This is a genomic window from Streptomyces sp. NPDC093149, from assembly GCF_044754145.1.
Lineage (GTDB): Bacteria > Actinomycetota > Actinomycetes > Streptomycetales > Streptomycetaceae > Streptomyces.
The window spans coordinates 173015-230685 of record NZ_JBIVON010000008.1 but is presented as its reverse complement, the minus strand read 5'-3'; the positions used below and the strand labels follow the sequence as shown (position 1 = coordinate 230685).

The following is a 57671-nucleotide window of genomic DNA, read 5'->3' as shown; positions in this document are numbered from 1 at the left end:
GCGCCACGGCGGAGCTGTGGATGGGCCGACGACGCTCCCTCGCCGAGTCGGAGCTCGTGCTCGGCCTGCCCTGCCGCGACGTCCGCACGGCGGCCGACGACCTGGCCGCCGCCTCCGGTACGCCGACACGGATCGTCCGCGGCCTCGACCCGTCCCTCGAAGCCGCCGTCACCACCGAGGAGGAGCGCGACGCCGAACTGGAGGAGGCGCTCAGTGATCTCCGCCTCGTCAAGGACGACTGGGAGATCGCCGAGCTCCGCAAGGCCGTGGACTCCACCGTGCGCGGATTCACCGATGTGATCGGTGAGCTCTCCCGGGCGGTCGCCTCGTCCGAGCGGTGGATCGAGGGCACGTTCTTCCGCCGCGCGCGCCTCGAAGGGAACTCCGTTGGCTACGGGTCGATCTGCGCCGCGGGTGAGCACGCCACCATCATGCACTGGACGGACAACGACGGCCCGGTGCGCCCGGGGGACCTGCTCCTTCTCGACGCCGGCGTGGAGACGCACACCCTCTACACCGCCGACGTGACACGCACGCTCCCGATCAGCGGCACCTTCACGCCCGTGCAGCGCAAGGTGTACGACGCGGTGTACGAGGCCCAGGAGGCCGGCATGGCCGCCGTCAAGCCGGGTGCCGCGTACCGTGACTTCCACGAGGCGTCCCAGCGCCACCTTGCGGCCCGGCTGGTCGAGTGGGGCTTCGTCGAAGGCCCGGCCGACCGCGCGTACGAACTCGGCCTCCAGCGTCGCTTCACCATGGCGGGCACCGGTCACATGCTCGGTCTGGACGTCCATGACTGTGCGCAGGCCCGGCACGAGGAATACGTCGACGGCGTACTGGAGCCGGGCATGGTGCTCACCGTCGAGCCCGGTCTGTACTTCCAGCCGGACGACCTCACCGTGCCCGAGGAGTGGCGCGGCATCGGCGTCCGGATCGAGGACGACCTGGTCGTGACCGAGGACGGACACGAGAACCTGTCGGGGGGCCTGCCGCGGTCGGCGGACGAGGTCGAGGCGTGGATGGCCCGGTTCGCGGGCTGAGTACGTCGCAGCAGGTGCCTGGCGCTAGTGCCTCTCCCGGCAAGCTTTGCCCCGTCGCGCCGTCCAGCACGCACGCTCGCGGCGTTGGCCAAAAGTCCTGGTAGCTCCGCTACAAGGACTTCCGGCCGCCTTGCGATCGCACGCACTGGACGACACTCCTCACGGGGCAAACACTGCCGGTCACGGCACTAGATCCGCCGGATCGAAAGGCTGCTGACCGGCAACGCCTGCGCATGGCGCGGGGGACCGGTCCGAAACGCCCGCTTCGTTGCGACGGCCTGACCGCCCCGGGGCTCAGTGGGCCCCGGGGCGGCGGCACAGCCGGGCGTGGCCCCTGCATCCACGGGAAGGCCACTGGGCCGACCATGCGCCCGGCAGTCCCCACGCCGGGTCCCGGTATCGGCCGGCACGAAATCGGCTCTTCGCGTAGCGCGCAACTCGGGCCTCATGGGTTTCAACGGCAACCACTCTGTAAAGCTCGTGTGTTGACCCGTCCTCTGCTGGGAGGCGGCATTGAGATTTGAACCACGGCTTCTTATGTTTTACCCGCGGCGCCCGACCAACGCTCAACGGCACACGAAAGGTTTCCGCCCATGGGAGGAATGGCGATCCGACTGCATGGGCTGAGCAAGAGCTTCGGCCGGACCGAGGCAGTGATCGGGGTCGATCTGGAGATAGCCGACGGTGAGTTCTTCTCGATGCTGGGCCCGTCCGGGTCGGGCAAGACCACGGTGCTGAGAATGATCGCCGGATTCGAGGCGCCCACTTCCGGCACCGTCGAGCTCGCCGGTCGCGATGTCACCCGTCTGGCTCCCTTCGAACGCGACGTGCACACGGTGTTCCAGGACTACGCGCTTTTCCCGCACATGACGGCCGAACAGAACGTGGCCTACGCCCTCAAGATTCGCAAGGTGCCGAGAAACGAACGGGTGGACCGGGCCCGGGAAGCCCTCGCGCAGGTCCGTCTCGACGGCCTCGGCGGACGTCGGCCCTCACAGCTCTCCGGCGGCCAGCGTCAGCGCGTCGCTCTCGCCAGGGCGCTGGTCGGCCGCCCCCGCGTGCTGCTTCTCGACGAACCGCTCGGCGCCCTGGACCTCAAGCTGCGCGAGCAGATGCAGGTCGAACTCAAGGCGATCCAGCGGGATGCCGGCATCACCTTCGTGTTCGTCACCCACGACCAGGAGGAGGCCCTCACGATGAGCGACCGGATCGCCGTCTTCCGACAGGGCCGTATCGAGCAGACCGGCACGCCCGCCGAGATCTATGAGCGGCCGGCGACCCCCTTCGTCGCCGGTTTCGTCGGCATCTCCAATCTGCTCGCAGGCGATGCTGCCGAACGGGTCGTCGGCACCTCGGGTACGTACAGCATCCGGCCCGAGAAGATCCGCGTGCTCAAGGAGTCCGCCACAGCGGACGAACCCGAGCACTCCACCGCGACCGGCACCGTCGCCGAAGTCTTCTATCTCGGCGACGCCACCCGATTCCTGGTGGAGCTCGATGCCGGAGGGAGCCTCACCGTCCTTCAGCAGAACCTGGAGACCTCCTCCGAGGACGTCGCGGCCCGCCGCGGGGCCCGGGTCAGGCTGCTGTGGCGCGACCACCACACGTTCCGGGTTCCCGAGGCGCAGTGACCTCAACTCCCGGCGACACCGTCAGGACCACACCGCATGCCCCGGTGAGACGACGCACCGCCCGCACGTCCCGTCCCGCTCCGCCCTCATACCCATGGAGAGACCCGTGCGCCTGAACCGCCCCCTCAAGGTCGCAGTCGCCATCGGCGCGCTGCTCCTGGTCACCGCCTGCGGCTCCTCGGACCCGGGCAGCGGCCGGTCCTCGACCGGACTCGAACCCCCGGACCTCACGGCGCAGTCGAAGCTCGGCACGACGGAGGGCCAGGTGGATCTGATCGCCTGGGCCGGGTACGTCGAGGACGGATCGAACGACCCGAAGGCCGACTGGGTCAGCGATTTCGAGAAACGGACGGGCTGCCGGGTCAATGCCAGGACGGCCGCCACCTCCGACGAGATGGTCAGCCTCATGAAGACCGGCGGCTACGACGCCGTGTCCGCCTCCGGGGACGCCTCACTGCGTCTCATCGCCTCCGGAGACGCGGCCCCTGTCAACACCAAGCTCGTGCCCAACTACGCCGACGTCTTCGAAGGCTTGAAGAACCAGGACTGGAACTCGGTGAAGGGCGTCTCCTACGGCATCCCGCACGGCCGCGGCGCCAACCTCCTCATGTACAACACGGAGAAGGTCAGGCCCGCCCCCGACTCCTGGTCCGCGGTGTTCGACAAGGCGTCCGCGCACAAGGGCAAAGTCACCGCGTACGACTCACCGATCTACATCGCGGACGCCGCGCTCTTCCTGAAGGCCACACAGCCGGACCTCGGCATCAAGAACCCCTATGCCCTGGACCAGAAGCAGTTCGACGCGTCCGTGGACCTGTTGAAGAAACAGAACGCGAACATCGGCGAGTACTGGAGCGACTACCTCAAGGAGATCTCCGCCTTCAAGAGCGGTGACTCGGTGGTGGGCACCAGCTGGCAGGTGATCGCCAACCTCGCCCGGTCCGAAGGCGCCAAGGTAAAGGCCGTGCTTCCCCGAGAGGGATCCACCGGCTGGTCCGACACCTGGATGCTCGCAGCCAGGGCCAAGCATCCCAACTGCGCCTACAAGTGGTTGGACTGGATCATCTCACCCAAGGTGAACGCGCAGGTCGCCGAGTACTTCGGTGAGGCCCCGTCCAATACGAAGTCCTGCGCCGAGACCGTCGACAAGAACCACTGCGCGACGTTCCATGCCGCGGACGAGGCGTACTGGAAGAACGTCCACTACTGGAACACGCCCATCCCACAGTGCCTGGACGGCCGCACGGATGTCACATGCGTCCCCTACGCGAAGTGGGTGCAGGCCTGGAACGAGATCAAGGGCTGAAGCAGATGATGACGCGGACCAAGGGTCGAATCCGGCCATGAAGCAGAGCAGGGGCTGACCTCATGACCGATTCCGTCGCATCCTCCGGACCCGTCCGGAGGATCGCCGGGGCCCTGCACCGCCGGCCCCGGTTGCGGCTGTCCCTGCTGCTGACCACACCACTGCTGTGGCTCGTCCTCGCCTATCTCGGCTCGCTGGCCGCGCTGTTCCTGTCGGCTCTCTGGACCACGGACCCCTTCACCTCGAACGTCGTGAAAGTGTGGTCCACCGACAACTTCGCGGCGCTGTTCACCGAACCGCTGTACCGGCAGGTGGCGCTGCGCAGCATCGGCGTGGCGCTCTGCGTCACCGTCCTGTGTGCCGTGATCGCGTTCCCGGTCGCTTTCTATACGGCACGGGTGGCCCGCCCCAGGTGGCGGCCGCTGCTGGTGGTGGCGATCCTCACGCCGCTGTGGGCCAGCTATCTGGTGAAGGTGTACGCCTGGCGGCTGATTCTCTCCGAAGGCGGGCCGCTGGACTGGTTGCTGAGGCCCTTCGGTCTCAGCGGGCCAGGCTACGGCCTGCCCGCCACCGTCATCGTCCTGACCTATCTCTGGCTGCCGTACATGATCCTGCCGATTCATGCGGGACTTGAGCAATTACCCCCCAGCCTGCTCGATGCCTCCGCCGACCTCGGTGCCCGAACCGCCCGCACCTTCCGTTCCGTGGTACTGCCGATGGTGCTGCCGTCCGTCGCCGCCGGATCGGTCTTCACCTTCTCACTCAGCCTCGGCGACTACATCACCGTGCAGATCGTCGGCGGCAAGACCCAGTTGATCGGCAATCTCGTCTACTCCAACGTGACGCTGAACCTGCCCCTGGCCGCGGCAGTCGGTACCGTCCCGGTGATCGTCATCGTGCTCTATCTGCTCGCCGTCCGCCGTTCGGGTGCGCTGAGCAGCTTCTGATCACGGCCGCCACAGCCGTCTTCGATCACCGCCGGCTTCGAGGAGCTCATGCCATGCGACTCTCCCGCCCCGCACGCATCATGGTGCGTATCGCCGCCGGGCTGGGCTTTGCGGTCATCTATCTTCCGCTACTGATCGTCCTGCTGAACTCCCTCAATCCGGAGCGCAGTTCAGGCTGGCCGCCAACCGGACTCACCTTCGACTGGTGGGCCGCGGCTTGGCGCAGCGACGGCGCCCGGTCCGCCCTGCGAACCTCAGTCGTGGCGGGCCTCGCGGCCACAGTGATCGCGCTGGTACTCGGCACACTGATCGCCCTCGCCGTGCAGCGCCATGCTTTCTTCGGCCGCGGAGCGATCTCGTTCGTCGTCGTCCTGCCGATCGCGCTGCCCGGCATCATCACCGGAATCTCTCTCAACTCGGCTTTTCACACGATGCTTGAGCCGCTGGGCGTCGGCCTCGGCTTGTTCACGGTCGTCGTCGGCCACGCTACGTTCTGCATCGTCGTCGTCTTCAACAACGTCGTGGCTCGGCTACGCCGCATGCCCGGCAGCCATGAGGAAGCTGCCATGGATCTCGGCGCCCACACCTTCCGCGCCTTCGCCGACGTCACGTTCCCCCTGATGCGGTCGGCGCTGCTCGCCGGCGGACTGCTGGCCTTCGCGCTGTCCTTCGACGAGATCGTGGTGACCACCTTCACCGCCGGCCCCGGTGTCCAGACCCTCCCGATCTGGATCTACAACAACATGACCAGGCCCAAGCAGGCCCCGGTGGTCAACGTGGTCGCTGCGCTGCTCGTCCTGCTGTCCGTGATTCCGATCTACGTCGCTCAACGACTGTCGTCGGATACGGCCTCGGGCGGCAGGGTCTGAGGCGTACGACAACCGGCAGACCTTGCCGGCTGGTGGATTCGCCGGGGATCCGAGGGTTGCTGGGCAACCCGTGCCGCTCTCGACGGTGCCGGGCGTCGGGAGTTCCACGGTCATTCCCGAAGCGCTGGACGCATCGAGCCGGGAGCGGTCGGCCTTCTCGCCACCCATGACCAGTGAACCCACCCGCAGCGCTCCGATAGCATGATCGAACTCACGACGAACGCCCTCATTGCCGTCCCTCGCCGGAAAACGATGCAATCCGGCACGAAGGGCGATCTATTCAACTAACATCTAACAAATCGGCCAAACAATTGATATCTATAAAATCGCGAATATCTTCGCGAATAAACAGCAGAATTGCGTTCGCTGCCCGGAGTCGATCACGGGCGATACTGTGGGCCACTGCGGGTGTGGTGGTCCTCGGCTTCCTCGTCGCGCTGGAGATCGCCGCACGTCACTACGGCCTGCCGGGGCCGATCGTCAGCCAGGCGCAAGAGGTGGTGATCGCCCCCAAATCGGGTTTCCTGCTGTACGCCAGCATGGCGCTGATGATGCTGGTGCTCACCTGGCGGGAACGGTTCATCGCGGCTGGTGTCGCGATCGGTATCGACGTCGCCTTCTTGCTGGTGCGGTGGGCGGCCGACATCAAGGTGACCGAAGGTCACCCCTTCGGTAACGGCGCGTTGTGGGTGATCTTGGGCTACGCGGTCATCGCAGTCACGCGTCGCACCGGCGCGGAGCGTGTCCTGCTGTTGAAGGGTGTCGGACTGGGCCTCCTGCTGGTGGCCGGCCGCAAGACCGGCGATACCTGGCTGCTCATCACGTCGAAGACCCGCCCGGAGGTGCTCGACCAGTACGTGGCAACCGCCGATCACGCGCTGGGCAACCCGTCGTGGCTGGTGGGCCGGATCGTCGCGGCCACCGGATCGATCGGCGACTACTTTCTCGACTCCGTCTACACCCAGCTTCCGGTGGCCGCGGTCGTCGTCGCGATGTACCAGCTACGTCACGTGGCGGTCGAGCGCCGCTTCCCGGGTCATCACCTGGTGCGCACCTTCCTGGTCATCGGCCTCCTCGGGCCGGCCATCTACATGATCTTCCCGGTGGTCGGACCGATCTTCGCCTACGGTGCCGACGGCGGGCACTGGGCGGTGGCGGACCTGTGGCCGGACACGCCGCCACCGATCACCACTCCGCACCACATGCCATTCGACGAGATCACCCCACGCAACTGCATGCCCAGCCTGCATACGGCATGGGCTACCGCGATCTTCCTGCATTCCCGTAAGGGCCCGCGGGTTCTGCGATTCGCGGGCGCGTTCTGGCTGGTTGCCACGCTCGGCGCGACGCTGGGGTTCGGCTACCACTACGGCGCGGACATCATTGCCGGTGTGGTGTTCACGCTCACGATCGAGGTGGCGCTGCGCTCGCACGAACGCGGCTGGGACCGGCCGGGAATCCAACTGGTCGCCTATGGCGCAACGGTATTCGCCGGGCTCTTGGTGTCATATCGCTATCTGTCGACGGAGATGGCCGCATACCCGTGGGTGTTCGGGCCACTTCTTGTTCTGGCGATGGCATCAGTGATCCTCGGCTACGTACGGACCACCAGACTGTGGGAGCCGATGGCCGAATCGGCGCGACAACCGGAGCCGCAACCCGAACCGGCATGAACCGTGCTGCATCGGGAGGCGTGCGACTCCGGTCGCGACTCGTGCCGGGCGCCGATCGTCCTGATCTGCGACTGTCCCGCCGCCGCGTGGTTTGCCGGACGCCGGAGCCTCGTCCCTGTGCCGTTCGTTCGACGTTCCGCGCTGAGCGGGGCGAACTGTGGGCCCAGGAAGGGCGTTTGACGGGCATCTGCTCCGGTCGGGCGCCCTTTTCCCTGCCTGGAAGAGGCTCGGGCTCTTCGCGCGGGCACGACAGCAGCAGGTTCTTCGTGCGCTGGTGGTGCAGGGGCCGCGCTGCCTCTGATCGGCGAATACGGCGATGAGCGGGGGCATGGCCGGGGGCCGGACCGGGAATGGCCCGGAACCTGGTCGGGGTGGCGTGCCGGTCGGGGCATCGGAGAGAAGGGCGGTTACCGGCGGGCCGGCGGGCACCGCGCTCTCGGCATGGTCTGTCGGCATGGACTGGTGGGGGCCAGGAGGAACAAGTTCCGTGCAGTGCGCCGTGGCCCCGGCCGGGTTCGCGTAGTCGCCGTCAGCTGAAGTTCGAAGCCGCCGGACCGTACCCCGACAGCACCACGGTCCACGCCCAGCTCCAGACCTGTGTGCCGGTCGAGCCCGTTCGGTCGGAGGGAGTGGGTTGCTGCCGGACGGCGGCGAAGGCCGGGGACGCGGGAACGGAGGGGGCGTGCCGGGGTGCGTCGGTGGGGCGGTCGGGGGTTTGGACCGTCGGGAGCATGTCCTCGTTCGTTCCCGTCTGAAGTGAGTGGGGCGGAACCCGCGCCGGGGGAAGGTGCGGGGTCCGCGGTCAGGGGGTGGGTCAGGCGGCGGTGCCGGAGGCGTTGAGCGTGACGGGGATGTTGTCCCGCGTGGCCTTGGAGTACGGGCAGATCTGGTGCGCGGCGTGCGCGAGTTCCTCGGCGGTCGCCTGATCCACGCCGCCGAGGACGGGGCTGAGGACCGCGGCGAGGGAGAACTCGCCGTCGTCGCCATGGGTGAGCGTGATCTCCGCGGTGACGGTGGTACTGGTGAGCCGGATCTTGCGAGTGGCGGCGGCGCTGCGCAGGGCGCCGAGGAAGCAGGCGGCCCAGCCGGCGGCCAGCAACTGCTCGGGGTTGGTCGCGTCACCGGCGCCGCCGAACTCCTTGGGGATGGCGAGCCGGGTCTCCAGGAGGCCGTCCAAGGAGCGGACGCGGCCGCCGTTGCGGCCCTCTCCGTCGACGTCGACATGAGCGGTGTAGGTGACTGCCATGGTTCGTGCTCCCCATCTGGGTCGAAGGCTTCGAACGGCCTCTGGTCCGGGACGCCCATCAGTGCGTCACTGGTTGAAGTGGTGACGTCATCATGGCAAGCAATCGCGTCACCGGTCAAGAGGGTGATGTCTTGACCCTCGTCTCGCCCGGCTGGGACTTCGACGATGCCACCTTCCGGCGCACCGCCGAGGCCTTCAGGAACCCCGACTACGCGGCCGTCGTCCTCTGCAACTACCGCTGGCGCATCGGCCTGATCGAGGGGGACCGCCGCTACAGCCGTTACGAGGCGCAGCTCGACGCCCAACCGCCCATTCCCGTGCCCACGATCACCCTCGACCCGGCCTTGGATCCCTTCACCCCGCCCGGTGACGGCTCCGCCTACCGCGACCACTTCACCGGCCCCTACGAGCACCAAACCGTCGCGAACGTCGGCCACAACCTGCCGCAGGAGGCGCCGACCGCCTTCGCGCAGGCCGTCGTCGACGCCGATCGCCTCTGACCCGTCGCTTTCGGCGGTCCCTTCGGTGGCTTCGAAGCCGGCGGAATGGGCCGCGAGTGCGGCGCGGTGGGCCCCGGCTCCTGCGTCGAGTACCAGGCCGTCGCCACCTGACGGCCGCCGGTCTCGACGGGTGAGGGCGTATGGATCACATCGCATCCGTCACCATCTTGACTGGTGACGCTCGGGGGTGCACGCTGATGGAGGTCCAGGGCGACAGTGGGGCGCTGTCCACTCGGCAGAAGAAGATCGATGAAGTGGAGCATGGGTCATGGACAAGGGACACGCGGCGGACGCCGCCGCGGCAGCGGCACGGCACGCACGCTACGGCAACCTCCCCGAGCGCATTCGCTTCGAGGACATGACCGAAGAGGTCGAGGGTGCGCCGACCGGGGTCGATGCCTCGTACGACTCCGAGAGTTCATGGAAGTACTACTCGTGCCTCGCCCTCGACCTGGGGCTGTAGGCAGTCGCCGACCTGCCTGACCTGCCCCGTCCCGGCCGGGGCCTCGCCTGGCAGTACGTGACGGAATGCCGCTGGTCGCGACGCCGGCAGGGCCGAGCGGCTGCGTCCGGGGGCTGCCGGGCGGGGGGCGGCGTGCCTGCCCCTGTTCGGTGGTCGGGGTGCATGATGCCGCCGCAGCCTCGGCGGTTCGCCCCGCGCCGACTCGGACGAGGACTGCTGGAACGGGGCTGCGAAACCGTGTACCGCTCAATGGCGGCGGCGCCCGGGAACTCGGCCGGTGGCGGCATGTCGCCGCCGGGTCACTTCCCGGACGAGACGGGTGCCGTCTTCTTGCGGGCGCGGTAGGCCGCCGCCTTGATCTTGTTGCCGCAGGACTCCATGCCGCACCACTGCCGTCGCATGCCCCGGGAGCGGTCGATGTAGACGCGGGTGCACTCGGGGTTGCCGCACTCCTTGAGCAGGGGCACGTCCGGGCCGCTGAGCAGTTCGACGGCCTGCCGGGCCACGGTGGCCAGAGCCGTCCCGGGCGTCGCGTCGGTGTGCCGGCCCGCCCGGGTGAGCTGTGGCGTGGCCGGGGCCTGGCGCGCGGCGGCGTTGAGCACCGCGAGGGCCTCGCGGTCGAAGTCCTCGCCGAGGCGGCGGTTGGTGACGAGTCGGTAGACGGCCTCGCGCACCGCGATCGCCTCCCGGACGTCGCCCTCCTCGCCGGGCGTGATCGTGTCCACGAGCCCGGACTCCAGGTACCAGGCGTTGAGCCGGTCCGGCGTCGCGAACATCTCGAACCGGATCGAACGCCGGGCACGCAGGGTGGCCGCGAAGTCCAGCACCGGGTGCCCGCACACGAAGACGTGGTCAAGATTCACATCACTATCCTGACAGGTGACTGTCGTGAGACGCAAGGCTCGTCACTGTTCCAGCCGGTGCCGGGTGCGTGTCGTCGCGGTCCACCGGAGCTCACCCCGGTGGACCGGCGCTCTCCCCCTCCCGTTACTCCTGTCCCACCCCCAGGCGCAGCTCACGGCCCTGCCACCGGCGGCGCAGCCAGCGGTCGTGGCTCGCGACCACGATCGCGCCCGGGCCGCTGCCCAGCGCCGCCTCCAGCTCGTCGCACAGGCGCGGCGATAGGTGGTTCGTGGGCTCGTCGAGCAGCAGCAGCTGGGGCGGCCGGGCCATCAGCAGCGCCAGCGCCAGTCGGCGGCGCTGCCCCACCGACACCTGCCCGACCGGCTTGTCCAGGTCCGCCTCGGCCAGGAGACCGAGGCGGACCAGCGGCACCTTCTCGGTCCGCTCCGGCCCCAGTTCCAGCGCGTAGGTGTCCCGGACCGTGCGGTCGGGCCGCTCGAACACGGTGTCCTGGGTGAGCAGCCCCATCGTCAGCCCGCGCCGCCTGCGCACCTCGCCCTCGGCCGTGAGGCGTCCGGCGAGCACCGAGAGCAGGGTCGACTTGCCCGTCCCGTTGCCGCCGGTGACCAGCAGCCGCTCGGTCGACGACAGCTCCAGCCCGGACAGGGCGAGCCGCCCCGGCACCCGTACGTCCCGCAGGCACACCAAGGGTTCCGCGCCGCCCGGCGTGCGTGTGGTCGGCCGTGGCGCCGCGAACCGCAGCGGGGGCGGCGGCTCGGCGACTTGGGTGCGCTCCAGCTCGTCGAGCCGCCGGCTCGCGCTGCGCACCCGGCGGGAGATCTGGCTCTGCACGCGGCCCGCCCGGTGGCCGTAGCCCATCTTCTCGTTGTCGCGCGGCCCCCGGTCCGGGGCGAGCCGGCGAGCGGTCACCCCCGCCGCATGCCGCAGAAGCTCCAGTTCCTCCTGCTCCTCGGCGTACCGGCGCTCCCAGCGCTCCCGGTCGGCGCGCTTCTCACCCACGTAGGCGCTGTAGTTGCCTCCGTAGCGGACCGGCCCGTCCACCGCCGGATCGAGGTCGATCAGGTCGGTGCACACGGCGTCGAGGAACGCCCGGTCGTGGCTGGCGACGACCACGGCCCCGGGCAGGCCGCGCAGCTGCTCCTCCAGGAAGGCGGCGGCGCCGTCGTCGAGGTGGTTGGTCGGCTCGTCGAGCAGCAGCGTCGGCGGCCGCCGCACGAGCAGCGCCGCCAGGGCCAGCCGGCCGCGCAGCCCGCCGGACAGCGAGCCGAGCGTCCGGTCGTGGCCGAGCGTGCCGAGACCCAGCCCGTCGAGCACCAGGGCCGCCCGGCGGTCGGCGTCCCAGGACTCCCGGTCCTGGGCGTGCTCCAGCCGCTTGCCGTACGCGTCGAGCAGTTCCGCGTGGCCCGGGTCGTCCCCTGGGACACGGGCCAGTTCCTCGCCGAGCCGTTCGAGCTGCGCGAGGTCCTCGCGGGCCTCCCGCAGCGCCTCGTCCAGCACCACGGCGAGGGTGGATTCGGGGCCGAACGGCATTTCCTGGTGCAGGAAGCCGAGGTCCGCAGGGCGCGACACGCTCCCGGCGTCGGGTTCGTCCACGCCGGCCAGCACCCGCAGCAGGGTGGACTTGCCGGCGCCGTTCTCCCCGATCAGGCCGATGCGGTGGCCGGGGGACGCGGTCAGGGACACGCCGTCGAGGACGCGGCGGCCGCCGAGGTCGCGGACGAGTTCATGGGCGAGCAGAGCGGGCTGGGGCACGGGGAGCCATCCAAGGTGATCGGTGGTACGCCCGCCGGGCACGGAGGCCTCGGACGCGGGCTGCTGCACATGCCGGCGGTTCACACCGCCGGGGCTCCCGTCGCCGCGAGCGTTCCTTCGGCCAGCCGCAGCCAGCGGTTCACCCCGATCTCGGCGAGGAACCGCTCGTCGTGGCTGACCACCATGAACGCGCCCTGGTAGGAGTTGAGCGCGCTCTCCAACTGGCCCACGCTGACCAGGTCGAGGTTGTTGGTCGGCTCGTCGAGCAGCAGCAGCTGCGGGGCCGGTTCGGCGCACAGGACGCAGGCCAGGGTGGCACGCAGCCGTTCGCCGCCGGAGAGCACACCGACGGGCAGGTGCACGCGGGGACCGCGGAACAGGAAGCGCGCGAGCAGGTTCATCCGCTCCGCCTCGGGCCGCTTGGGGGCGAAAGCCGCGAAGTTCTCCGCCACCGTGCGGTCCTGGTCCAGCAGGTCCAGGCGCTGGGAGAGATGGGCGACGCGGCCGTCGCCGCGCATGATCTCCCCGCTGTCCGGGGTGAGTCCACCGGTGATCAGCCGGAGCAGCGTGGTCTTTCCGGCGCCGTTGGGCCCGGTCAGGGCGATGCGCTCGGGCCCGCGTACGGAGAGGTCGACGCCGCCCCCGACGAACACGTCCCTTCCGTCGTGACGGACCTGCATCCCCTTGCCGACGAAGAGGTTGCGTCCCGAGGGCACCTGAGTGTCCGGCAGGTCGAGGACGATGCGCTGCTCCTCGCGGAGTGCGCGCCCGGCCTCGTCGAGACGGGCCTTGGCCTCGCCGACCCGGGACGCGTGCATCTGGCCGGCCCGGCCCGCGGATTCCTGTGCGCCACGCTTCATGTTGCCGGCGAAGATGCGCGGGAGCCCGGCGTTCTTGAGGTTGCGGGCGGCATTGCTCGCGCGGCGCTCGGCGCGTTCACGGGCCTGCTGAAGCTCCCGCTTCTCCCGCTTCAGGTCCTGCTCGGCGTTGCGGACGTTCTTCTCGGCGACCTCCTGCTCGGCGCGCACGGCCTCTTCGTAGGCGGCGAAGTTGCCGCCGTAGAAACGCAGTCGTGAGCTGCCGAGCTCGGCGATGCCGTCCATGCGGTTCAGCAGAGCGCGGTCGTGGGCGACCAGCAGCAGAAGTCCCTTGAAGTCCGCCAGTACGTCGTACAGCTTGTGCCGGGCGTCCCGGTCGAGGTTGTTGGTCGGCTCGTCGAGCAGCAGGACGTCAGGACGCTTCAGCAGTTGTGCGGCGAGACCGAGCGAGACGACCTGGCCACCACTGAGGGTGCTCAGGCTGCGGTCGAGGGCCAGGCCGGCCAGCCCGAGACGGTCGAGCTGGGCGCGGGTGCGCTCCTCGATGTCCCAGTCGTCGCCGATGGTGGTGAAGTGCTCCTCGCTCACGTCACCGGACTCGACGGCGTCCAGGGCACGGATCACCGCGGCGACGCCGAGCACCTCGGCGACGGTGAGGTCACCGGTCAGGGGGAGGCTCTGCGGCAGATAGCCGAGCGTGCCGCTGACGGACACCGACCCCGTGGCGGGCCGCAGTTCACCGGCGATCAGCTTGAGCAGGGTGCTCTTGCCGGAGCCGTTGGGGGCGACCAGGCCCGTGCTGCCGGTGGTCAGGGTGAAGGACAGGTCGTGGAAGACAGGAGTGTCGTCGGGCCAGGCGAACGACAGGTTGGAGCAGACGACGGTGGCGTCGGACATGGGAATGACCTCAAGGGGGCTGGGGACGAAGACAGCTCCGCCCCGGGCAGACGTGGGGAAAATGGGTACGACGAACGGGCCACTCCGGCGGCGCTCCTCGGCGCGTCCGGTGGCCGTCAGATCCGGATCTCACCCGGAGATGTCGTCGTCACCCACCACGTCTGCGACTCCTCGATACACGGTCAACGTCGTCGGCAGCTTAACAGCCCATCACTCCGCCCTGCCGGAATTTTCCCTCCCGCCGGTGACCGAGCTCCGGACACATGCGTTGACAGCTCGATCACGCGCATGCCAACATCGTCACCTGTTAAGCCGGTGACGGTGAGTTTGCGTGAGGGACGGCCGATGCCGCGGTGCGCGATCGTCGCCGCCGTTTCTCCACGGCCCTGCGAGCGGACCCGTCGGACGGCGCCATCTGTGGGCAACCGTCCACGAACGTCGCCCGGAGACGGACGGGATGCGTCACCCGGCGCCGAGCCGAGCGGCATCACCGGCACCGGATTGCGGAGAAACGCTCCTGACCGTCCGGCATCGGGCACGCACGTGCCCACACGACACGACAGACATCCGCTCCGTGAACGGCACACCCGTACTTCTTGATTGGGGAATCTCCATGAGACGACGACTTCTGGCTGTCCTGGCGACCGGCGTACCGCTGGTCTTGGCGGCGGTGTGCCTGCCGGCCGCATCCGCGCAGCCGCAGCGCGGTCCCGCCTCCGTATCTCCCCGGCTCGCCTGCTCCCCGCCATCCGTCAAGGCCCCGGCCGGCACCGCAGTGGAGAGCGTGACGGCGGTACGGCGCGAGGCGGGCACCGTGGACGTGCCCGAGGTCTGGCCACTGCCCTCGGACCACGTCGACGACGTACCGGCGTTCTGCGACGTGACGGTCACACTGACCCACGCGGGAGTGGACGACCACGCCAAGGTGCGGGTATGGCTGCCGCTGCAGAGCTGGAACGGCCGCCTGCAGACGGTCGGCGGCAGTGCCTACGCTGCCGGTGACTACGGCAAGGTCCTGGCCGAAGCGGTCAAGAACGGCTACGCCGCCGCGACCACCGACGCGGGCGTCAGTACCTACCTCGACACCGGTTGGGCTCTGAACGGCGACGGTCAGGTCGATACGGCGTTGCTGGAGAACTTCGCCGGCCGCTCCGAGCACGAGGCGGCGGTGGTCGCCAAGGAGGTCGTCGACCGCTCCTACGGCAGGGCGGCTGCCTACGCCTACTTCAACGGCTGCTCCACCGGCGGGCGCCAGGGATACATGGAGGCCCAGCGCTACCCCGACGACTACGACGGCATCCTGGCCAACGCGCCCGCCGTCAACTGGGACGAGTTCGAGGTCGCCACCCTGTGGCCGCAAGTGGTCATGAACCAGGAGAAGACCTACCCGACCCCGTGCGAGCTGGACGCCTTCACGAACGCCGCCGTCAAGGCCTGCGACCCGCTCGACGGCGCGAAGGACGGACTGGTCGACGCCCCCGAGCGGTGTGGCTTCGACCCACGCAGCCTGATCGGCACCAAGCTGCTGTGCGAGGGCCGGGAGTTGACCATCACGGCGGCCGACGCGGCCGTGGTGCACAAGATCTGGGACGGCCCACGCACCACGTCGGGCAAGAAGTTGTGGTCCGGCGTCCCCGTCGGCGCCGACCTGTCGGGCCTGGCGGGCACCACCCCGCCCGACGCCGACGGCAACGTCAAGGGCGCGCCGTTCCCCGTACCCGCTGCCTGGATCGCCACGTGGCTTCGGAAGCAGCCGTCCTTCGACGTCTCCACCATCACCTACAGCCGGTTCACGCAGTTGTTCCAGCAGTCCCAGGCCGAGTACGACCGCGTCATCGGCACCGACGACCCCGACCTGTCCTCCTTCCGTGACTCCGGCGGCAAGCTGCTGACCTGGCACGGTCAGGCCGACCAGTACATCCCCGCCCAGGGCACCGTGGAGTACCGCAAGCAGGTCGAGCGGAGGATGGGCGGTGCCAAGAAGGTCGACCGCTTCTACCGTCTCTTCCTCGCCCCGGGCACGCCGCACTGCGGCCTCAACAACGGCAGCGGCGCAACCGTCGACGACCTCGGTGCGCTGCGGGCCTGGGTCGAACACGGCAGGGCTCCCCGGACCCTGCCCGCGACCCTGCGCAACGCCTCCGGTGAACAGCTCATGCGCGACCTGTGCGGGTATCCGCAGGTGTCCCGCCGCGACGGCCACGGCGACCGCACTGCCGCCTCCGGCTTCCGCTGCGTGCCCCCGGCCCACCACTGACCGAACCACCCTGCCGCGTTCCGGCCCGTGCCTCTCCGGCGCGGGCCGGGGCCGGGGCGGCTGATCAGGACGCATGACGGGAGCCTCTTCCGGGGGGACAGCGGACGGCGACCGGGCCGAGCCGGGCCTGCGACCGTCTGCCAGAATCGCCACATGGCTGACCACGACTCCGCCCGTGGCTATCTGCTGGACAACAGACAGTCGGAGGCGGGCATCCGTTTCGGCGCCCTCGCCGAGCTGTTCGACCCGGTGACGTTCCAGCACGTCGACCGTCTCGGCATCGGTGCCGGCATGCGGTGCTGGGAGGTCGGCGCCGGCGGTCCCTCCGTACCCCTCGGACTGGCCGAGCGAGTCGCCCCGGGAGGCAAGGTGGTCGCCACCGACATCGACGTGTCCTGGACCCGGGACATCGAGGGCGGCGGGATCGAGGTGCTGCGACACGACGTGGCGGCCGACGCGCCGCCGCCCGGCGGCTTCGACCTCGTGCACGCCCGGCTGGTCCTGGTGCACGTCACCGATCGCGCGGAGGCGCTGCGCCGGATGGTCCAGGCGTTGCGCCCCGGCGGCTGGCTGCTCCTGGAGGATGCCGACCCGGGGTTGCAGCCGCTGCTGTGTCCGGACGAGTCCGGTCCCGCACAGCAGCTCGCGAACCGGCTGCGATCCGGCTTCCGCGCCTTGATGGCGGCGCGCGGCGCGGACCTCGCATACGGTCGGACCCTGCCCCGGCTGCTGCGTGAGGCCGGGCTGGAGGACGTTCGGGCCGACGCGTACTTCCCGATCACCTCACCGGCCTGTGCCGTCCTCGAGGCCGCGACCGTGCGACAGATCCGCCGTCGTCTGGTGGCGGAAGGGCTCGCGACCGACGGGGAGATCGACCGCCACCTGGCGAACGTCGCCACCGGACGCCTCGACCTCGCCACCGCCCCCATGGTCTCGGCGTGGGGACGCCGCCGTCCGTAATCCCTCCCCGACCGCTCGGAAAGCGGCTCCGGGCGACCGCACCGGGGGAGGCCCGCCGAGCAGCGTGCTGTCGTCCGGCCGGGCCGCGAAACCGTCGGGGCCGGGCCCGATGAGACCGATCCGGTACACGGGGAACCGGGCCGCCGGCCCCGCCACCGCGTCGAGGACCGGGAGTGGGGCGGGACTCAGCCCAGCGCCTTGTCGAGGTTGAACGCGGCGCTGATGAGTGCCAGGTGGGTAAAGGCCTGGGGGAAGTTGCCCACTTGTTCGCCGGTGCGGCCGATCTCTTCGGCGTACAGCCCGACGTGGTTGGCATAGGTGAGCATCTTCTCGAAAGCGAGCCGGGCCTCGTCCACGCGGCCGGCCCGTGAGAGCGCCTCGACGTACCAGAACGTGCAGATCGAGAATGTGCCCTCCTCACCCCGCAGTCCGTCCGGGCTGCTGTGGGGGTCGTAGCGGTAGACCAGGGAGTCGGACACCAGCCCCTCGCCCAGGACGTCCAGAGTGGAGAGCCATTTCGGGTCCGTCGGAGAGATGAACTTCGCCAACGGCATCATGAGGACGGCGGCGTCGAGGACGTCTTCGCCCTCGTGCTGGACGAATGCCTTCCGTTCGGTGGACCAGCCACGCTGCATGATTCGCCGGTAGATCGCGTCGCGGGCGTGGGCCCATCGGGGCATGTCCGCGGGCAGGCCCCGATGGGTCGCGATACGCATCGCCCGTTCGATGGCGACCCAGCACATCAATTGCGAGTACAGGAAGTTCTGGATCTTGCCGCGGGTCTCCCAGATGCCCTCGTCCGGCTGGTCCCAGTTGTCACAGACCCAGTCGACCACGATGCCGATGGCGTCCCAGTCGTCACTGGTCAGCGGCTGTCCCCACTTGTCGTAGAGGTAGAGCGAGTCGATCAGGGCCCCATATATGTCCAGTTGGAGCTGGTTGACGGCATTGTTTCCGATCCGGACAGGAGCCGACCCCAGGTGGCCTTCCAGGTGGGGGAGCTCCTGTTCGGGAAGTTCGCTGCGCCCGTCGATGCCGTACATGATCTGCAACGGGCCGCCGGAGCTCTCCTTCAGGCAGATGTTCGAGGACAGGAAGCGCACGAAGGCCTCGGCCTCGTCGGTGAAACCCAGCCTGAGCAGCGCGTAGATGCAGAACGCGGCATCCCTCACCCACACGTATCGATAGTCCCAGTTGCGCTCGCCGCCGATCTGCTCGGGCAGGCTGGTCGTAGGGGCCGCCACGATGGCGCCGGTCGGTGCATACGTGAGGAGCTTGAGCGTCAGGGCGGAGCGGTGCACCATTTCGCGCCAGCGCCCTCGGTAACGGGAGTGGGACAGCCATGTGCGCCAGTACCGCACCGTGGCGCCGAACAGCTCCTCCGCCTCCAGCACCGCGCAGGACCGTGGCTCCACCTTGCCGCCGATCCGGTCGAGCGCGAAGACCGCGGTCTCGCCCTCGTCCAGGGTGAAGGAGGAAACGGCGTCCTGACCGTCGATCTCGACCGGAACGCTGGATGTCAGCGCCAGTGTGAGATCCGGGGAGTCGAAAACTGTATGACCTCGTTGTGCACTCACCGTGTGCGTACGCCGGCCGTAGTCGAACCGGGGAGCCACGCGCGCGGTGAACGGCATCGACCCGCGCACGCAGAGAACCCGCCTGATCAGGCGGTGGCGGTCCGCCTCGCGCGAGTCGTCGACGATCGGCATGAAGTCCTGGACCTCGCCGACACCGTCGTCCGCGAAGAACCGGGTGATCAGGATGTTGGTGTCGGGGAAGTAGAACTGCTTCGTCCGAGCGGGCACGTCCGGTGCGAGCTCGAACGCCCCTCCGCGGTCGGCGTCCAGGATCGCCGCGAAGACGCTGGGCGCGTCGAAACGCGAGCAGCAGTACCAGTCGATGGTGCCGTTCGTACCGACGAGGGCAGCGGTTCGCAGGTCCCCGATCAGGCCGTGCTCGGCGATGGGCATGTAGCGCGGCGCATCAGCCCTGCAAGGGCGGAGGCTGTCACCGGTGATCATGTGACCTCCCCGGCGCTGGGGAGCGGGAACGGGTTGGCTTCAGGCTACCTCCGAGCCGTTGCAGGCAGCGAACGCGGCGTCCGCCCGTCGTCTCATGAGCCCCGTGCGGACCGTGTCGGCGAAGTGCTGGGGTTCGGCGGTTCGAAGCACCGGGTCGCGGCCGGGCAGCGGTGGAGGTCCTCGACGCTGCGTAGTCGAACATGTTCGAACGGTTGGTCTTTCCGGCGGGCTACGAGTGCGGCCCGGGAACGCGGGGCGACGAGCCGGATCCGGGCGAGGGCCGCCCCCGGCGTGCGGGGCGGCGGCGATCTCGGCGAGGCGATGCGGACGGCAACGGGACCCTACCCGTGCACGGCGTCGCCGCCGGCTGAGAAAAACGCTTGGACTCCGCGGGTGCCGTCGCGGGACACTGAGGTTCCTGGCCCGGCCTCCTCGTGCACGTATGTATGCGTTTCCACGAGTGGCGCGGGGCTCTGCCGTCGTGCCCCGCCTGCCGCAAGCCGGTCCGCGCGAGGGCGCTCGATCGAAACCGAAGCTCCACGCGGCCAGTGAGGCAACGGCCTCTCCCCGCAGAAGCACATGGCGGGCCGTCGCACGACCACACAGGGTTGGTATGGGATCGCCTGAATCGCACGGAGCGCCGGGCAGGGGCCCGGTGCTGCTCGCACTTCGTTACTACGGACGGGAGTTGACCCGGCTTCGGTGGCTGACGGTGCCTGCGATGCTGTTGCCCGCGCTGGGCAACATCGGCATCAACTACGGCGCGCCGCTGGTCGTCGCGAAGCTCGTCGGCCGAATCGCCGACGACGCCGGTACCACCATCGGCTCGACGCTGCCGTACGTCCTCGGCTTCGCCGGCGTTCTCCTCCTCGCGGAGACGCTGTGGCGTGTCGGTCTGCACTTCCTGAACCGCCTCGATGCCCTCGGTATCGAGCATTTGTACGTGATCGGCATGGACGAGCTGTTCGCCAAGGATGCCGCGTTCTTCCACGACAACTTCGCCGGGTCGCTGACCAAACGAGTCCTGAGCTTCGCCTCCCGCTTCGAGGAGTTCGTCGACACACTGACGTTCTCGGTCGTGGGCAGCTTCGTGCCGCTGGTGTTCGGGTCGGTGGTGCTGTGGCGCTACGAACCGCTGCTCGTCGTAGGGCTCTTGGCGATGATCGCGCTGACGGCGCTGTGTGTGGCGCCACTCATCCGTCGCCGCCAGGCGCTCGTCGACCAGCGTGAGGAGGCGATCGCCCGGGTGTCGGGCCACGTCTCCGACAGCCTGATGAACATGGACACGGTCCGGGCGTTCGCCGCAGAGGGACGCGAGGCCGCCGAGCACCGGTCGCGCGTCGCCGAGTCGCGGCGGCTCTCGTTGCGTTCGTGGGACTACGGCAACCTGCGCATCGACACGCTGGTCGCGCCGATGTCCGTGCTGACCAATGCGATGGGCCTGCTGCTCGCGGTTACTCTCGGCAGGGGTGGGCACGGCGTGGAGACGGTCGTTCTCGCCTTCACGTACTACACCAACGCGACGCGGATCATGTTCGAGTTCAACCAGATCTACCGCCGTCTGGAGAGCTCGATGACGGAGGCGGCGCAGTTCACCGAACTGCTGCTGACACCACCGACCGTGCTCGACCCGGCGTTGCCGGAGCCGCTGCTGTCCCAGGCCGCGGATGTCCGCTTCGAGCAGGTGAATTTCACCCACGCGGGTGCGGAGCCCCTCTTCGAGCGCCTCGACCTGGCCGTGCCCAGCGGGGCGAAGATCGGCCTCGTCGGCCGGTCCGGCGGTGGCAAGACCACGCTCAGCCGACTGCTGCTGCGGATGACGGACATCGACGGCGGCCGGATCCTGATCGGGGGGCAGGACATCAGCAGACTGCGCCAGGCCGACGTGCGCAGCCTGATCGCCTATGTGCCCCAGGATCCGGCGATGTTCCACCGCACGCTGCGGGACAACATCGCGTTCGCCCGGCCGGACGCCACCGACGCCGAGATCCGCCGTGCTGCCGAGGCGGCGCACGTCACGGAGTTCGCCGACGCGCTGCCGGACGGCTTCGCCACGATGGTGGGGGAGCGTGGTGTCAAGCTGTCCGGCGGACAGCGCCAGCGGGTCGCGCTCGCTCGGGCGATCCTGCGCGACGCGCCGATCCTGTTGCTCGACGAGGCGACCAGTGCGCTGGACTCGGAGAGCGAGATCCTCGTCCAGGAGGCGCTGTGGCGGCTCATGGAGGGGCGGACGGCGCTCGTGGTGGCGCACCGCCTGAGCACGGTCGCCACCATGGACCGGCTCGTAGTCCTGGACCGGGGTCGGATCGTCGAGCAGGGCACGCACCAGGAACTGCTGGCGTCGGACGGCGCCTACGCGAAGCTGTGGCAGCACCAGTCGGGCGGCTTCCTCGACGACACCTCCGCGCCGCAGGCCGACCTGACGTGAACACGAGCCCGGCGGGTGCGGCCGGGTGCCTGCCGCAGTGGCTCGGCAGGCGAACGCGGTGGAGGCGACCTGTTCGGTGCCGAGTGAGGACGGCCCCGCCGGGGAGGTCCTTGCGCGCCAGGTACCCGGATCGCGGACGCGTCGCTCGACCCGGGCGCCGAACTGTGGGAATGCGGGGCAGCGTGACGGTCCGCGGAGCGCCGGCCAAGCGGTCGGCACAGGCCATTGAGGCATCAACTCTCTTACTCTAGTCTCTCGTTCACCGAACGGCCGTTCTCGGCCGGGAGTGCGCCACCAGGAGCCCAGCTGCCCGTCGGCGGCCCGGAGAAGGGAGATCCAACATGGTCAAGCACTACATCAAGTACGCCTTCAGCACGCTCACCGCGGCGATGTTCGCCAGCATGGTCTGACGATCGGCCCCGGCCTGGACCGGGAATTCCGTCCCCGGTCCAGGCACCAGGAGGCCATCGTGTTCGGCACCGCCCTCAGTCAACTCCGGTACGGCCTGGCGATCCTGCGCAATCGGCGGATCCGCCCACAGGACCTCGAACGCATCGCCCGTGACCTGGTCACGACCCTGGCCGAGTTCGGCGAGCCCGGAGCGGACTCCGCGCTGCTGCCGGGGCAGGCAGGGGCCATCGACCCCGCCGTACGGCGAACCGTCACCGAACGCAGCCTGCGGGCCACCGCACGGGCCGCAGCACGGCACACGCCCTACTACCGCCGGGCCTTCGACCGCCTGGGACTCGACCCGGTCGCACTCACCCCGCAGACCTGGGACCAGGTTCCGGTGACGTCCAAGTCGGCCCTGCGTGGCCTGCCGGCCGCTTTTGTCTCCGCCGCGTCCGTCCCCGCGCTCATGGCGCTCACCACGGGGACCAGTGGCACTCCCACCACCGTCTGGTACTCGCGGGCGGAGGTGGAGACAGCAGTCGCCATGAGCACCGTCTCGGCCGTACTCGGCCTGGGGCTGCGGCCCCGGCACACCATGGCGTACGCAGGCTGCTCCCGGGCGACACTGCCGTTGCTCAACGTCGAGGAGTCGGTGACCCGGATCGGCGCCTCATTCGTCCAGATCGGCACCGTGGACCCGGCGGTGGCGCTGGACCGGCTCGCCGCCCCGCTCGGACTGCGGGGCAAGGCCCCGCAGATCACCCACCTGACGATCTCCGCGTCCTACCTGTCCGCCCTGGTCGAGGAGGTGGAGCGGAGCGGCTGGCGGCCTTCGGACTTCGGCCTGGAGTTCATCGGTGTCGGCGGGGAAGTGCTCTCCGAACCCCTGAAGGAGCGGGCTGCGGCCGCCATGGGGGCCAGGATCTCCACGACGTACATGATGACCGAGACACTGCCCTCCGGCGGCACGTCGTGCACCGAGGGACATCTGCACCACACCACCGAGTTCGGACACCTGGAGGTGCTCGACCCGGTCACACATGAGCCGACGCCGCCGGGTGGTGTCGGCACCATCGTCCAGACACCCTACGTCCCCTACCGGGACTGCACCCTGCTGCTGCGGTATGCCACCGGCGACCTGGTCCGACGGCCCGAGGCCGAGCCGGAGTGCGAACTGTCGCACCTGCCCGCGACTTCGCCCGTCCTCGGCCGCTGGTCGGGGCCGCTGAGCCGCTCGGTGCCCACCCGTTCGGTGCTGGACCTGCTCGAAGCGGAACCGGACATCCCGCTGCCGGCCCGCTACGTCCTGGAGGAGGGCCGACAGGGTCCGTCGCTCCATGTCCTGGTCCGTCGACTGCCCGGCACCGCCCTGCTCGGCAGGCTGGAGGACCGGGCCACCGCGGCCGGCCTGGCCCTGGCCGCGATCGTGCTCCACGACGATCCGGCCGGGCTTCCGCCGACCGGGCCGGTCCGCGCCGACCTGCGGGAGCACACCTTCGAGTCGGCCCGACCGGCCGCCGTGCGCGTCGCGAGCCCGGCGTGAACGCCCCCGCCCTGGTGGGCCTCAATTGCTGCGTCCTGGCGGTGACAGCTGCGGGCGCCGCCTACTTCGGCCGGGTTCGGATGCCGCGCCCGCCGGTCGGCAGGTACGAACTGCCCGATGTCGCGGTGATGTACGCCGTGGTGGTGGCCGCTCCGCTGCTCTATCTGGTGCTGCCCCGGGCCGCGGTGGCGATCGTCTTCGGCCTGGTCCTCTGCGCGGCACTGCAGTTCACCCTCTCACCGCTGACCGGCGGGGGCCGGGCCTGGGCGGTCGCGTCGGTGTCGGTCATGACCACCGCAGGACTCGCGTCGGCGAACCGGCAGCTCGCCGTGATGGTGCTCACCGACGTACTCCTCGCGGTGGCCGTGGTGGGGGTGGCCAACATGTGGGTGCAGAGCGGTATGCGGTCCGCCCACGCGGCGTGGTTCGCGGGCGCCCTCGCCTGTTACGACCTGGTGGCCACCGGCCTCACCTCGCTCATGGACCGGTTCGCCGACCAGGTCATGGGGCTGCCGTTCGCCCCGCTGCTCGCCGTGACACAGGGAGATCCCCCCGTGGCGCTGGGGCTGGGTGACCTGCTGCTCCTGGTGCTCTTCCCGCTCACTGCGGTCAAGGCGTTCGGACGGGTCGCCGGACTGGTCGCGGCCGGGGTCGGGCTGGCGGTGTCCGGAACCGTCAGTCTGCTGTTCGGACTGGGAGCGCTGACCGGGGCCTTCCCGCTGCTGACGGCGCTGGGGCCGTTGATCGTGCTGCAACACCTGTTCTGGGCGCGGGCCAAGGGCGGCGAGCGGACCGTCGCCGAGTGGCGGGCCGGATCACCGCGCCCGGCATCGGCCGCCGTGTCGACGGAACCCGACCCCGAACTCCTGCGGGCGCTCGAATCCGCCGGAGCGGAGGAGTTGAGTACACAGCCGTCCGAGGGCGACTGGCTGGCCGTCATCGACGGTCGGGTGGTGGGCTCCGGGACGTCGCCGGGCCAGGCCCGCAGGGACGCCGGTCTCCGCGGCTTCGGTTCCGTGCCCATCGTGCGCCAGGTCTGAAGCGGGCCCGCACATCGGGGTGCATCGCGTGAGCACCACCGGCGGGGCGCGCGAGCCCGGCCTGATGCAAACCAAGGACACCGGCCCACGGTGATCCGGCACTTGGCCGGATTCAGGCTCAGGTGGCTCATGCGGGTCTCCTCACCGCCATGCCATGTGCCATACGGTGGCGTCCCGGGAGGTTTCTATGCACAACGGGACAGCCGGTTTGGCCGCTGGACTGTGGGAGTTCGGGAGAGGGCAGGGAGGCCGCCAGTTCACCGAGCTGGCAATCGCCCTTCTCCTTTCCACCGCCATCGGCCTTGAACGAGCAGTGCAGCAGAAGAGTGCGGGGCTGCGTACCCACACGCTGGTCGGCGTGGGCAGCGCCCTGTTCATGGAGGTGTCGCAGCATGGCTTCGACGGGATGCTCGGCGTGGAGGGCATCGCGTTCGACCCGTCGCGGGTCGCCGCCCAGATCGTCTCCGGCATCGGCTTCATCGGCGGCGGCCTGATCTTCGTGCGTCGGAACTCGGTGCGCGGGCTGACCACGGCCGCCACCGTCTGGCTCACCTGCGCCATCGGCATGGCCTGCGGCGGCGGTCTGCTGCTGCTCGCGCTGGGCGCCACCGTCATCCACTTTCTCGTCGTCCGAGGCTATCCGCTGATCACGGATCGGCTGTCGATGACGTTCGCCGAGAACAGCGGAGACGTGCTGCTTGCGTACCGGTCCGGGAGAGGGCTGCTGCCCAGCATCCTTGAGGAAACGACGTCACGCGGGCTGCGGGTGGTTGCTGTGACCGTGGAGGGCGCGTCGGAGCCGGGCCCGGACTCCGGCGGTGTTTCCACGGTACGGCTGGAGTTGGCCGGACGCACCGACCTGGGCCGGTTGGTGACCGCGCTCGCCGACCTCGACGGGGTCGTCAAGGTAGGCATGGTCGGTGACGACGGGGACTGACGTGCGGCCGGCCTCAGTCGTTCACGCCGTGCAGCCGTGGTCCGCCCGGCCGGCCGGGGTTCCCAGGGTCCCGATTGCGAGAGTGAAGCGGATCCGCGGCCGGCTGCGCGAAGCGCGCGGGCGAGGACCGACCGGTCAAGCGGGCAGTCGCGGCACGCTTTCGACGAGGCGACGCGTGTACGGGTGCGCGGGAGCGCCCAGCACCTGTGCGGTACTGCCCTGTTCGACGATGCGACCGCGCTCCAGAACGGCGGTGCGTTCGCACAACGAGGCGACCACCGACAAGTCGTGGGAGACCATGACGAGAGTCAGGCCCTGCTCCTGCTTCAGCTCGTTGAGCAGGTCGACGACCTTGACACGCGTGGTGACGTCGAGAGCACTGACGGGCTCGTCGGCGAGCAGCACTCGTGGGTCGCACACGGTCGCGCGGGCGATCGCGATGCGCTGGCGCTGGCCGCCGGAGAACTCGTGCGGATAGCGATCCGCCGCGTCGGCCGGGAGCCCGACCCGCTCCAGGGCTTCGGCCACCTTGGGTACGGCGGTGACCCGGCTGTCGATACCGAGGGAACGCAGTGGTTCGGACACGATGCTGCCGACGCGCTGACGCGGGTCCAGCGACGAGTACGGGTCCTGGAAGACGCACTGCACACTGCGCCTGAATCGCCGCATCTGCTCGCTGTCGCGCGGTTTCAGCTCCTCGCCGTCGAACCGGACGGTGCCGGAGGTGGCCCGGGCGAGCCCGAGCAGCAGCCGCAGCAGAGTCGTCTTGCCGGCGCCCGATTCGCCGACGAGCGCGAGGCTCTGCCCGGTCTCGACGGCGAGGGAGATGTCCTCGACGACGGGCGCGGTGTGCCCTCGGTAGCTGAAAGAGGCTCCGTTCAGCTCCAGTACCGGCGTCATCGCGCACTCCTCAGGTCCAGAGCTGATTCCAGCTGCCGCGCGCTTTCCACCAGCGCCTTGGTGTACTCCTCGCGGGGGGTACGTACGATCTCGCGGACGTCGCCCTCCTCGACGGCGCGACCGTCCTTCATGACCAGGACGCGATCGGTGACCTTCGAGACGACCGCGAGGTCGTGGCTGACGAAGAGGACGGCCATGTCGCGTTCCTGTACGAGGGTGTCGAGCAGGTCGAGCATGTCGGACTGCACGGTGACGTCGAGAGCGGTGGTCGGCTCGTCCGCGATGAGCAGCTTCGGGTCGCAGGCCAGTGCCATGGCGAGTGCGATGCGCTGCCTCTGTCCGCCGGAGATCTCGTGCGGGAACGCGCGGGCGATACGGTCGGGCTCGGGCAGCCGCACCTGCTCCAGCGCCTGCGCGACAGCCCGCTTCAGCTCGGCGCCCTTCAGCCCTCGCCTTCTGGCCAGCGGTTCGGCGATCTGCCTGCCGACGCGCATCAGCGGATCGAGTGCGGTGAGTGGCTCCTGGAACACGATGGCGGCGTCCCGGCCCCGTACCCCCGTGAGCTGTTTCTCGCTCGCGCCCACGATCTGGGTGCCGACGAGCTCCGCGCTGCCCGCGACCGTCATGCCGTCGGGCAGCAGGCCGAGCACGGCGAGCGTGGTCAGCGATTTCCCGGAGCCCGACTCACCGATGAGGCCCAGGCGTTCACCGGGGGCCATGGTCAGCGAGAGACCGTCGACCAGGGTGCGTCCGTCGGCCGCACGGATCGTGAGGTCGCGTACGTCGAGGACGTTCATGCGCGCCTCCGCCGGGTCGCAGGGTCGAGGGTGTCGCGCAGTCCGTCGGCGACGAGGTTCACGCCGATGACGAGCAGGACGAGAAGGACGCCGGGGGCCAGCGCGCCTGCCGGGGCCGTCGTGAAGGTGGCCTGTGCCTCCTGGAGCATGCGGCCCCACGAGGCGTTGGGCGGCGGCGCTCCCAGCCCCAGGTAGGACAGCCCGGCCTCGGCCAGCACGGCGAGCCCGAACTGGAGGGCCAGGTTCACCACGAGCGTCGGCCAGATGTTGGGCAGTACGTGCCCCGCCACGACCCGCACCCACGACGTGCCCGACGTGCGCGCGGCCGTGATGTAGTCCTGAGTCAGGACCCGCTTGACCAGGATCCGCACCAGCCGTGCCACGACCGCGCTCTGGGCGAGGCCGATCGCCAGCACGGCGGACCCCAGCGTGGCCGAACGGGCGGCGACGATGAGCATCGCCAGCAGCAGCGTCGGGAAGGCGATCAGGATGTCGAGGAACGCGGAGAGCGTATCGTCGAGCCATCCCTGCGCGAACGCCGCGAGCACACCCAGCGCGCCACCGAGGGCGGCCGCGATGAGGACCGATCCCAGGCCCGCTTCGAAGGCGATACGGGAGCCGGTCATCAGCTGGGTGAACAGATCGCGGCCGAGCTTGTCGGTGCCGAGCAGATGGCCCGCACCGGGGCCCGTGAGCCGTCCGCCGGACGTGTCGTCGGCGGCGTACGGAAGCCAGAAGAGCGAGACCAGCGCGAGGGCGGCGATCAGACCGGCCAGGACGCATCCGATGGTCAATGTGTACGACCGCTTCGCCGACCGCTTCATCGGACACCTCCCGAGAGCCTGCCGCGCAGCCGCGGATCGATGATCCGCTGTGTGAAGTCGGCCGCGAAGCCGATGATCAGTACCGCGAGCGTGGAGACGAACAGCACACCCTGGATCACCGGATAGTCGTGTTGCGCTATGCCGGTCGCGAGCATCGAGCCGAGACCCGGCAGCGCATACACGGACTCCACGACGACCGCGCCCAGCAGCGTGGATGCCAGCTCGATGCCGAGGATCGAGATCACCGGGACGGAGGCGTTGCGCAGCCCGTGCCGCCACATGGCCCGGCCGAACGACGAGCCCATGGCTCGTGCGGTACGCAGATGGTCGCTGCCCAGCACGTCGAGTGCGGCCGACCTGACGTAGCGGATCAGGGAGGCGCTCATCACGAGGGCGATGGTGACGACGGGCAGGGTGAGCGAGCGGATCGCCTCGGCCGGCTGTGCCCAGCCGTCCTGCGGGAAGCCGCCCGCGGGAAGCCAGCCGGCGTTCAGGGCGAAGACGGCTATGAGGATCATGCCGAGCCAGAACACGGGGACGGCGATGCCCAGTTGGGACACTCCATTGAGCAGGGCGCCGTACCAGGTCCGGCGTCGGTGTGCGGCCACGAAGCCCACCGGAACGGCGATGAGTACCGCCAGGGCGAACGCGGCCAGTGTGAGCGGGACGGTGACGTTCAGCCGGGAGCTGATCTCGGGCCCGACCGGCAGCGAACTGACGAACGACGTACCGAGGTCCCCGCCGGCCAACTGCCCGATCCAGTGGACGAACTGCTCGGGCAGCGGCTTGTCGGAACCGATGGAGTGCCGTGCCGCCGCGATCTGCTCGGGACTGGCGCCCACCGAGGTGAGCGCGTTCGCGGGGTCGCCCGGCAGAATCCGCAGCAGCACGAACAGGACCACGCTCGCGAGCGCCAGCGAAACCAGCAGGAAGGCGAGGCGGCGCAGGAGGTACCGGCCCATCAGCCCTTCTTGATGTCGTAGGCGAAGAACTGGGAGTTGAGACCGTTGACCGGGTAGCCGGAAAGCTTGCTGTTGGCCACGACGATCTGCGGGTACAGGTACAGCCAGTCGCTGGCCGCGTCCTCGGCGGTCTTGCGGTTGACCTTCTTCAGGAGTTCGGTCTGCTCAGCGGTGGTGGACGCCTGCTCGGCCTCCTCGACCCACCGGGTGACCTGCTTGTTGTCGTAGCCCCAGTAGAAGTCGGGGTTGCCGTACCAGACCAGGTCGCGGTCGTTGACGTGCTCCTGGAGCGTGGCCGTGAAGTCGTGGTTCTTGTAGACCTTCGTGTACCACTCGTCCGGAGTGATCGTGTTGATCTTGACGGTGATGCCGACCTTGGCGAGCTGCGACTTGATGAAGGTCGCCGCGGTGGGGTGCGGGTCGTAGTTCGGGGTGTCGAGCGTGAAGGAGAAGCCCTTCGCGTATCCCGCCTCGGCGAGCAGCTTCTTGGCCCGCGCGGTGTCGTAGGCGTTGACCCCGGTGAGGTCCTCGTACCACGGGTCGGTGGGCGGCACCATGGAGCCGATGGGCTTGCCGTAGCCGCCCCAGACGGACTCCAGCAGCTTCTTGTCGTCGATGGCCGAGGAGACGGCCTGGCGGACCTTGACGTCCGTGAACGGCTTGGCCTTGTCGTTGAAGGCGAGCAGCAGCTTGGTCGTCGAGTTGCCGTCGTTGACCTTGTAGTTCTGGTTGCTCTTGAACTGGTCGAGAGCATCGGGCGACTGCTCGCTCGTGACGACATCCACGGCATTCGTCAGGAGCGCGTTGTTCAGAGCGGTCGCGTCCTTGTAGTAGTGGAAGACGACCTGCTTGTTGGCGGCGGCGTCACCCCAGTAGCCGGCGAACCGGTCGAGGCTGAGTGCGGAACCGCGAGTCCACTTGTTGAGCTTGTACGGGCCGGTGCCGTCCTCGGTCGTCTTGAGGCCCTTCGCCTCGGAGTTGATGATCCAGACGTAGGAGAGGTTGTAGACGAAGGAGATCGACTTCTTCGACAGCTGGACCTTCACCGTGCGCGCATCGGGCGTCTCGACGGACTTCATGACCTCAAGATTGCTCTTGCGTGCGGACTGCGAGTCCTTCGCGATCACCTTCTCCAGGCTGTACTTGACGTCCTGGCTGGTGAGCTTCTTGCCGCTGTGGAACTTCACACCGTCGCGCAGGGTGAAGGTGTACGTGAGCCCGTCGCCGCTGACCTTGTAGTCCTGGGCGAGCAGATTCTCGACCTTGCCGTCGTCGGTGAGCCTGAACAGCCCTTCGTACACGTTTCCGTTGAGCGCCTCGGTGACGCCCTGGCCGCCGCCCGCGGTGTTGTCGAGGTTCTGCGGCTCGTAGAGCGAACCGATGTTGATCGTGGCGTTCTTGTCGTGCGCCCCTGTACCGGCGCCGCCCGTGTGGGAGCCTCCGCCGCAGGCCGTGAGGGTCAGGGCGAGGGCGGCGGCGGTGGCTCCGCCGTACAGGGAGGTCTTCTTGATGCTCATGAGGAGTACGCGCTTTCGTGCTACGAGGCGGGGGAGTGCGAAATTGATCAGTGCTGCGCGGCGAAGCCGTCGCGGAAGACGGGGCGCTTCTCCCCGGCCTCGACCGGCAGGTGGAAGCGGTTCTGCCGCGGCGGCATCGGACAGTTGTACTGGTCGGAGAATCCGCAGGGCGGCACGAAGGCACGGTTGAAGTCGAGAAGGACGCGGCCCTCACCGGTGCGGGTGACGAAGAGGAAGCGCCCGGCACCGTAGGTGATGTCGCCGTTGGTGGGGTCACCGAAGACGAGCAGCAGGGTGCCGTCGTCATCGAAGGCGCTCAGTGTGTAGTCCCGGCCGTCCAGGGTGAGCTCGATGTCTCCCGGTACGACGAGATCCCGGGTGCCGCCGTTGTCCCGGATGTGCTCGAATCCGACCCGCCTGGCACCTGGCACCGGGGTGTACGAGGCCTCCAGCACCCAGGACGGGTCGTACGGGAAGACTTCGGTGCGGTCGAAGTTCTGGATCGCGGGGGACTGCGCGTCCCAGAAGCGGAGACCGTACTCGGGCAGGCCGGTGACGAAGTCGGTGCGCTCGACTGTGGTGACGGTCACGGAATCCGGCTGTCCCGCACGTGCCGCGTCGAGGTCGGGGCGCTCGCCGGCCGGGGCCCAGCGGGTCTCGACGAGGGCGAGATTCCCGGTGGCCGAGGTGACGGAGCGCCGCCGCTCGGCGCGCCACGCCTCCCAGTCCGCGGCGGGGTCGGTCGGCTGGTCGGGGACTGCGGCGGCGTGGGACACGGCATTACTCATTCACATAGACGTTCGTCGGCAGCCACGCCACGAATGTCACGCTGCGTGAACTTCAACCCAAAGGATCCTCTTTATCCTCCATAAGGCGAGCTAATGTCAAATTGGACCGCAGAGTGAGACCGGGGCAGCACCGATCCCGGCGTCTCCGCGAAGGGACCGGGGCGCAGCCCGCCTCGGCGCGCAGAAGTTCGCCTCGCGGAGCGGTGGACCCTCGGATCCCGCGATGCCGCCGCGGCCGGTGGCCGCGACGTCGGCCGAGAGGGCGTCGCGATGTCGCCACCCCGGCCGGTCGCCCTTTCGTCAGCCGCTCACCGCTGTCGTCCTGAAGAGGCCGCCGCAGACGAGGGGTTGGGAGGTGCGCAGGGTCAGGGCTTCCCGGGAACCGGGCGGGTAGACCCGGAGATAGTCGGGCCGTTCCCAGCACTCCGAGCCCTTGATCCCGCGGTTGAGGGTGTGCAGGGTGACTTCGGCCGAGTCCCCGGCCCCGATGACGGTGACCCGGCCGGCGGCGCCCTCCCGTTCGGCGGGCTCGCCGATCATGCTGCCGTCGCGCTTGATCAAGGAGACGCCGGGAAAGCCGGTGAGGGTGCAGGGACCGGAGGACTTGTTCACCAGCGTGAGCCGGTAGTGGACCTGGCCCGCGCCCGCGTCACCCTGCCGCAGGCTCATGGTCAGTGCCTCGGCCGTGCAGCGCCCCGGACCGCGGCTGGTGGGCGGGGCGGACGTGGCGGCCGAGGCGCTCGGCGTGGCGGTTTCGGCGGGAGCGGGCTCGCCGGGGGCGATGGGCGCTTCCGGGGCGGTACTGTCGCTGGCCGACCTGCTCGATCCGGCGGATTCGGCCGACGGGGAGGCGCCGTCGTTGCAGCCGGCGGCGCCCACGGTGAAGGCCACGACCGCCACCGGGACGAGGGCGTACCGGCGCAGGCCGCGCCTCCTGCCGGTCGGTACGCGCCCGTGCGGACGGAGGGATCGTGCGGATGGTGGCGTGATGGTTCGCGCAGTGGAGTCCATGGTTCTCGCCTGCTCGCTTCCGTGCCTCCCGAATCATCCACTCCGGCGTGGGAGTGCGGTTACGGACGGACCCCGGACCGCGCCCGGCGGGAGCGGCGGCCGGAACCGGCGGCGGCCGGAACCGGCGGCGGACGGCACGGGTGTCGACGCTGGGAGCGCGAGTTTGGGCTCGGTGCCCGAGGGACGAGACGAGCTGGACCGGAAGCCGCTGGGACCTCGGTTCCCACGGCCTTCACGCTGGTCAGGCGTACCTTTGCGCAGGGCGCAGGGCGCAGGGCGCAGGGCGCAGGGCGCTGGACCAGACGAAGGCCGTGGCCGCCTTCGGTAGATCCCCGATCGGTGCTCAGGTTCGGGACGGCGTTCGGCACCGGCGCACGACCCGTCGCGCCATCAGATGTGCCCCGACCGTGGCCGTTGCGGCAAGTGCGAGGCTCTGCACGGCATCGCGCGGGCGCGCGGGACGCAGCACCCCGGCCCGCCGCAGTCGGCGGCGGGCCCAAAGCGTGAAGGGGATGACCACCAACGGTGAGGTGACGGAACCCGGTGTGTATCCGCGGACCGCCGCAGCCTGTGCCATGTGCACCAGGCCGTGCAGCCCGAAACCGTTGAGGGCCCCCTGGTAGAAGGCGGAGCGCCCGCCGGTGCGGTGCCCGTCGGCGGCCGCCGCGGCAACCACGAAGGCCATTCCGGCGACGGCGGTCGCGAACTCGCGTGCATCAATGGACTCCAGACGCCGCCATATCCGATCCGGAACCTGAGGGAATTGCCGCCGCAGTTCGGGCACCCGGTCACGCGTCCAGCGTGGCACCAGGACCACTTCCTCCGCGTCATGCACTGCCCACGCAGCCAGCAACCCGAGAGTCACGCCGGCGCCGACGCCACACCGGTCAATTTCACGTCCGCTCATGAGCAGGCAGTCTGCCAGCACGCTCGGCGCGCCCGGTCAGTGTGCCGAGCGTCAACTGTTCGGATTTCTCGCCGTCATGATGGTTCGCCGGGTCGTTGATGTCTCCGCGCCCGTTCCAGTACCCCTGTGCGCCCTGCCAGTTCGCGTGCTTGAGCTTGAAGCGGTTGCCGGAGGCGTCGACGACGTACCGGTCACGGGTACTCAGGGATGCGGCCCACGCATGGGCCAGGCTGCCCGCGCTGTCCGTGGCCGGCGCGCGGGTCGTGGGCAGCGTGCTCGTGGAAGCAGCCGCCGTGGCGGCTCCGAGCACACCGAGGAGCAGCGCCCCTGACAGCAGCGCCGGGAACAGGGTTCGTCTCACTGCGTCCTCCCGAGGACAGTGAACGGACAAGAGGACGGCGCTGTTTGCGAGCCGCCGGACCGCTGCCTTGCACCGGGACACCGTGACGAGACGGATCAAGGGCTGCCCAGTGTGCAGGCCGGACCCGAAGTCGTACACGGTGACGATGTGCGGATGTCGAGGTTCCCTGCCGCGGAGGCACCCCGGGCACTCGGGTCCGGCCCCTTCTGCGTTGCCGAAGTGCCGCAGGGCCCGCGACGCCACTTCGGACATCCACCGGGTGGATCAGCCGAGGGCGCGGCGGGCGGCCGCGGCGTCGGCGGGGTTCCAGCCGCGTCGGGGGACGGAGCTGAGCAGCAGGCGGGTGTAGGGATGGTGAGGCGCGTCCAGGATCTCGGCCGTGGGGCCCGCCTCCACCACCTGTCCCTCCTTGAGGACCATCACCTCGTCGGTGATGTGCCGGACGACGGCGAGGTCATGAGTGACGAAGAGGAAGCCGATGCCGACCTCGCGCCGGATGGTGTCCAGGAGTTCGAGGACCTGCGCCTGAATGGACACGTCCAAGGCCGCCACGGCTTCGTCGAGGACGAGGACGCGCGGTTCGGCGGCCAGCGCGCGGGCGATCGCCACGCGCTGGCGCTGGCCGCCGGACAGCTTGCCGGGCAGGGCGGCCGCTTCCCGTTCCCCGAGTCCGACCTGGTCGAGGAGCTCGGCGACGCGTTCCCGCCGGGCCGTCGTCTCCATCGGGAAGTGGAGACGCAGGACCTCCTCGACGCACCGGCCCACGGTCACCCGCGGATCGAGGGACAGGTACGGATCCTGGAAGACCATCTGGATCTCGCGCGCGCGGGCGAGCCGCTCGGCTCTGCCCCGGGCGGGCGCCGAGCGGTCACGTCCGCCGACGCGGATGGTGCCGCCGTCGGGGAGCTCCAGGCCGACGAGCATCCGAACCGTCGTGGTCTTGCCGCTGCCGGATTCGCCGACGATGCCGAGAGAGGAGCCCGGCGACAGGGTGAAGGACACGTCCTCCACCGCCGTGTGGTCGCCGTACTGCTTGCGCAGTCCCTGAACGACGAGTTCCGCTGTCGCCGCGGTCACAGTTCGATCCCTTCGTCGGCGCGGTGGCACGCGGCGAGTCCGTCGCCGTGGTGCGCAAGTTCGGGTGTCTCCTCGGAGCAGCGCGGCTGCGCATGGGCGCAGCGTGCTGCGAAGGCGCACCCTGGTGGGGCCTCGGCGAGGGAGACGGGACGGCCCGGGATGGGGCGTGGGGCGGATGCTCCGGCCTCGATACGGGGCGTGCAGGCGAGGAGCCCCGCCGTGTACGGGTGGCGTGGACGGTCGAACAGCGCGTCGGTGCCGCTGGTTTCGACGATCCGGCCCGCATACATGACATACACGCGGTCGCAGATCGCCGAGGCCAGTTCGAGGTCGTGGGTGACGAAGAGCATTCCGGTGCCACGCGCGGCCTGGAGGCGCGTGAGGATCGCGATGATCTCCGCCTGGGTGGTGACATCGAGGGCCGTGGTCGGCTCGTCGGCGACCAGCAGCGCGGGCTCGCCCGCGAGGGCGGCCGCAATGACCACGCGCTGGAGCATCCCGCCGGAGAACTGGTGCGGATAGCGGCGCAGCGCCCCCCGCGGATCGCGGATGCCCACCGCGTCGAGGAGTTCCTCGGCCCGGTCCTCGGCCGCGGTGGCGGGAGTGCCCGCACCGCGCAGTCCCTCGGTGAGGAAGTCGCCCACACGGCGCAGCGGGTTCACGGACGCGCGCGGATCCTGGAAGATCATCGCGACCTGTCCGGCGCGCAGCCCGGCCAGGTCGGCACGGTTCATGGTCAGGACGTCGCGGCCCGCGACCCGCACCTCACCGCGCGTTCGTGCCCGAGGCGGGAGCAGCCCGAGCACGCTGCGGCACGCGACCGACTTGCCCGAGCCGGACTCACCGACGAGCCCGACGGTCTCGCCGGCCTCGACCCGCAGCGTGACGCCGTCGAGGATGGGCCGGGCCGCCTGCTCGCCGGGCAGGCGGACGCCGAGCCCGTCGATCTCCAGCGCGGGTGTCTCGTACTCGGTCATGGCACTCACCGCTCCCGCTTCGCGATTCGGTCGGCGAGCCCTTCGCCGACGATACCGAAGGCGACCACGGCGAGGACGATGCACGCGGACGGCGCGAGCGCGGGCAGCATCGCCCCCTGCTGGATCGCCGACTGGCCTTCGTTGATCACGGCTCCCCAGTCGGCCGTGGGCGGCTGCACCCCGAACCCGAGGAAGGACAGCGCGGCGAGGTCCATCAGTACGTAGCCGAAGTTCATCGCGGACTGCGCGAACACGGTCGGTGCGATGTTCGGCAGCAGATGACGCAGGCAGATCGTCCAGCCCGACCAGCCCTGCACGCGGTACGACTCGATGTAGGCGCGAGCCTTCTCCTGGCGGGCGATACCTCGGACCAGGCGTCCGACGTACGGGGTGTAGGCCACCGCCATGGCGATCACGGGCGCGGCCATGCCCGAGCCGAGGACAGCCACCAGCAGGATGGCCAGCAGCAGTCCGGGGATCGCGAAGGCCAGGTCCATCGACCGGGACAGCAGGGCATCGGCCCAGCCACCGCGCCAGGCGGCGACCATGCCGACGAGCGTGCCCAGGAGGGTCGACACGCCGACCACGAGGAGCGGCCCGAGCAGGCCCGTCCGCGCGCCGTGGATGAGTCTCGACAGGATGTCCCGCCCCGACTGGTCGGTACCGAGGAGATGGTCACCGCTGGTGCCCGTCAGGCTCGCCGACAGGTCGAGCGCGTCGGGGTCGTACGGTGCGATCACGGGGGCGAGGACGGCGATCACGACGAGCACCACGAGTACGGCGATGCCTGCCGTGAACAGTGGGCCCTGGCCGAGAATCCGCAGTCCGCGCAGGCCCCGGCGGCGGCGCAGCACACCCGGGGAGGGGGATGCGGTGGAGACGGTGGTGGTCATCGGGAAGCCTCCCCGTAGAGGGACAGCCGGGGATCGACGACCGGCACGAGCAGGTCGACGAGCAGGTTGACGACGACGAACGCCGCCACGCTGAGCAGAGTGATCGCCTGAACGACGGCGAAGTCCTTGGCCGTCACCGCCTGCACCAGCAGGGAGCCGATACCGGACACGTTGAAGGCGGTCTCGACGATCGAGGTACTGATCAGCAGACCGGCGAGCATGGTGCCGCCGACGGTGACGATGGGGCCCAGTGCGTTGCGCAGCACATGCCGACGGACCACGGCTCCTCTCGCGACACCGCGGGCGCGCGCCACCTCGACGTGTTCGCGCCCGAGTTGGTCGAGCATCGCCGACCGGGTGACCCGGGCCAGCAGTCCGGCGAACGTGATCGCCAGGGCGAAGGCGGGCAGCGTCAGATGGTAGAGGCGGTCGCCGAGGCCCTCGGGGGTGCTACCGGGCCCGGGAAACCAGCCCAGTTGGACGGAGAAGAGCGAGACGAGCGCGATGGCGCTGACGAACGAGGGAGTGGCCGTGGCGACGCCGGTGCCGAGGAGCACCGTGCGGTCCACGGCCCCGGGGCGCAGGGCGGCCATGATGCCGCCCGTCACGCCGAGGACGCCGACCAGTAACGCCGCGTAGCCGACGAGCAGCGCGGTGCCGGGCAGGCGGGAGGCGATGAGGGAGCCGACGTCCTGGTGGAACTGGGTGGAGCGGCCGAAGTCACCGCGCAGGACACCGCCGAGCCACTTCGCGTACTGGACCGGCAGCGGGTCGTCCAGGTGGTACTGCGCGCGCAGCGCCGCGACCGCGTCCGCGGTCGCGGGGCGGCCGTGGAGCAGGAAGGTCACCGGATCGCCCGGTGCGAGATGCACGGTGCCGAAGACGATGAACGAAGTGACGAGCAGCACCGTCATCAGGCCGACCAGGCGGCTCATCAGATAGCGCGTCATCACTGCGCGGCCCCGATCGTCGCGGCCCATGGGTAGTACAGCTGGGCGATGCCGGTCGGGGCGCCGGTCACCCGGCTGCCGAGGAAGACCGAGTAAGGGGCTTCGTACAGCGGGATGATCGGGAGCTCGCGCACGGCGATGCGCTGGAGTTCGGCGGTCAGCTCCGCGCGGCGCGCCGCGTCGGGCTCCGCGTTCGCCTTGTCGAAGAGGGCGTCGAACTCGGCGTCGGACCAGTTGCCATAGTTACCGAAGTCGCCCGTGCGCAGGTACTGGTAGAACTCCAGCGGGTCCGGCGTGTTGTCGTACCCGTTGGTGATGACGAGGTCCAGTCCCTTACGGGCGTCGGGGTCGACGAAGACGCTGGTGTACGCCTCCGGGGCAACGGCCTTCAGCCGGACGTCGAGGCCGATCTTCTTACCGGCCGCCTGGACGGCGTTGGCCACGACGCTGATCTCCGGTGCGAGCGAACTGGTGACGACGGTGACCCTGCGCCCCGTGGCACCGGCCTCGGTGATCAGCTTCTTCGCGCCGGCCACGTCGTACACGGGCTTGGGCAGCGCCTTGAAGTAGTCGTCGGCCTTCTCGGGCGCCAGCGCCCACGCGCCGCGCGCGGCGGGCGCCTTCGCGGGAACGCCGATGCCGCCGGCGGCAGCCTTGATGATGTTCTTGCGGTCGAGGGCCATGGAGAGGGCCTGACGGACCTTGAGGTCTCCGAGCGGGCCCTTGAGGTCGAGCACGGCGAGATCGGCGGCCGCCGTGTTGGGGCCGAAGTACACCTTGCCCTTGGAACTGGTGCGCAGTTGGGCGAGAGAGGATGAGGGAACCAGGTAACCGCCGTCGGCCGTGCCCGACAGGAAGGCGTTGGTGCGGGCGGACGGGTCCTCGATGAAGGTGAACGTCACGGTGTCGGTCTTGGGAATCAGCGACCGGTCCCAGTAAGCGTTGTTCTTCTTCAGGGTGAGGCTGTCGCCCTGGGCCCAGCTGTCGAGCGCGTAGGGGCCGGTGCAGTCGACCTTGCCCTTGGGGCCGCCGTAGTCCTTGCCCGCCTCGGCCAGGAAGGCGGCGCTCTCGACGGTGCCGGGGGAGGCCGCCATGAGTTCGTTGAGGAGCACGTCGGGCTTGCTGAGCCGGATCGTCACCTCCAGCGGGCCGCTCTTCTTGATGGAGACGACGTTCTTGAAGGACGAGCCCCACGGAGAGCCGGTGGCCGGATCCATGTGGCGTTCGAGGGAGGCGACCACGTCGTCCGCCGTCATGGTCGATCCGTCGTGGAACTTCACACCTGGTCGAAGGGCGTACACCCAGGTTTTCGGGTCCGGGTTCGTGTACTTCACGGCCAGCCCGGGTTCGATCTTCATGTCGGGGGTGACCCGCAGCAGCTGCTCGCACACGTTGGCGAGCACGGTGTTCGGCGGGTAGTCGTAGGCGAGGGCGTAGTCGAGCGTGTAGGGCTCGGCGTACAGCGACCAGGTGAAGGCGTCGAGGGAGCCCTTCGCCGCCGGGGAGTCGGGGGTGACGGTGTAGGCGGGAGCGCCGCCGCCGGGACGGGACCCGGTCGCTCCGGAACAGCCGGCGGTGGCGGCCGCGGCGACGGCGGAACAGACGAGCAGCGCGGTGGCTCTGGACATGCGCAAGGAGACCCACCCCTTTACGGGTGTAGTGACGGGCGCTGGGGGATGGGGCGAGTATTGATGCGGGAACGTTCCCGCGCAAGACTTTGCGGGAACGGTTTTGCCGAGGTCGCGGGGGTGGCAGCATCAGTGCATGACCTCAGCTCCCCGACGCGATGGCCACACTCCGCAAACCGCCGCGCCCCGCGTCCGTCTCGTCGATGTCGCCCGCGAGGCGGGCCTCTCCAAGACCACGGTCTCGGCGGCTCTCAATGGCACGGGACGTCTCTCGCCGACCGTGCGGGAGAAGGCCAGGGAGACCGCGCGCAGGATGGGATACCGGCCCAACGCCACCGCCCGGCAACTGCGTGCGGGGCGGGCCCGGCTGATCGGTTACGTGGTGGGGGAGTTCGCAGGGACCCCGTGGACGTACCTGGATTCGCCGTACTTCGCCCAGCTGACCAGCGCCACGGCGGCCGCGGCGCTCAAACGCGGATACGCCCTGGTGATGCTGCCCGCAGGATCGCTGCACAGCGAGTGGGCCGACCTGCCGCTCGAAGCGGTGATAGTCGCCGATCCGGTTGCCGACGACCGTGTGGTGGAGGATCTGCTTGCCGCCCGCATCCCCGTCTTCAGCGACGGATCGGTGGACGGCAGACCTGGAGCGCACTGGGTGGACGTCGATGCCGAGGAGGCGGTCCGCAAAACCCTGGAGCATCTGGGATCGCAGGGCGCACGGCGGACGGCGCTCGTGCTGCCCGACAGCACCACCCGCTTCCACCGGGGGGTTCTGGCCGCCTACCGGGACTGGTGTGCCGCACACGGCCACACGGCCCGGGTGACCTTCGCCGCCGACGCCGGCAACGGCCCGGCGGTCCGGGCCGTGGACGGCGCGCTGACCGCTGCAGAGCGGCCCGACGCCCTCTTCGTGGTGGCGGAGCTGAGTCCGCCGCTCGTCCTGGAGGCGGCGCGCCGCCACGGCTATGACGTACCCGGCGACCTTCTCGTGGTGTGCGTGAGCGAGGACGACACGGCCGAGCACACCGAACCTCCGATCTCGACGCTGAGCCTTCAGCCCCGGAAGGTCGCCGAAGCCGGGATCGAACTCCTCGTCGCCGCCCTGGAGAACGGCGACGAAGGGCTCTCGGGCGTGCTCGTGCCGACGCGCCTGCTGGTCCGGGAGTCCTCGCGACAGCCGTCCTGAGCCTCCTCAGCCGGAGTGCACCAGCGTGCCGCCCACGTAGGTGCGCAGGACCCGGGCCTCGGCGATCTCCTCCGGGGGCAGCGTGAAGATGTCCCGGTCCAGCACCACCAGGTCGGCCAGGTGGCCCGGGAGCAGACTGCCGGTGTCGTCGTGCCCGTTCACATGCGCCGAGCCGGCGGTATAGGCGGCGACCGCGGTGGCGAGGTCGAGGCACTGCTCCGGGAGGAAGACCCGCCCGTCGGTGGCCCCGGGCTCCATCCGGTTCACCGCGACATGGATTCCGGCGATCGGATCAGGGCTGCTCACGGGCCAGTCGCTGCCCGCGGCCAGGGTGGCTCCAGCGCGCAGGAGGGAGCCGAACGGGTACTGCCAGGAAGCCCGTTCGGGTCCGAGGAAGGGGATCGTCAGCTCGTCCATCTGGGGTTCGTGTGCGGCCCAGAGCGGCTGGATGTTGGCGGTGGCGCCGAGCCGTGCGAAGCGAGCCAGATCATCGGGGTGGACCACCTGGAGGTGGGCGAGATGGTGACGGTTGCCACGCCGCCCATGGGCCTCGACGGCTGCCTCGACCGCGTCCAGGGCCTCGCGCACCGCCCGGTCGCCGAGCGCGTGGAAGTGGACCTGGAAGTCGTGGGCGTCGAGCTCGGTGACGTACGAGCGCAGGGCGACGGGGTCGACGAAGCTCAGCCCCGAGTTGCCGGTGGCACAGCCGCAGCCGTCGAGGTAGGGGGCGGTCATGGCCGCCGTGAAGTTCTCGGCGATGCCGTCCTGCATGATCTTCACCGCACGGGCCCGGAACCGTCCGTGGCTCAACTGCTCCCGCTGGGAGATCAGTTCGGGGATCTGCCCGGCCCCCCGCTCGCGATCCCACCACAGGGCCCCGGTCACCCGGGCGGTGAGCGTGCCTTCACGGGCGGCCGTCAGATAGGCGTCGGACGGGTCCGGATTGCCGCCGAACACCCCCAGCAGGGCGTCCTGCCAGCCGGTGACGCCGAGGGAATGCAGCAGTTTCTGGGCCCGCAGCAGACCGGCGAGGCGATCCGCCGGCGTGCTCGGCGGCACGATCCGGGAGACCAGGGCGGTGGCGCCCTCCTGCAGCATTCCGCTCGGGGTGCCGTCCGGCTCGCGCTCGATCCGGCCGTCGAAAGGATCGGCTGATTCCCTTGTGACACCGGCCAGTTCGAGCGCACGGGTGTTGGCCCAGGCGCCGTGGTGGTCGCGGTTGGTCAGAAGGACGGGGCGGTCCGGGATCACCGAGTCGAGGAGCTGCCGGGTGGGCAGTCCGCCGTCGAAGCTCTCCATGGACCAGCCGCCGCCCGTGATCCACGAGTGGTCCGGGTGCGCGTCGGCGTAGGAGCGTATGCGGGTGAGGTAGTCCTCGACGCCCACCGTGCCGGTCAGATCGCACTCGGCCAGCTCCCTCCCGCCGAACACGGCATGGATGTGGGAGTCCTGGAATCCGGGGAGCAGCAACTTTCCCTGGAGATCGATGACTTCGGTGTCCGGGCCGATCAGTTCACGCACCTCGTCATGGCCGACGGCGGTGATGCGCTCCCCGGTGACGGCCAGGCTGCTTGCCCGGGTGCGCGCGGGATCGCCGGTGTGGATGGGGCCACGGGTGAAGATCAGGTCGGGCTTGGCCATGAGGTGCTCCGAGGCGGGAGGGAGGGTGCGTCGAACAGTCATGCAACCGAGGTTTCCATTCGCATGTCAATGCTGTTGTCGTAAGGCCTTCGGTGAGGGGTTTCCGAGGGGTGGCGAGGAGCGGTCGCAGGATGCCGTGCTGTCGGAGCGACTGATCGTCAAGGACGGTCCTGGGGGTGGTTCGCGCGGTGTCGGCGATCGGTCATCGACCGAGGCCGGCTGATCTCTTAGGGCTCGCAGAAAAACAACACGCCGATTTCAGGATCTGCTCGAGCCTTGGTGATGGCAGACGCCGACCTGCAGCGATGTCCCGAGCGATAAGGAGTGAGGCCCCTGGACCTACTTGAGACACATCCCTGTGACCTGCGGGTTCAGCGTCCGATATCACAAGGACAGGTCCCAGCAACGAAATCGGCGTGTTGTTTTTCTGCGAGCCCTTAGTTCCGTCCTCAGCGGCCTGACCCTCGTTCGCCACCACTCGGCACGCTCAACCGGTTCGACGTGCACCGCGAGTGTCTGGCACAGCAGGTCGATGCGTTCAACGATGCTGGTGACCTCGTCAGACCCCAGATGGCCAATGTAGTGCCGACTTCGATGAAGCTCTGCAAGGACGTCCACGAGGTGCTCGCTACCAGCTTGACGGGCCAGGAAGGCTCGGCGGAACTCTGGCAAGGTGTTCTCAAAGTTCCTGTACTCAGCGCTCCTCGTCTCCGCCATCCACCGTCGGTGCTCAGCGTTTGCTTGCTGACCAGCAACCTCGATGGCACTGCGACGGCTCTCAAGCGCGAACTCCAGAGCCCTTGCGTGGTTCGCCTCTGCGGCCTCGTTGGCCTTCTGGTGGTTGGCGTCAACGACCTCTAACGCGGCCCGGTGGTTGGCCTCCGCCACCTGCATTGCCGCTCGATGGTTCGCCTGCGACTGCGCCAGCGCAGTGCGCATCTGCCAACGAGCGATCAGCGCGCTTGCGGGGATGCTGAGCGGAGCAAGCGCCGCGGCAACACCGGAAAGCTCCATGACAGTTATGGTGCCGGAGCCGCCTTCGTCACTGGTCCAACTTCAATGACAAATAGTCAAGGTCCGTTGTCAGAGGACAGTCGCGCTCACAGTGCGTCACATCAGCGGCGTCACGCTCCCTGTCACGCCGGCTGTCGCGCCCGCCGGGCCACCACGCAACAGCACCCGCCGAACGTCCGTATTGAAAGCTTTTCGAGTACCGGGTGACCTGTGACGGTGAAGATTGATCCATTGTCATCGAAGTTTGACCGGTGTCGGTGCTACTCGCTGAGTATGCCGATATTTCCACGAGACTTCGACGCTCTGCGGGACAAGTGCGCGAGCAGCTGACCCGCGCCGACGGCCACGTAGACCACAACCAGAACCCCGAGTCCGAGGTCGAGCCAGTCATAGGCCGCGCCCCTGAAAGGACGAGGCCCATGCCCTGGCCCCCGCGACGGATCCGGCAACCACCAGCACAGCACCGACGCCACAGCGCACAGCGCCTTCGCGGCCCTGGGGTGGATACGTCGTCGGCTCGCGTCCATGAGTTCAGGCGGCATGGATCGATCACCGCCGCAATGATCGGATCCACGCTCACGATTGCTGCGCGTTGACCGGGACTGGGTTCAGAGCCGGGCCAGCACCACAATCTCCTGACCGAAGCTCACCACCAGCCGGCCATCGGGTGTCAAACTCAGCGCGTGTATCCGGTACGGGAATACCAACTTTCGTCCGATCGGCTCACCAGTGGTTACGTCCCAAATCCGCACTGTGCAATCGTCGCCACCGGTTACCGCGATCGGGTGGCCATTCATCACAGAAGCTGAAATCGCCCTTACTGTACCGGTATGGGCCGTAATAATTCGGCCCACCGGCCTGCCGGTTGCCATATCCCATATTCGCACCGGCCCACACAAATCCCCGGTGATCGCGTAAGCGTTGTCACCCCACGCCATCGTTGTCACTACTTTGATTCTATCGATATGCATCATAGGGAATTCGGCGTTTTGGATATGCGTGGTCCCGTCCCATGGGTCTGGCGGGAGGTCATCCGGTTCGAAGGTGAGACCGTCGACCGCTTCGTCTCGCGTGATACTCTCCCAAAGGACCGGTGGGAGGTCACCTGATTCAGCGGGTATGACTCCCTGCTGGAAATTCAATGGGATGCTCTCTGATTCATAGGGATAGTCCTCGACCATCTCATCGATTCCACTTTCCGTGAGTTCCCATTCACTTTCTGTCAATTCCCAGAGTTTATCGCTCTGTGTTTTAAGGAACCCCGGAATGGGTCTGCTGGTTTCTGCATCCCATGCGTACGCCCTGATGGCATAATCCTGGTCGACGACGATGACCACAGCGCGGCCGTCGACCACTGCGGCTGCGATTGATGCCACCCAATATCCGCTGGTCAACTTGCCAACTGATTCGCCCGTCGCTACATCCCATATGCGCACCGTCCCATCCATGTATCCGCCTCCGGTGAAAACCAGGGTGCGACCATCGATCGTTATGGTTGCCACCGCATCGACCGGGCCGGTGTGGTCGGCGAGGGGTTCGCCGACGGGCTGGCTGGTGGTCAGGTCCCATACCCGCACCGTCCCGTCGTAGCTGCCGGTGACGGCGACCGGGCGGTCCTTCACCTCGGCCGTCGCCACCGCACACACCCCGTCGGTGTGGCCGGTCAGGGCTTCCCCGATCCGCTCACTGGTAGTCAAGTCCCACGTCCGCGCTGCCCCGTCGTCGCCACCGGTGACGACGACCGAACGGTTCTTCACCTCGGCCGTCGCCACCGCACACACCCCGTCGGTGTGGCCGGTGAGGGGTTCGCCGACGGGCTGGCTGGTGGTCAGGTCCCATACCCGCACCGTCCCGTCTCGGCTGCCGGTGACGGCGACCGGGCGGCCTTCCACCTCGGCCATTGCCACCGCACACACCAGGCCGGCGTGGCCGGTGAGGGGTTCGCCGACGGGCCGGCTGGTGGTCAGGTCGGACACCCGCACCGTCCCGTTGTCGCTGCCGCTGGTGACGGCGACCGGGCGTCCCCCTACCACCTCCGTCGCCACCGCCCATACCGTTCCGGTGTGCCCGGTCAGGAACTCGCTGACCTGTTCACCGGTGGCCAAGTCCCACACCCGCACCGTCCCGTCCTGGCTGCCGGTGACGGCGACCGGGCGTCCGTCCACCACGCCCGTCGCCACCGCCTTGACCGAGTCGGTGTGGCCGGTCAGAGGCTCCCCGATCCGCTCACCGGTAGCCAAGTCCCACACCCGCACTATCCTGTCGTAGCTGCCGGTGACCGCGACCGGATGTCCCTCCATCACCCCCGTCGCCACCGCGCACACCCCACGGGTGTGGCCGGTCAAGGGCTCACCGATGGGCTGGCCGGTGGCCAGGTCCCACACCCGCACTGACTTATCGGAGCTGCCGGTGACGGCGACCGGACGACCGTCCACCACGCCCGTCGCCACCGCGCACACCACCCCGGTGTGGCCGACTAGCTCGCTGATCTGCTGGTTGGTGGTCAGATCCCACACCCGCGCCGTCCTGTCGTCGCTGCTGGTGACGGCGACCGGGCGTCCTCCCACCATCCCCGTCGCCACCGCCCATACCGTCCTGGTGTGGCCGGTGAGGGGTTCGCCGACCTGCTGGCCAGTGGTCAGATCCCACACGCGCGCTGTCTCATCGGAGCTGCCGGTGACGGCGACCGGACGACCGTCCACCACCCCCGTTGCCACCGCCCGCACCCCGTTGGTGTGGCCAAGCAGGGTACGTCGGAGGCGATGGTCGACCATACTGCCGGTGGCCCACTCCACCCCCCACCACGCGGCCGGCTCCCCCTCCACTGCTACAGCGGTGATCTGCGCCGCGAGCTCCCGGTCCCCGTACCGGGCCGCATCGAGCGCAAGCAGCTGCCGCCGTCCCCCCGCGCCTGTGTTCCGGTGCAGGTGCAACGACGTCCGGTACACCGCCGCCGCCAACCGCGCCGCAGGCTCCAGGGCCGTGTCCAACAGCCCCAAAACCACCTCCGGATCGGCATTCACCAAGAATCCCGGATCCACCAACCGCCCATCCGCACTCGCAAGTACAGCCCCGGCCCTCTCAACGTGTAGATCATCAGACACGACCAGCACGATAACCACCCTCGCCCGGCCAGCCCGCTTCTCCACACGCGCCGAAGCAAATCCAGTAATAAAACGCGTACTTCTACGTACGGCTGCAGCCAGCCCCTGACCCGATGTCCGGGTAGCCCGCCGCGGCGTACAGGGACGACGCCACCACCCCACCCCGCAACCATCAAGCCCAGCGCCGAAGTCCGCGCGTCGGCTGTACTTCCGACTCCTGAATATCTGCCCCTGCCAATAGCTTTACTGTAATTTCACGTTAAGCGCGCTGCTGAAGGGCGGGATCGATCAGTTCTGCTCGCGGATCAGGCGCCGGAGGCTAAGGGCTGTCCCGTGATCCGCGGTGGATCAGCGCATGGCGTCAGATGCGGTGCATCGCAAGGCGGAGGGGCGTCCGCATACTGCATGTATGTGGACGTTCCGACAACGCGGCGAGATGCCGTAGCTGTCGTCGCGTGCCCGCCGGGGATCACGGGACAGCCCTTAGAAATCATCTCATTTGGTTGGGTAGGCCGTTGGCCGTGGCGGGGATTGTTGAGCGGCTGGTGCCGGACGAGTTGTGGGAGTTGTTCCAGCGGGTGGTGCCGGGGGCGCCGTCGCGGCCTCAGGGCGGTGGACGGCGGCGCCACGGTGACCGGGAGGTGCTGGCTGCGATCGTGTTCGTGGCCACGTCGGGCTGCACGTGGCAGCAGCTGCCTGCAGTAGCGTTCGGGCCGTCCGGGGCGACGGCCCATCGCCGGTTCGCCGAGTGGACGAAGGCCAGGGTGTGGGCCAAGCTCCACCGCCTGGTCCTCGACGAACTCGGCTCCCGCGGCGGCCTGGACTGGTCGCGTTGCGCGATCGACTCGGTGAACATGCGGGCCCTGAAAAGGGGGACCTGACGGGTCCGAATCCTGTCGACCGGGGCAAGTACGGCTCAAAGGTCCATCTGATCACCGAGCGGACCGGTCTGCCCCTGTCTGTCGCAATCTTGGGCGCCAACGTCCACGACAGCCAGGCCCTGATCCCGCTCGTGAAGGGCATACCCCCGATCCGCTCCCGCCGTGGTCCTCGCCGACGCAAGCCCGCAAAGCTCCATGCCGACAAGGGCTACGACTACCGCCACCTGCGGCAGTGGCTCTCACGGCGCGGCATCCGGCACCGCATCGCCCGCAGAGGCGTCGAGTCCTCGCAGCGGCTCGGGCGGCACCGCTGGACCATCGAACGGACCATGGCCTGGCTCGCCGGCTGCCGCCGACTCCACCGCCGCTACGAACGCAAGGCCGAGCACTTCCTCGCCTTCGCCAGCATCGCCTGCACCCTTATCTGCTACCGCAGGCTCACCAATTGAGATGACTTCTTATGACAACGTCATTGACGTCAACCCTCTCAAACGGTCTGATGGCGGTACTTCGGAGGCTCGTTCCTCCGTATTCCGAAGGAGCCGCTTCGTGGGTCTTCTCATCGCGCTCCGGGGCGACACCAGCACCCGCTCCTGCGTGTTCTTCGGAACGCGTCACCGCGAGAAGGCCGCTTACGTCGCCGACCGCACCGGACCCGGCGTCGCTGCCGCGCGCTTCGGCGCCGATGCCACGGCGCTGTTCCACGACGGGTGTATCGGCGTCGCATCAGTCGTCACCGGCCGCACGGCCGAGGACGCGAAGGTCCCGGCGTGTCCCCGCCACTGCCGCGTACCCACCACTGCGCTGGGCGCCAGGTGCCTTGCCACCGACCGACACCCTCTGAGAGGACCCGCATGACGGAAGACACCATCCGCACCAGCCACGGACCGGTGCGTGGCGAACGGACCGGGACAGGCGTCCGCTTCCTCGGCATTCCCTACGCCCGGCCGCCGATCGGCGCGTTGCGCTTCGCCGCGCCCGTCCCCCCGGAGCCATGGGCCGAGGCCCTCGACGCCCGCGTGTACGGACCCACCGCGCAGCGCCGTCCGTTCGCCGAGACAACCACCATCCCCGAGCCCTGCGTTCCCGGTGAATCCACCCTGAACCTCAATGTGTTCACCCCGGTCGGTGCCGCCGCCGGGGTGACCGGCCTCCCCGTCCTGGTGTGGATCCACGGCGGCGGCTTCGTCGCGGGCTGCTCGGCCAGCCCCTGGTACGACGGCGCCGCCTTCAACCGCGACGGAGTGGTCCTGGTATCAGTGGGCTACCGGCTCGGCATCCAGGGCTTCCTGCACCTGGAGGACTCACCCGACAACCGGGGGGTGCTCGACTGGATCGCCGCCCTGCGGTGGGTACGCGAGAACATCGCCGCCTTCGGTGGGGACCCGGACAAGGTGACCGTCGCCGGCCAGTCGGCAGGCGGCGGCGCGGTCCAGACACTCCTGGCCACGCCGGCCGCGGCGGGCCTGTTCCGGGCAGCGATCTCGGCTTCGGGCGCGGTCATGCGACCACAGGGCCCCGAGTTCGCGGCGACCGTCTCCGAGTACTTCACCGCACGTACCGGGGTGCCCGCCACGGCCGCGGCGCTCCAGAGCCTGACGGACGAAGAGATCCTCGCCCTCCAGGACACGCTGAACGCCCCCGGTCCCGATCGCGATGCGCTCCCGATGTTGGTTCTCGCCCCCTTCGCCGACGGAACGCTGATCCCCGAACCCGTACCGGATGCACTCATCGCCGGTGCGGCGGGCCAGGACATCCCGCTGATGATCGGCTGCACTGCGCACGAGTTCAACGCGGTCGCGGAGGGCGAGACCGGTCAGACCCTCACCGACGAGATGTTCCGTGCACCCGTCCTCGCCCTCGCCGAGTCCCGGGCGAGCCGCGATCTTCCCACGTGGGCCTACCAGTTCGAATGGACCGCGACCGCACCCGCGCTCGAGGGCCTGGCCCACCACTGCGTCGACCTGCCCTTCGCCTTCGACCTTCTGGGCGCCGAAGGGGTCGACAAGGCGTTGGGGAAGGCGCCCCCGCAGCAGCTCGCCGACGCCGTGCACACGGCCTGGGTCGCCTTTGTCCGCGACCTCGACCCCGGCGCGGCCTGGCCTCCCTACTCCACCGAGCGGCGCGAGACACGCATCTGGAACACCGAGTCCCGCACGGAGTGCGACCCGCTCCGCTCCGTACGGGAGACCTGGCTGGGTGCGGGGACCTGACCGCGGTCGCCCCGCCCCGTCGTCGACGGCCCGGCGTGTCCTCTTCCGGGACCTGCCGGGCCACGGCGTAGGCGGGATGGCGGCCGGGACCCCGCAGCGGGCCGCCCGCCCGCGGGTGGGAGCGTCCTCGGCGCCGAGCAGCGCTTGGAGGAAGGCGGTGTCGGACGTCGCGGCCCCGGTGGGGGAGCGGGCCCGTCCCGTCGCTGAACAGCGGGAGTCCGCGCGGTCGGTGCCAGGCTCGCGGGCGGGGGCACCATCAGGACCTCGCGCACGTCGACTTTCGAGCAGGTCGGAGCCCGGCCGATCGGCATCGTGGCAGGGGTACCGACCGGGCACACAGCCAGTGGCGCCAACCTGACGGAGGGATAGGGTTCGGCTGACAAGAATCCGCTCGGTGCACGGGAGCTGCGCCAGGGTCGAACACGGTGGCAGCCTGAGGAGGAACCGGATGCTGCAGGCGCTGGGATTGGGCCCGGCCGAAGAGGCCATATACACGGCACTGCTGGCCCGCCCGACAGCCTCCGCGCAGGACCTCGCCCGGCAGACCGGACTCGAGAAGGCCGAGACCACCAGCATCCTGCTCGACCTGACGGCACGTGGCCTGGTGGCGGTCGCCGGTGAGGCCGGGAGCGGGGCACCTGAGTCGGCCGACTGCGGGGCCGGCTGCCGGCCCGCCCGCTACCGGCTCACGCCCCCCTCGGTGGCCCTGGCCCCGTTCCTCGTCGAGCAGCGCAACGCACTGCACCGGGCCGAGACCGCGTTCTCGATGCTGACCGAGCAGTACCGCAGTACCGCCGCACACCCTGCGGGCAGCGTCGTGGAGGTGGTCGTCGGCGTGGAGCAGGTCGCACACCGGTTCCACCAACTGCAGCGCGGCGCCCAGCAGGAGTTGCTGGTCTTCCTCGTCGGCGCGCCCATCGCGGTGCCGCGCGAGGACGCCGACATCTCGGAGAGTTCCGCGCTGGACCGCGGAGTCGACTTCCGTGTCGTGGCTGCCAAGGACTATCTCGACGGTCCCGGCATGGCGCAGGACGTACGGGCGGGCATCAAGGCGGGCCTCGAGCTTCGCCTGGTCGACTCATTGCCGCTGAAGATGCTCGTGTCGGACCGGGAGCGCGCCATGGTGCCACTGGACATGGCGGACTCCGGCGGCGAGCCCAGCGCGATCGTGGTGCACCGCAGCGGCCTGCTGACGGCCCTGGTTCATCTGTTCGAGAAGGAATGGTCCCAGGCCCGGCCGCTGTACACCACCGCCACGAGCGTGCGCGCGGAGCCGGCAGGCGATCAGCAGCCGACCGAGGGGGAGCTGGAGGTTCTCGCTTTGCTGCTGGCAGGGATCTCCGACCGGCGGGCGGCCTCCCAACTCGGCCTGTCCATACGTACGGTGGAGCGGCGGACCCGCCGTCTGATGGATCTGGCCGGAGCGGATTCACGCCTGCAACTTGGCTGGCACGCCGCACGTGCGGGCTGGCTTTGACCTCCTCCTCGGCCTGAACGTCGAGGAGCCTTTGTCTCTTGACGGCAGCCGTGCCAGAAGCGGCCGCCAACTCCCGGCGGGTTACTGCTTCACCGCCGGTGGGACGTGATTCTGGCTGAAGGCATGCACCGGTGCGGCGGCGCGCGTGCGACGACGGCGAGCCCGCTGACGACGCAGGCGACCGGTTGGCGGTGACCTCGACGGGGCGCAGGGCGCGGGCGGGCCGGCCGTCCCCGACCGGGATCGCCGTCCCGGCCGGGCGTACGCCACCCGTCAGGTCCGAACTCCCGCCGCGCCGGTGGAAGTGACCGCGTGACGGAAATCCGTCATGCGGGAAACCCGTCACGCGCGGCATCCCCACTCAATCCACATGTCTGCCAGGCTGCAGCCGCAGTTTGGTAGATGTTCATGGCTCAGATGGGGAGATTCATGCGTTCCATAACGCGTATGGCCTTGGGCACGGCGACCGCCGCCGTCCTGGCCGTCACCGCGGTCGCGCCCTCCGGGGCGGCGGATACGCCGCCTGACGGTGCCTCGGGGAAGAGGCCGATCGTCGGCAGCAAGACCGCGGCAACGGGCGGCAAGAAGGTCGCGGTCACGCTCATCACCGGCGACAAGGTGCTGGTGACCACGGACGCGTCGGGCCGCAGCTCGGCGGCGGTGCTGCCCCGCGAGGACGGCACGCAGCCGATGGTCCAGACCTATCAGAGGGGCAAGGACCTCTACGTCTACCCCGAGGGCGCCTCCCAGGCGATCGCCGAGGGCAAGGTCGACGAGCAGCTGTTCAACGTCACCGGGCTCATCCGCCAGGGATACGACGACGCGCACACCGACACGCTGCCGCTCATCGCCACCTACCGGAATGGTGTGAACGTTGCCGACAGCGCGCCGGCGGCCCCTCGCGGGGCCGAACGGGGCCTGAGCCTCCCCGCTGTGGACGGCGTCGCGCTCAAGGCAGGCAAGGACACCGCCGCCGCCTTCTGGCAGGACGTCACCGACACCCGCTCACGTTCCGGCTCCACGCTGAAGAAGCTGTGGCTGGACGGCAAGGTCGAGGCCACACTGGACCGGTCCACCAAGCAGGTGCACGCGCCGGAGGCCTGGGCGGCCGGCTACGACGGCAAGGGCACCAAGGTTGCCGTGCTGGACACGGGCGTGGATGCCGAGCACCCGGACCTGGTGAACCGGGTGGACGCGTCCAAGAACTTCACGGATTCCAAGACCACCAATGACTATGTGGGCCACGGCACGCACACCGCCTCCACGGTCGGTGGGTCCGGAGCGGCCAGCGACGGCCGGAAGAAGGGCGTCGCCCCCGGTTCCTCCCTCCTCGTCGGCAAGGTCCTCAACGACGCAGGCTACGGCCTGGACTCCTGGATCATCGCGGGTATGCAGTGGGCCGTCGACCAGAAGGCCGACGTCGTCTCCATGAGCCTGGGCAACCCCAGGATCGGCGACTGCGCCGACCCGATGGCCCAGGCCACGCAGGAGCTGTCGAAGAGCAAGCACACCCTGTTCGTCGTCGCCGCCGGCAACTCCGGCCCGGGAGCCGAGACCGTCTCCTCGCCCGGGTGCGTGCCCGGCGTGCTGACCGTGGGCGCCGTCGACCGTGACGACACCACCGCGCAGTTCTCCAGCCGCGGTCCGGTCGCTGTCACCCACACCCTCAAGCCCGAGATCGCCGCCCCCGGCGTCGACATCTCGGCGGCCAGTGCGGGCGGCCGCGGCGTCTATGCCTACCGGACGATGTCGGGCACCTCCATGGCCACCCCGCATGTCGCGGGCGCTGCGGCTGTCGTCCGTCAGGCGCACCCGGACTGGACCGCGCAGCAGATCAAGGCCGCCCTGGTCTCCTCCGCCCGCACCGGCGGCCAGGTCGCCGGCGCCGACCAGACCGGCGGTGGGGTGCTTGACGTGTTCGGCGCGGTGAACCAGAAGGCGCTCTCCGCGCCGGCTGTCCAGGCAGGCAGCTACAACTGGCCGCAGGACGCGTCGGACCGCACCACCGTGCAGGTGCCCTTCACCAACACCGGCGACAGCGACCTGACGCTCCATCTGAAGCTCAGCGGTGTGCACGGCAACGACGGCAGCGACGTCACCTCCGGAATCATCAAGCCGGAGGAGAACAAGGTGACGGTCCCGGCGGGGGCCACCGCTCAGGTGCCGCTGCAGATCGACCCCACCGCCCGTCTGAAGCCCGCCCAGTACGGTGCGGTCACCGGCCGGATCCTGGCCACCGGCGGCGATGTGCACGTCTCCGTGCCCGTCACGCTCTACGTCCAGCCGGAGACGGTCACCCTCCGGGTCAAGGTCGTCGACCGCAACGGCAAGCCCGCGACCGGCCCGTCCTCCCTGGACGTCGCCAGTCTCGACTCCGACGAGGGCGAGCGCCGCACCAACAACGGCGCGGCTGATCAGAGCTACCGTGTGCGCCCGGGCGACTACGCCCTCAGTAGCTTCGTGGCGACGTCCGACGCGAACAACGCGCCCGAATCGGTCAGCTATCTCGCCCGCCCGCAGCTGCGGATCACCAAGGACACCACCGTTGTCCTCGACGCCCGCAAGGCCCACCGGCTGAGCCTGCACACCGACCGCCCCTCGACGCTGCAGGGCACCACGTTGACCTACGCCCGTACGTGGGACGACACCTGGCAGCTCAGCGGGACACTCACGGCCGGCGGTGCCGTGCAGAAGTTCTACGCGGACATCGCCGGGCGCGCTCAGACGGGCACCTTCGAGTTCCGGCCCACCTGGCGCGCGACCGGCTCCGAGGACGGCTCGTCCTATGTCTACAACCTGTCGTTCCCGACCGAGGGCCCGCTGCGCTCCGACCGGACCTACCAGCCGAATGACTCCCGGCTGGCCCAGGTCACCGAGACGTGGCATGCCATGGGCAAGGAGGCCGACTACATCGACGCGCTGTTCCTCCGTCCCTACGGGAGCAGCTCCACCCAGATCCCCGTGAGCCTGTACCAGACGGTCCACGTGCCTGGTACCCGCACCGCCTACTACACGACCGGCGACGACGCCTGGTTCCACGGCGCGATGACCAGCTTCCCGTTCGCCGCCTTCATGGGCGACCAGGGCCGCACCTACAAGGCCGGGCAGCGGAGCGCCGAGGAGTGGTACGGCGGCCCCCTGCGGCCGGGCGCGGCGCGCGACGCCGACGGCAACCTGATGCTGGCCGCCGAGCGGCAGGGCGACCTGATGGGCATCCAGAACGCCCTCTGGGTCGACGGCTCCGGCGACCACTGGACCTACGGCGGGTCCTTCGGCGACATCGGTAAGATGTCGCTGAAGCGCAACGGTGAGCAGATCGGCCGGCTCGCCTACCCTTACGGCGTGTTCGAGGTGCCGGACGAGGACTCCGCGTACGAACTCACCCAGCACCTGGAGAAGATCTACACCGGGGACCGCAACTGGCTGCGTTCCACCGCTGCCGACACCACCTGGAGCTTCCGCTCGCACCGGGAGCCGGACGTCTACTCCCGCGGCCTGCCGCTCCTCCACCCGGCGTACGACCTGCCGGTGGACGGCATGAACACCCTGCCCGCGCAGAGCGGCATCCGGGTCGGTCTGTCGGTCGAGGGCCACGCAGGTTACACCCCGGGTGCGATCAAGGCGGCCTCGCTGTCCTACTCCTACGACGGCGGCACCACCTGGACCCAGGCGCCGACCGAGCAGCAGAACGGCAAGTGGACGGCCGTCCTCGACCACACCGGAGCCTCCGGCAAGCAGGTCACGACGAAGGCCACGTTCACCGACGCCAACGGCAACGCGGTCACCCAGACCATCACCCGCGCCTACGACGTCCGGTAGCCACACGGCCCGGGGCGGACGGTCTCCCGGAACAGGGGCCCGCCCGGCCACCCGCCTGTTGCCCCACCCGTGATCACCACGGGTGGGGCAACCGCGCTCGAAGAGCTGGGACGCGTGGTCCGACCGAACCCGCACCTGCTACTACCCGGTCGGGCCTGGACCTGCGCACGGAGACCCACGGCGGGCTTCAGGTCGTCAAGGACTGGAACAGCGTGAACACCGTGCCTCCGTCACCGTGGGACACCAGTTGTCCAGCCCAGCCGGATCTCCGTTCGCCACGGTCGGACCGCTCCACGACACGTAGATGCTCACGCCAGTACGCGCTCGTCGAGCGGAGTCCGGAACCCGCCCCGTCGATACGCTGATACACGGGCGCGGGGCGATCCGGCGGATGCATCACGTCAGGCGGCTTCCGCGGAACGTCGTCCAGAAGCCCCGCCGCGCTGCGCACGCAGCGTGTTCCCGTGGTTGCCACCGTCGAACCGGATCGATTCAGTCCGTGGAGGACTTCTTCGCGACGACGATCTCGCGCTTGAGGATCTTGCCCGTTGCTCCCTTGGGGAGTGAATCGGTGAATCTGACGATCCGCGGATACTTGTACGCCGCCACCCGCTCCTTGACATGGTCGCGTATCTCAGCGGCCGTGATCCGTGCATCGTCCCGGAGGGTCACGACGGCGGCTATCTCCTCTCCGAGGGTCTCGTGCGGTACACCGACCACGGCGGCCTCGGCGACGGCCGGGTGTTCGTGGAGCACCTCCTCGACCTCACGTGGGTGGACGTTGTATCCGCCGCGGATGATGAGGTCCTTCTTCCGGTCGACGACGAAGTAGTAGCCGTCCTCGTCGACACGGGCCAGGTCGCCGCTGTGGAACCATCCGTCCCGAACGGCATCCGCGGTCGCATCCGGTCGATTCTGCGCCGCCCAGCACACACGCTCGCGGCGTTGGCCAAAAATCCTGGTAGCTCCGCTGCAAGGACTTCCGGCCGCCTTGCGATCGCACGCACTGGACGACACTCCTCACGGGGCAAACATTGCCGGCCACGGCAGGTCACGACGCGGCCGATGGCTTGACGTGACGGGACATCTCACTTATCACTTGGGGACGAAGCCCCTCTGGAGCGCGCCCATGAAGCCTCTTGTCCGCAATGCAGCGCTGAACGGCTACGTCGAGGTCAGTCAGTCGCTGGGCATCGATCCGCGGGCCCTGATGAAGCGCGTGGGCCTGGACCCCGTCGGTCTCGCGGTCCAGGACAGATGGATCCCCGGCACGGCGGTGACCCAGCTGCTCGAACTCTCGGCGGCGGCCTCACGGCGTGGGGACTTCGGCCTGCTCCTCGCCGAGCGACGCAGCTTCTCCAATCTCGGCCCCATCAGTCTGGTCCTGCGCGACGAGCCCGATGTCCGCAGCGCCCTCGAACTCCTCGTCCGGCATGAGCACATGTACAACGAGATGCTCCGCAGCCGGCTCTCCGGGGCGAACGGCCTGGCCACTCTCAAGGTGAGCCTCGAACTGGGTGAGGCGTTGGCCGCCCGCCAGGCCACGGAGCTGGCCGTGGGTGCCTTCCACGGGGTACTGCGCAGCTTTCTCGGTGCCCGGTGGCAGCCGTTGTCCGTGTGCTTCACGCACGACGCGCCGGCGGATCCCATTACCCACCGGCGCTTCTTCGGCCCCGTGGTGGAATTCGACCGGGAGTTCAACGGGATCGTCTTCTACGCCGGCGAGCTCAAGGCTCCCAACCCCATGTCGGACCCGCTGCTGCGGACCTATGCCCGGCAGTATTTCGAGTCCATCGCGGTCTCGAAGGACACCACCGTGCTGGATCGCGTGCGCGAGCTGATCGAAGTCCTGCTGCCCACCGGGCGCTGTTCGATCGAGCAGGTCGCGGACAGCCTCGGCATCGACCGGAGGACGATCCACCGGCACCTCGCGGCCTCGGGCGAGACATTCTCCGCGGTTCTCAACGCCACACGTACCCAGCTCGCGGGGCAGATGGTGGCGAACCCGCGGCGCTCGTTCACGGAGATCTCCGGACTCCTGGGCTTCTCGGCACCGAGTGCTTTCTCGCGCTGGTTCCGTGAGCGGTTCGGATGCAGCCCGAGGGCGTGGCGGGTGCGCGGCGCCGGGCAGCAGCCTTCCGGCGAGAAGTGACCATCAGCGTTTCTGCGCAGTGGAGTGGAACGGCAATTCACACCGCACCCCGGCATGACCCTGTCCGGGGCCGGGTCCCGGGACGACGGGCGCTGGGGCAAGGAATGTCCCCAAGCGGCAAGTTTTCCGTCCCCCTCGGTCAAGCGCACGCCGTAACCCGCCCTTAACGTTGCCTCACCGCAAGGGATATGGCCGATCCCACGAGAACGGGCAGAAATCCTGCCCGCAGCCGAATGTTCCCTCCCGGGCCCGCTGATCGTATCCGAGCCCCCGGCGAGCCCAGAAACCCCGTCCGCATTCCCGCGTCCGCTCCTCGCAAGCCCCTTGGGCCTCGCATCGACGGCAGCGATGCGTGCGGCGAGTGAAGACCCATGCGACAAAGGAGATGGACCATGCACTTCTTCGACGACTCCCTGTATCCGGAGAACCAGGAGAGGCTGGTCATCCAGGCCGCGCCCTACGGGCCGGAGTGGTTGCCCGGTGACGCCGACGACCTGCCGCTCACCATGGACGAGCATGTGCAGGCGGCCGTCGACTGCTACAACGCCGGCGCCACGGTGCTGCACATACACGTGCGCGAGCTGGACGGCCACGGATCCAAGCGCATCTCCATGTTCAACGAGCTGATGGCCCGGCTGCGCGAGGCCGTGCCGGACATGGTCCTGCAGATCGGCGGGTCGATCTCCTTCGCACCCGAGGACGAGGGCGGCGACGCCAAGTGGCTCAGCTACGACACCCGCCACATGCTGGCCGAGATCACTCCCGAGCCCGACCAGGTGACGATCGCGATCAACACCAACCAGATGAACATCGTCGAGCTCTTCGACGACGAGGACATAGAAGGCACCTCGATCGCCAAGTCCGGCTACTACAAGGCCTATCGGGACATGGTGGTCGAGGCAGGGCCGGACTTCTACCTGGAGCACCTCGAGCGGCTCCGCGCCCATGGCATCCAGCCGCACTTCCAACTCGCCAACATGGCACAGCTGGAGACCGTGGAGCGGCTG

At 69.2% G+C, this 57671-nt stretch carries 44 protein-coding genes and 1 pseudogene (2 of these 45 running past the window's edge); 22 read left to right on the top strand and 23 right to left on the bottom strand.

Translation table 11 applies throughout. The features are described from left to right. The 6 genes from ACIQCZ_RS24650 to ACIQCZ_RS24625 form a co-directional block, all read left to right on the top strand. On the top strand, positions 1 to 1040 hold the 3' portion of the coding sequence (locus tag ACIQCZ_RS24650) for an aminopeptidase P family protein (RefSeq protein ID WP_402284843.1). Its footprint begins 373 nt before the window's first position; the window shows 1040 of its 1413 coding nt (coding positions 374–1413); its start codon lies beyond the left edge, outside the window; its stop codon occupies positions 1038 to 1040. Positions 1041 to 1633: 593 nt separating this feature from the next. Continuing rightward, positions 1634 to 2671 carry an ABC transporter ATP-binding protein gene (locus ACIQCZ_RS24645; protein ID WP_402284842.1) on the top strand — a complete coding sequence of 346 codons (1038 nt, stop codon included), beginning with the start codon at positions 1634 to 1636 and terminating at the stop codon, positions 2669 to 2671. A gap of 94 nt (positions 2672 to 2765) precedes the next feature. Further along, on the top strand, positions 2766 to 3977 hold the full coding sequence (locus ACIQCZ_RS24640) for an ABC transporter substrate-binding protein (RefSeq protein ID WP_402284841.1): 1212 nt from the start codon (positions 2766 to 2768) through the stop codon (positions 3975 to 3977). Between the two features lie 62 nt (positions 3978 to 4039). Beyond that, positions 4040 to 4924: an ABC transporter permease gene (locus tag ACIQCZ_RS24635; protein ID WP_402284840.1), complete on the top strand. Its 885-nt coding sequence runs from the start codon at positions 4040 to 4042 to the stop codon at positions 4922 to 4924. Positions 4925 to 4977: 53 nt separating this feature from the next. Next, positions 4978 to 5793: an ABC transporter permease gene (locus ACIQCZ_RS24630; RefSeq protein WP_402284839.1), complete on the top strand. Its 816-nt coding sequence runs from the start codon at positions 4978 to 4980 to the stop codon at positions 5791 to 5793. 356 nt (positions 5794 to 6149) lie between these two features. After that, entirely contained in the window at positions 6150 to 7466 is a 1317-nt protein-coding gene (locus ACIQCZ_RS24625; protein WP_402285070.1) for a phosphatase PAP2 family protein, read from the top strand. A gap of 814 nt (positions 7467 to 8280) precedes the next feature. On the opposite strand, the gene ACIQCZ_RS24620 is transcribed toward ACIQCZ_RS24625, so the two are convergent. Beyond that, the gene (locus tag ACIQCZ_RS24620) at positions 8281 to 8712 is read right to left on the bottom strand and encodes an organic hydroperoxide resistance protein (RefSeq protein ID WP_402284838.1); all 432 of its coding nucleotides are present in this window, start codon (positions 8710 to 8712) and stop codon (positions 8281 to 8283) included. Between the two features lie 128 nt (positions 8713 to 8840). On the opposite strand from ACIQCZ_RS24620, the pseudogene ACIQCZ_RS24615 reads away from it, so the two are divergent. Beyond that, positions 8841 to 9212: pseudogene (locus tag ACIQCZ_RS24615) on the top strand (alpha/beta fold hydrolase); the annotation flags it as partial. A 268-nt stretch (positions 9213 to 9480) separates the two neighbouring features. Further along, positions 9481 to 9675: a hypothetical protein gene (locus ACIQCZ_RS24610; RefSeq protein ID WP_402284837.1), complete on the top strand. Its 195-nt coding sequence runs from the start codon at positions 9481 to 9483 to the stop codon at positions 9673 to 9675. Between the two features lie 299 nt (positions 9676 to 9974). Here ACIQCZ_RS24610 and ACIQCZ_RS24605 read toward each other — a convergent pair whose 3' ends face one another. The 3 genes from ACIQCZ_RS24605 to ACIQCZ_RS24595 all read right to left on the bottom strand — a co-directional run bounded on the left by ACIQCZ_RS24605 (position 9975) and on the right by ACIQCZ_RS24595 (position 14006). Then, the gene (locus ACIQCZ_RS24605; RefSeq protein WP_402284836.1) at positions 9975 to 10538 is read right to left on the bottom strand and encodes a CGNR zinc finger domain-containing protein; all 564 of its coding nucleotides are present in this window, start codon (positions 10536 to 10538) and stop codon (positions 9975 to 9977) included. Between the two features lie 124 nt (positions 10539 to 10662). Continuing rightward, on the bottom strand, positions 10663 to 12291 hold the full coding sequence (locus ACIQCZ_RS24600; RefSeq protein ID WP_402284835.1) for an ABC-F family ATP-binding cassette domain-containing protein: 1629 nt from the start codon (positions 12289 to 12291) through the stop codon (positions 10663 to 10665). Positions 12292 to 12371: 80 nt separating this feature from the next. After that, positions 12372 to 14006, bottom strand: coding sequence for an ABC-F family ATP-binding cassette domain-containing protein (locus ACIQCZ_RS24595; RefSeq protein ID WP_402284834.1), 1635 nt, complete (start codon positions 14004 to 14006; stop codon positions 12372 to 12374). A gap of 613 nt (positions 14007 to 14619) precedes the next feature. Here ACIQCZ_RS24595 and ACIQCZ_RS24590 point away from each other — a divergent pair. Both ACIQCZ_RS24590 and ACIQCZ_RS24585 read left to right on the top strand, forming a co-directional pair. Further along, positions 14620 to 16263 (top strand): DUF6351 family protein, encoded by a 1644-nt coding sequence (locus tag ACIQCZ_RS24590; protein WP_402284833.1) that lies wholly within the window; start codon positions 14620 to 14622, stop codon positions 16261 to 16263. A 153-nt stretch (positions 16264 to 16416) separates the two neighbouring features. Then, the gene (locus ACIQCZ_RS24585; RefSeq protein ID WP_402284832.1) at positions 16417 to 17223 is read left to right on the top strand and encodes a methyltransferase domain-containing protein; all 807 of its coding nucleotides are present in this window, start codon (positions 16417 to 16419) and stop codon (positions 17221 to 17223) included. 185 nt (positions 17224 to 17408) lie between these two features. On the opposite strand, the gene ACIQCZ_RS24580 is transcribed toward ACIQCZ_RS24585, so the two are convergent. Next, complete coding sequence (locus ACIQCZ_RS24580; RefSeq protein ID WP_402284831.1) at positions 17409 to 19244, bottom strand: glycoside hydrolase family 15 protein; 1836 nt, start codon at positions 19242 to 19244, stop codon at positions 17409 to 17411. A gap of 613 nt (positions 19245 to 19857) precedes the next feature. Here ACIQCZ_RS24580 and ACIQCZ_RS24575 point away from each other — a divergent pair. From ACIQCZ_RS24575 to ACIQCZ_RS24560, 4 genes are all read left to right on the top strand, one after another. Continuing rightward, entirely contained in the window at positions 19858 to 21672 is a 1815-nt protein-coding gene (locus ACIQCZ_RS24575) for an ABC transporter ATP-binding protein (RefSeq protein WP_402284830.1), read from the top strand. A gap of 469 nt (positions 21673 to 22141) precedes the next feature. Continuing rightward, entirely contained in the window at positions 22142 to 23608 is a 1467-nt protein-coding gene (locus tag ACIQCZ_RS24570) for a phenylacetate--CoA ligase family protein (protein WP_402284829.1), read from the top strand. Beyond that, positions 23605 to 24648 carry a hypothetical protein gene (locus tag ACIQCZ_RS24565; RefSeq protein WP_402284828.1) on the top strand — a complete coding sequence of 348 codons (1044 nt, stop codon included), beginning with the start codon at positions 23605 to 23607 and terminating at the stop codon, positions 24646 to 24648. The genes ACIQCZ_RS24570 and ACIQCZ_RS24565 overlap by 4 nt, the downstream gene beginning before the upstream one ends. Positions 24649 to 24835: 187 nt before the next feature. Then, complete coding sequence (locus ACIQCZ_RS24560; protein WP_402284827.1) at positions 24836 to 25585, top strand: MgtC/SapB family protein; 750 nt, start codon at positions 24836 to 24838, stop codon at positions 25583 to 25585. Between the two features lie 135 nt (positions 25586 to 25720). Here ACIQCZ_RS24560 and ACIQCZ_RS24555 read toward each other — a convergent pair whose 3' ends face one another. The 14 genes from ACIQCZ_RS24555 to ACIQCZ_RS24490 all read right to left on the bottom strand — a co-directional run bounded on the left by ACIQCZ_RS24555 (position 25721) and on the right by ACIQCZ_RS24490 (position 39177). After that, complete coding sequence (locus ACIQCZ_RS24555) at positions 25721 to 26485, bottom strand: ABC transporter ATP-binding protein (RefSeq protein WP_402284826.1); 765 nt, start codon at positions 26483 to 26485, stop codon at positions 25721 to 25723. After that, positions 26482 to 27282 carry an ATP-binding cassette domain-containing protein gene (locus ACIQCZ_RS24550; RefSeq protein WP_402284825.1) on the bottom strand — a complete coding sequence of 267 codons (801 nt, stop codon included), beginning with the start codon at positions 27280 to 27282 and terminating at the stop codon, positions 26482 to 26484. The genes ACIQCZ_RS24555 and ACIQCZ_RS24550 overlap by 4 nt, the downstream gene beginning before the upstream one ends. Next, entirely contained in the window at positions 27279 to 28106 is an 828-nt protein-coding gene (locus ACIQCZ_RS24545; protein WP_402284824.1) for an ABC transporter permease, read from the bottom strand. The genes ACIQCZ_RS24550 and ACIQCZ_RS24545 overlap by 4 nt, the downstream gene beginning before the upstream one ends. Then, the gene (locus ACIQCZ_RS24540) at positions 28103 to 29068 is read right to left on the bottom strand and encodes an ABC transporter permease (protein ID WP_402284823.1); all 966 of its coding nucleotides are present in this window, start codon (positions 29066 to 29068) and stop codon (positions 28103 to 28105) included. The genes ACIQCZ_RS24545 and ACIQCZ_RS24540 overlap by 4 nt, the downstream gene beginning before the upstream one ends. Then, positions 29068 to 30585, bottom strand: a complete 1518-nt coding sequence (locus ACIQCZ_RS24535) for an ABC transporter substrate-binding protein (RefSeq protein ID WP_402284822.1) — start codon at positions 30583 to 30585, stop codon at positions 29068 to 29070. Before ACIQCZ_RS24535 ends, ACIQCZ_RS24540 begins: the two co-directional genes overlap by 1 nt. Before the next feature lie 47 nt (positions 30586 to 30632). Then, positions 30633 to 31373 (bottom strand): DUF1684 domain-containing protein, encoded by a 741-nt coding sequence (locus tag ACIQCZ_RS24530; protein WP_402284821.1) that lies wholly within the window; start codon positions 31371 to 31373, stop codon positions 30633 to 30635. Between the two features lie 300 nt (positions 31374 to 31673). Then, positions 31674 to 32264 carry a DUF4232 domain-containing protein gene (locus ACIQCZ_RS24525; RefSeq protein WP_402284820.1) on the bottom strand — a complete coding sequence of 197 codons (591 nt, stop codon included), beginning with the start codon at positions 32262 to 32264 and terminating at the stop codon, positions 31674 to 31676. Positions 32265 to 32727: 463 nt separating this feature from the next. Next, the gene (locus ACIQCZ_RS24520; RefSeq protein WP_402284819.1) at positions 32728 to 33291 is read right to left on the bottom strand and encodes an HXXEE domain-containing protein; all 564 of its coding nucleotides are present in this window, start codon (positions 33289 to 33291) and stop codon (positions 32728 to 32730) included. Further along, positions 33278 to 33652 carry a hypothetical protein gene (locus tag ACIQCZ_RS24515; protein ID WP_402284818.1) on the bottom strand — a complete coding sequence of 125 codons (375 nt, stop codon included), beginning with the start codon at positions 33650 to 33652 and terminating at the stop codon, positions 33278 to 33280. Before ACIQCZ_RS24515 ends, ACIQCZ_RS24520 begins: the two co-directional genes overlap by 14 nt. 264 nt (positions 33653 to 33916) lie before the next feature. Then, the gene (locus tag ACIQCZ_RS24510; protein ID WP_402284817.1) at positions 33917 to 34729 is read right to left on the bottom strand and encodes an ABC transporter ATP-binding protein; all 813 of its coding nucleotides are present in this window, start codon (positions 34727 to 34729) and stop codon (positions 33917 to 33919) included. After that, on the bottom strand, positions 34726 to 35706 hold the full coding sequence (locus tag ACIQCZ_RS24505; RefSeq protein ID WP_402284816.1) for an ABC transporter ATP-binding protein: 981 nt from the start codon (positions 35704 to 35706) through the stop codon (positions 34726 to 34728). Before ACIQCZ_RS24505 ends, ACIQCZ_RS24510 begins: the two co-directional genes overlap by 4 nt. 5 nt (positions 35707 to 35711) lie before the next feature. After that, positions 35712 to 36599, bottom strand: coding sequence for an ABC transporter permease (locus tag ACIQCZ_RS24500; protein ID WP_402284815.1), 888 nt, complete (start codon positions 36597 to 36599; stop codon positions 35712 to 35714). After that, complete coding sequence (locus tag ACIQCZ_RS24495; protein ID WP_402285068.1) at positions 36596 to 37549, bottom strand: ABC transporter permease; 954 nt, start codon at positions 37547 to 37549, stop codon at positions 36596 to 36598. Before ACIQCZ_RS24495 ends, ACIQCZ_RS24500 begins: the two co-directional genes overlap by 4 nt. Next, positions 37549 to 39177: an ABC transporter substrate-binding protein gene (locus tag ACIQCZ_RS24490; protein WP_402285066.1), complete on the bottom strand. Its 1629-nt coding sequence runs from the start codon at positions 39175 to 39177 to the stop codon at positions 37549 to 37551. The genes ACIQCZ_RS24495 and ACIQCZ_RS24490 overlap by 1 nt, the downstream gene beginning before the upstream one ends. A 136-nt stretch (positions 39178 to 39313) precedes the next feature. On the opposite strand from ACIQCZ_RS24490, the gene ACIQCZ_RS24485 reads away from it, so the two are divergent. Continuing rightward, complete coding sequence (locus ACIQCZ_RS24485; protein WP_402284814.1) at positions 39314 to 40363, top strand: LacI family DNA-binding transcriptional regulator; 1050 nt, start codon at positions 39314 to 39316, stop codon at positions 40361 to 40363. Between the two features lie 6 nt (positions 40364 to 40369). Here the strand turns inward: ACIQCZ_RS24485 and ACIQCZ_RS24480 are convergent, their stop codons facing one another. The 3 genes from ACIQCZ_RS24480 to ACIQCZ_RS24470 form a co-directional block, all read right to left on the bottom strand. After that, entirely contained in the window at positions 40370 to 42004 is a 1635-nt protein-coding gene (locus ACIQCZ_RS24480; protein WP_402285065.1) for an amidohydrolase, read from the bottom strand. Positions 42005 to 42388: 384 nt separating this feature from the next. Beyond that, positions 42389 to 43018 carry a hypothetical protein gene (locus ACIQCZ_RS24475; RefSeq protein WP_402284813.1) on the bottom strand — a complete coding sequence of 210 codons (630 nt, stop codon included), beginning with the start codon at positions 43016 to 43018 and terminating at the stop codon, positions 42389 to 42391. Positions 43019 to 43626: 608 nt separating this feature from the next. Next, complete coding sequence (locus tag ACIQCZ_RS24470; RefSeq protein WP_402285063.1) at positions 43627 to 46041, bottom strand: WD40 repeat domain-containing protein; 2415 nt, start codon at positions 46039 to 46041, stop codon at positions 43627 to 43629. A 611-nt stretch (positions 46042 to 46652) separates the two neighbouring features. Here ACIQCZ_RS24470 and ACIQCZ_RS24465 point away from each other — a divergent pair. The 5 genes from ACIQCZ_RS24465 (at position 46653) to ACIQCZ_RS24445 (ending at position 54512) form a co-directional block, all read left to right on the top strand. Then, positions 46653 to 47452 (top strand): IS5 family transposase gene (locus ACIQCZ_RS24465; RefSeq protein WP_402285061.1). Its coding sequence is split into 2 segments (ribosomal slippage): positions 46653 to 46988 and positions 46991 to 47452, totalling 798 coding nucleotides; the frame shifts between segments, so codons are not numbered across the junction. Between the two features lie 100 nt (positions 47453 to 47552). Continuing rightward, complete coding sequence (locus ACIQCZ_RS24460; protein ID WP_402284812.1) at positions 47553 to 47861, top strand: hypothetical protein; 309 nt, start codon at positions 47553 to 47555, stop codon at positions 47859 to 47861. Then, the gene (locus ACIQCZ_RS24455) at positions 47858 to 49216 is read left to right on the top strand and encodes a carboxylesterase/lipase family protein (protein WP_402284811.1); all 1359 of its coding nucleotides are present in this window, start codon (positions 47858 to 47860) and stop codon (positions 49214 to 49216) included. The genes ACIQCZ_RS24460 and ACIQCZ_RS24455 overlap by 4 nt, the downstream gene beginning before the upstream one ends. Positions 49217 to 49664: 448 nt before the next feature. Continuing rightward, positions 49665 to 50693, top strand: a complete 1029-nt coding sequence (locus ACIQCZ_RS24450; RefSeq protein WP_402284810.1) for a helix-turn-helix domain-containing protein — start codon at positions 49665 to 49667, stop codon at positions 50691 to 50693. A 429-nt stretch (positions 50694 to 51122) separates the two neighbouring features. Continuing rightward, entirely contained in the window at positions 51123 to 54512 is a 3390-nt protein-coding gene (locus tag ACIQCZ_RS24445) for a S8 family peptidase (protein ID WP_402284809.1), read from the top strand. 492 nt (positions 54513 to 55004) lie between these two features. Here ACIQCZ_RS24445 and ACIQCZ_RS24440 read toward each other — a convergent pair whose 3' ends face one another. After that, complete coding sequence (locus ACIQCZ_RS24440) at positions 55005 to 55445, bottom strand: acyl-CoA synthetase (protein WP_402284808.1); 441 nt, start codon at positions 55443 to 55445, stop codon at positions 55005 to 55007. Between the two features lie 196 nt (positions 55446 to 55641). Between ACIQCZ_RS24440 and ACIQCZ_RS24435 the strand changes: the two genes are divergently transcribed. Continuing rightward, positions 55642 to 56664, top strand: coding sequence for an AraC family transcriptional regulator (locus tag ACIQCZ_RS24435; protein ID WP_402284807.1), 1023 nt, complete (start codon positions 55642 to 55644; stop codon positions 56662 to 56664). Between the two features lie 392 nt (positions 56665 to 57056). Then, positions 57057 to 57671 carry the 5' portion of a 3-keto-5-aminohexanoate cleavage protein gene (locus ACIQCZ_RS24430; RefSeq protein WP_402284806.1) on the top strand. The gene runs 444 nt beyond the window's last position, so the window shows 615 of its 1059 coding nt (coding positions 1–615); the start codon lies at positions 57057 to 57059; its stop codon lies off the right edge, out of view.

Coding starts and splice junctions, on each gene's coding strand:
- ACIQCZ_RS24645 (WP_402284842.1), top strand. CDS start 1,634: ATGGGAGGAATGGCGATCCGACTGCATGGGCTGAGCAAGAGCTTCGGC.
- ACIQCZ_RS24640 (WP_402284841.1), top strand. CDS start 2,766: ATGGAGAGACCCGTGCGCCTGAACCGCCCCCTCAAGGTCGCAGTCGCC.
- ACIQCZ_RS24635 (WP_402284840.1), top strand. CDS start 4,040: ATGACCGATTCCGTCGCATCCTCCGGACCCGTCCGGAGGATCGCCGGG.
- ACIQCZ_RS24630 (WP_402284839.1), top strand. CDS start 4,978: ATGCGACTCTCCCGCCCCGCACGCATCATGGTGCGTATCGCCGCCGGG.
- ACIQCZ_RS24620 (WP_402284838.1), bottom strand. CDS start 8,712: ATGGCAGTCACCTACACCGCTCATGTCGACGTCGACGGAGAGGGCCGC.
- ACIQCZ_RS24610 (WP_402284837.1), top strand. CDS start 9,481: ATGGACAAGGGACACGCGGCGGACGCCGCCGCGGCAGCGGCACGGCAC.
- ACIQCZ_RS24595 (WP_402284834.1), bottom strand. CDS start 14,006: ATGTCCGACGCCACCGTCGTCTGCTCCAACCTGTCGTTCGCCTGGCCC.
- ACIQCZ_RS24590 (WP_402284833.1), top strand. CDS start 14,620: ATGAGACGACGACTTCTGGCTGTCCTGGCGACCGGCGTACCGCTGGTC.
- ACIQCZ_RS24585 (WP_402284832.1), top strand. CDS start 16,417: ATGGCTGACCACGACTCCGCCCGTGGCTATCTGCTGGACAACAGACAG.
- ACIQCZ_RS24580 (WP_402284831.1), bottom strand. CDS start 19,244: ATGATCACCGGTGACAGCCTCCGCCCTTGCAGGGCTGATGCGCCGCGC.
- ACIQCZ_RS24575 (WP_402284830.1), top strand. CDS start 19,858: ATGGGATCGCCTGAATCGCACGGAGCGCCGGGCAGGGGCCCGGTGCTG.
- ACIQCZ_RS24560 (WP_402284827.1), top strand. CDS start 24,836: ATGCACAACGGGACAGCCGGTTTGGCCGCTGGACTGTGGGAGTTCGGG.
- ACIQCZ_RS24555 (WP_402284826.1), bottom strand. CDS start 26,485: ATGACGCCGGTACTGGAGCTGAACGGAGCCTCTTTCAGCTACCGAGGG.
- ACIQCZ_RS24550 (WP_402284825.1), bottom strand. CDS start 27,282: ATGAACGTCCTCGACGTACGCGACCTCACGATCCGTGCGGCCGACGGA.
- ACIQCZ_RS24545 (WP_402284824.1), bottom strand. CDS start 28,106: ATGAAGCGGTCGGCGAAGCGGTCGTACACATTGACCATCGGATGCGTC.
- ACIQCZ_RS24540 (WP_402284823.1), bottom strand. CDS start 29,068: ATGGGCCGGTACCTCCTGCGCCGCCTCGCCTTCCTGCTGGTTTCGCTG.
- ACIQCZ_RS24535 (WP_402284822.1), bottom strand. CDS start 30,585: ATGAGCATCAAGAAGACCTCCCTGTACGGCGGAGCCACCGCCGCCGCC.
- ACIQCZ_RS24530 (WP_402284821.1), bottom strand. CDS start 31,373: ATGAGTAATGCCGTGTCCCACGCCGCCGCAGTCCCCGACCAGCCGACC.
- ACIQCZ_RS24520 (WP_402284819.1), bottom strand. CDS start 33,291: ATGAGCGGACGTGAAATTGACCGGTGTGGCGTCGGCGCCGGCGTGACT.
- ACIQCZ_RS24505 (WP_402284816.1), bottom strand. CDS start 35,706: ATGACCGAGTACGAGACACCCGCGCTGGAGATCGACGGGCTCGGCGTC.
- ACIQCZ_RS24500 (WP_402284815.1), bottom strand. CDS start 36,599: ATGACCACCACCGTCTCCACCGCATCCCCCTCCCCGGGTGTGCTGCGC.
- ACIQCZ_RS24495 (WP_402285068.1), bottom strand. CDS start 37,549: ATGACGCGCTATCTGATGAGCCGCCTGGTCGGCCTGATGACGGTGCTG.
- ACIQCZ_RS24490 (WP_402285066.1), bottom strand. CDS start 39,177: ATGTCCAGAGCCACCGCGCTGCTCGTCTGTTCCGCCGTCGCCGCGGCC.
- ACIQCZ_RS24485 (WP_402284814.1), top strand. CDS start 39,314: ATGACCTCAGCTCCCCGACGCGATGGCCACACTCCGCAAACCGCCGCG.
- ACIQCZ_RS24480 (WP_402285065.1), bottom strand. CDS start 42,004: ATGGCCAAGCCCGACCTGATCTTCACCCGTGGCCCCATCCACACCGGC.
- ACIQCZ_RS24475 (WP_402284813.1), bottom strand. CDS start 43,018: ATGGAGCTTTCCGGTGTTGCCGCGGCGCTTGCTCCGCTCAGCATCCCC.
- ACIQCZ_RS24455 (WP_402284811.1), top strand. CDS start 47,858: ATGACGGAAGACACCATCCGCACCAGCCACGGACCGGTGCGTGGCGAA.
- ACIQCZ_RS24450 (WP_402284810.1), top strand. CDS start 49,665: ATGCTGCAGGCGCTGGGATTGGGCCCGGCCGAAGAGGCCATATACACG.
- ACIQCZ_RS24445 (WP_402284809.1), top strand. CDS start 51,123: ATGCGTTCCATAACGCGTATGGCCTTGGGCACGGCGACCGCCGCCGTC.
- ACIQCZ_RS24435 (WP_402284807.1), top strand. CDS start 55,642: ATGAAGCCTCTTGTCCGCAATGCAGCGCTGAACGGCTACGTCGAGGTC.